Raw genomic sequence first — 57326 nt, 5'->3', positions numbered from 1 at the left:
AACAACCTGGGCGTGATCAGTCTCAACCTGCCACGCATTGCGCTGGAAGCCCAGGGTGATGAGGCACGTTTCTGGTCGCTGCTGGATGAACGCCTGGCACTGGCGAAACGTGCGTTGATGACCCGTATCGCGCGGCTGGAAAAAACCAAGGCCCGCGTCGCGCCGATTCTGTATATGGAAGGTGCCTGTGGAGTACGCCTGAAGGCCGATGACGATATCGGGCCGATTTTCCGTAATGGCCGTGCCTCCATCTCCCTTGGCTATATCGGCCTGCATGAAACCCTCAATGCGTTGAGCGGTAACGAAGTACATCCGTATGATGCCGATTATCTGCGCGCCAAAGGGGTGGCGATCGTCGCCCATCTGCGTCAAGCCGTGGATGCATGGAAAGCGGAAACCGGCTATGGCTTTAGCCTCTACAGCACGCCAAGCGAAAACCTATGTGACCGGTTTTGCCGCCTTGATGCCGCCGAGTTTGGCGTGGTGCCAGGCGTCACCGACAAAGGTTATTACACCAACAGCTTCCATCTCGACGTCGAGAAGAAGGTTAATCCGTACGACAAAATCGACTTTGAAGCACCTTACCCACCGATCGCCAACGGCGGTTTTATCTGTTACGGCGAATATCCCAATATCCAGCATAACCTCAAGGCGCTGGAAGATGTCTGGGACTATAGCTACGACCGCGTGCCCTACTACGGCACCAACACGCCCATTGATGAGTGCTACGAATGCGGCTTCAGCGGCGAATTCAGTTGCACCAGCAAAGGCTTTACCTGCCCTTGCTGCGGCAATCATGATCCGGCGCGGGTGTCGGTGACACGGCGCGTGTGCGGCTATCTCGGTAGCCCGGATGCACGTCCGTTTAACGCCGGTAAACAGGAAGAGGTGCAGCGTCGCGTGAAACATCTGGATACGGGACAACTGGGATGATGCATATCCATCGCTATTATGACGTCGATATTGTTAACGGTCCGGGCACACGCTGCACGTTGTTTGTCGCCGGTTGCGAACACCAATGTCGCGGCTGCTACAACCAAAGTACCTGGCGACTGGACTCCGGCGTGCCTTTCACGCTGGCGATGGAAGAACAGCTGATCGCCGATCTCAAAGATCGGCGCATTCCGCGTCAGGGATTGTCGCTCAGCGGCGGCGATCCGCTGCATCCCCATAACGTGCCGCATATCCGCCGCCTGGTGAAACGGGTGCGGCGTGAATGCCCTGATAAGGATATCTGGCTGTGGACCGGCTACCAGTTAGCGGAACTGAACGCCGCGCAGCGGGAAGTGATCGCCGAAATCGACGTGTTAATCGATGGGCGATTTATCGAAGCGGAGAAAGATGCGCGGCTGCTATGGCGCGGCAGCCGCAATCAGAAAATCTGGTATCTACGCCAGCCACAGGGCGAGCACACCGACCAGCATTCCGCTGCAAGCGACGCCCAGCAAGGCTATCCACAACGCGCGAGCCGGGAATGCCCGGTGCAGCATCAGTAATGAGGGGACGCTGACCGCTGGCAATGTCAGCAGCAATGCCAGCGCGGGCGCAATGCCCATCCCGGCCAGCATCATGGTCTGGACAATCGGGATCTCTGCCGCAGTCGGGATGACAAACAGACATCCCGCCACTGCCATCACCACTACCCAGAACAACGTGTTACCCACGGCCCCATCCGCATGCGGGAACAGCCAGACGCGGGCAGCGCCAAGCAGCAGCACCGCCGCCACATACAACGGGATGGTGTTCCAGAACAGCCGCCACAGCACCCGCCACCAGCGCTGGAGAAAGGGGTCTTCCGGGGGAGCCGATGCCCTGGCCTCAAGTGCACCGACTTTCTGCGGCACGCTACGTTGCACCAGCCAGGCAATGCCCAGCACCATGATGATCCCCGCCACCAGACGGATGGCCGCGAACTGCCAGCCCAGGACAAAACCCATAAAAATCAGGGTGGCTGGATTCAGTACCGGATTCGCCAGCCAGAATGCCATCGCCGCGCCGCTGGAAACCTGCGACTGCCGCAAACCCGACGCAACCGGTGCGGCACAGCACGTACACATCATGCCTGGTAACCCAAGCCCGGTGCCAATCAATGCGGAACCAAAACGGTTCTTGCCCATCAGACGCAACAGCCAGCTACGGGGGATCAACACCTGTACCAGCGATCCGAGCAGTACGCCGAGTACCGCCGCTTTCCACACCGCCAGAAAATAGACCATCGCGTAATCCAGCGCGGCACGCCAGGGTGACGCATCCGCGTTGGCTAAAATCGATTTACCGATCGAATGAGTCTCTGCCGCCGTGAAGGCTTTGCCGTAGTAGGGTTGCCATTTGACGTACCAGAGGCCAACAATCACCACCAGCAGAAATAGCAGCGGTTTCCACCAGACAAAACGCGTTGCCGCAGCAGTTGAAGTGAGTTGAGTCATGACAGGATTCCGTATTCAGACTGAATAACGAATGCCGTACCGGAGGCACGACGGATTAACCCGCGGCGGCACGATTTATCGCGCGGTTTTATCATCCATCGCGCACGAAATTGTGCGATAAATCGCGCCGCTACGGATAGAGGGTAGCAGAATGCTTAATCCGCGCGCTGCCAGACAATTTTTTTGCCAAACCCCAGCGCGTTATCCGTCATCTTCACTTCTTCCAGCACGATTTCCCACAGTGGAGCCGTGACGGCTCGCGAAATGGGGAAACGTTTCTGGTAGGCATGACGCGCCTGTTGCTCGGCTTCATCCCTTAAGCGCTGAATATGGCCGCGATACTGCCCCCCCTTAATCAGCAACACGGTTTTCGGCTGGCCGTTAACCGTGCCCGCCACGCGCGGATTAGCCAACATCAGTTGACCATGACGGGTATCTGGCTCGGTCATCAGCCAGAACACCATGCGGGATTCATCAAAAACATAAAAACAGTTGGCGCACCAGAGATCGTCACCGTCTGTCGCGCACAGCGACAGCGCATGCTGTTTCTTCAGGTAGCGAATCAGATGGGAATGGTCGGACACAATCGAGCTCCCTTGCAGGCCAGAGGCCTGTGCTGACCAATAGCGGCAACGCCGGATGCGCGCTACACTGCCTGCCAGCAATTTTTCCGAGGTTAGTCATATGGAGCAGGGCTGGCAGCTTTATATGCTGCAAACCGCCGCAGGCATGCTTTACACCGGCATCACAACGGATGTTAACCGGCGTTTACAACAGCATCAGCAAGGGCGTGGAGCACGATCACTGCGCGGCAAAGGCCCGCTGACGCTGGTATTTCACTGTGATGCCGGGGATCGCGCCGCCGCATCACGACTGGAGTATCAGGTTAAACAGTTAAGCCGGGCGCAAAAGTTACAACTGGTAGCGCAACAACCGCTCAACCTGACGAACTGGTTTACGCAAAGCGATTGAAAGGCTCGGCAAAATCGATCTGCCCTTCTGCCCCGACGAACGCATCGTCGGCCAGTTTGTACACCTGAAACGCCGCTTCTGAACCGGTCCAGCGGCAATGCAAACCATGACGCGCTGCCGGTTCAAAACCGAAGGCATTGTAGTAAGCCGGGTCACCCAACACCACCACCGCGCTGTAACCAAATTCGTTCAGCGCGTCTAATCCCTCGTACACCAGCTGTTTACCGATACCCTGTTTACGTACCGTCTCGTCCACCGCCAGCGGTGCCAACGCCACCCAGCCGCGATCCTCACCCTGCAAGGTTACCGGGCTGAAAGCGGCGTAACCCAATACCTGGCCTTCATCATCAGTCGCCACCACGCCGAGGGTCAGCAAACCATCTTCACGTAACTGTTGTACCAGTTCCGCTTCGGCGGCGCTGGCAAAACAGCGCTTTAACAGGCTGTCGATGCTGGCTGCATCAACACCAATTTCAGTACGAATTAACATGAGATCCTCGCGCGCGACTCACTGGCCTTCGCGTCCTGTTTCAGTCCTGCCTCAACAAAGGCAGCCAGCTGTTGCAACCCCGTGCGCAACGGCGTGGGCATGGCATCCAGTTCAATGGCATCCATCAGGTTTTTCACCTCCAGTCCCAGCTCCGTGTCGCCTTCAATCACCAGGCGGCGTTGAAAGAACAACATATCGGGGTCTGCTTTGCGTGCTGCCACCAGCAACAGATCGTTAGCTTCACCACGAAACCAGACATCAGCCTCTGTATCGTGTGAAACGGTCAGACGCCCATCCTGCAAGGTCGTCATCCAGCGCAAATTGATGTCGCTGATTTCGATCCCCAGGGAACGTCCTTCCAGAAAGTCTAACTCACCTTCAGCCAAAGCATGGCGAAATTGCCAGTTTAGGAGTTGTTGCAAAACGGCTTTTTTCAGCGCAAAAGGGGTCAATGAAACCGGTAACCCGAGGAATTTTGGGCCTTTTTCAACAATCAGGCCGCGTAAGCGAGTAAACACCATCTGCACTCCCTTTAGAAAATTTTACCTATTCTGCCACATCCGTTTGGCTTCGCATCCACTGAGATCAAGGAATTCGCAGTCTGGTTGTGTGAAAAATCTTCACTCTGCATCACCATTGGCCGTTTCACTGCCTTAAATCAACATTCTGCGGCGAGGGCTTACCTACACTCAACGCCGTCCAGAACCTGGGGGAGGAAAAAGTATGGAACTGCTGTGCCCGGCGGGGAATCTGCCTGCGCTGAAATCGGCGGTGGAGCATGGCGCCGACGCCGTTTATGTCGGCCTGAAAGACGATACCAATGCCCGCCACTTTGCTGGCCTTAATTTTACCGATAAAAAACTGGCCGAAGCCGCGCGCTATCTGCACCAGCATCGGCGCAAACTGCATGTGGCGATTAACACGTTTGCCCATCCCGATGGCATGAATCGCTGGCAGCAAGCGATTGATATCGCTGCCCAGAATGGTGCGGATGCGCTGATCCTCGCGGATATCGCCACGCTGGAATATGCGGCGAAGCACTATCCACAGGTTGAACGCCATCTGTCGGTACAGGCTTCGGCCACCAATCTGGAAGCGATCCGTTTTTATCATCGCCATTTTCAGTTGCACCGCGTGGTGCTGCCGCGCGTACTGTCGCTACATCAGGTGAAACAGCTGGCGCGTGAAACACCCGTCCCGCTGGAGGTATTCGCTTTTGGCAGCCTGTGCATCATGGCCGAAGGTCGTTGTTATCTCTCCTCATGGCTGACGGGTGAATCGCCCAACAGCGCCGGAGCCTGCTCACCCGCCAAATTCGTGCGCTGGCAGCAGACGCCAAATGGCATGGAGTCACGCCTGAATGAAGTATTGATTGACCGTTACGGCCCCGATGAAAGCGCCGGTTATCCCACCCTGTGTAAGGGGCGCTATGAAGTCGATGACCAGCGTTATCACGTCCTGGAAGAACCGACCAGCCTGAACACTCTGTCGCTGTTACCGGACTTGCTGCGGGCCGGTGTGGCATCCGTGAAGATCGAAGGACGCCAGCGCAGCCCGGCCTACGTGGCGCAAGTGGCGAAAGTGTGGCGCCAGGCGATTGATCGATGTATCGCCGCACCGGAACAGTTTGCCGTGCAGACCCCGTGGATGCAGGCGTTGGGAGAACTTTCTGAAGGTAGCCAGACCACGCTCGGCGCTTACCATCGCGACTGGCAGTAAGGAGTCAGCATGAAATACGCAATCGGACCGGTGCTGTGGTACTGGCCCAGCGACAAACTGGAAAATTTTTATCAACGTGCCGCGCAATCCAGCGCGGAAATCGTTTATCTGGGGGAAGCGGTATGCAGCAAACGCCGCGCCACGCCGTTCGCGCAATGGATGGAGATGGGCCGGGTGCTGGCGCAGCACGGCAAGCAGGTGGTGATCAGCACGCTGGCGCTGCTGCAATCGCCTTCGGAACTCAAGGAGCTGCGGCGCTATGTGGAAAACGGCGAGTTTCTGATTGAAGCCAACGATATTGGCACCGTGAATATGGCGGCTGAACGCCAGTTGCCGTTTGTCGCTGGCCCGACCCTCAACGTCTACAACGCGCAAACGCTTCAGCTGCTGTTGCAGGAAGGAATGACGCGCTGGTGCATGCCGGTCGAAATGTCACGCGACTGGCTGATCCAGCTGTTGCAGCAGTGTGATGCGGCAGGCGTACGTGATCGTTTTGAGGTAGAGGTGCTGGGTTACGGCCATCTGCCACTGGCGTTATCCGCACGCTGCTTTACCGCCCGCTCGGAAAATCGTGCCAAAGATGATTGCCAGACCTGCTGCATTGATTATCCCAATGGCCGACGCGTGCTATCCCAGGAAGGCCAGCAGGTGTTCGTGCTCAACGGTATCCAGACCATGAGCGGTTACTGCTACAACCTTGGCAATGATCTGGCCGGTATGCATAACTGGGTCGATATCGTGCGTTTATCGCCACAGGATGAAAGCACACTGGAGGATGTGGATCGTTTCCGCGCCAACGAAGCCGGTGAAGCGCCCTTGATGGTGGCGCGCGGCAGCGACAGCAACGGTTACTGGCGACGCCTGGCCGGGATGGCGCTGGATACGACAGGCCGCTGAAAGGCACGTTCCGGCTATATTCCTGCGGTTATTAGCAGTTTTAATATGGGTACTGATGCGTAATACTGGATGGCGCAGGTTTGATAAACACCTGCGCCATACTTATTTGGAGTGCCCATGTCTGAGAAAAAAACAGTTCGCCTGTCCGTGCTGGATCTGGCTCCTATTCCACAGGGTTCAACGCCCCGCGATGCGTTCCAGAATTCGCTGGCATTGGCCCGTCAGGCTGAAGCCCTTGGCTTTCATCGCTACTGGTTGGCAGAGCACCACAATATGACCGGCATTGCCAGCGCGGCAACCTCCGTATTGATTGGTTATCTGGCTGCCAACACCGAAACCCTGCGTCTCGGCTCCGGCGGCATTATGCTGCCGAACCATTCACCGTTGGTGATCGCCGAACAGTTTGGCACCCTGGAAGCGCTCTATCCGGGACGTATCGATTTAGGGCTGGGCCGTGCGCCGGGTTCCGACCAGCGTACTATGCTGGCGCTGCGTCGCCATCTGTCGAGCGCACAGGCCGACAGCTTCCCCGATGATGTCGTTGAGCTGCTGAACTGGTTTGATGCTGAGGTGGGTGAATGTCCACCGGTTCAACCGGTGCCCGGCCTGTGCTCAAAAATTCCGGTCTGGCTGCTGGGTTCCAGTCTTTACAGCGCCCAGTTGGCCGCACAGCTTGGCTTGCCATTTGCCTTTGCCTCGCATTTTGCCCCGGATCTGCTGCTTCAGGCATTGCACCTGTACCGTGAGAAGTTCCAGCCTTCAGCGCGTCTGGAAAAACCTTACGCAATGGTGTGCGTCAATGTGGTGGCCGCCGATAGCGAACGTAATGCGCGCTTCCTGTTTACCTCAATGCAGCAGCAATTTATCAATCTGCGTCGCGGTAAACCGGGTCCACTCCCTGCGCCAGTGGAGAATATGGACAACTTATGGTCGCCGTCAGAGCAGTACGGCGTGCAGCAAGCACTCAGCATGTCGATCGTCGGAGATAGCGATAAAGTTCGCCACGGCCTCGCGGCGCTGGTGCGCGAAACTCAGGCGGATGAAATCATGGTGAATGGCCAGATTTTCGATCCGCAGGCACGCCTCCGCTCCTTCGCTATCGCGATGGAAGCTGCCCGCTCGCTGTAACGGTTATTGCGGTGGGTACGCTTCCTGGCCCACCGCCATCTGGCGGATATCCCGTCCAGGAGACTGGCCATAGAATCGGCTGTATTCACGGCTGAACTGTGAAGCGCTTTGATATCCCACCCGATAGCCCGCCGTTCCGGCATCCAGTTTTTCCATCAACATCAGACGTCGCGCTTCATTCAAACGCAGCTGCTTTTGATACTGCATTGGCGTCATGGCAGTGACCGATTTGAAGTGATGGTGCAGTGACGAAATGCTCATGCCTACGTTGCTTGCCAGCTGATCCATCTTTAACGGCTGATGAAAGTTTTCCCGCAACCAACGCGCAGCGCGCGCCACTTTGTTACCCGGACGTTCTGCCAACGCCATATTCAGAATGCGCGGCCCTTCCGGCCCGGTCAGCAGACGATAAAAAATTTCCTGCTCAATTAACGGTGCCAGCGCCGCGATGTCCTGTGGCTGATCCAGCAGTTCAATCAGGCGAATGACCGCATCCACTAACGGCGGGGCCACTTTATGCACCGTGATGCCACGCTCATTAGTGGTGGCGGCGGCTACCTGATGCAACGGAAAGTGCTCCAGATAACGCATCAGACGTGCCTCATTGATGGTGATGCCCACCCCCAGATTGGGTTTCTCCTCCGTCGCCATCACCACGCAGGATTGCACAGCCATATCCAGCGTCACCAACAGCAAATCGCCCGCCCCGTAATGCATCACATCCTCTCCCATGCGCAGCGCTTTCTGTCCCTGCGCGACCAGCGCAAAGCTGGCCCAGGTGGCAACATGCGTCAGGCTGGTGGGTCTGGAACTGCGGCCAAAAGAGAGAAAATCGATAGCGCTGTGGTGACGGCCATCAGCCGGTGCGTGGCGGGCTATCATGGCAACCAGTTGCTGCCACTGTTCCTGATGAATCATGCGTTGGGCGCTCCGCGATGAAAGATCGTTAAGTCGCTATTCTAACCTGGCGTGGTTGTTAAGCCTGCTCCCTGGGATGGAGATTTGCAGGATCGTGCAAAAAGCTTGCAGGATTGCGCTACCGGTAGATTGTATGGACAGCGCATTCTTATGCTTCCCCGAAACCTCAGGTGGAGAGACACAATGAAAGCACTTGAAGGCAAAATTGCGCTGGTGACGGGCGCTTCGAAAGGCATTGGTGCCGCCATTGCCATGACTTTCGCGGCGGCCGGCGCCCGGGTGGTAGTGAATTATCGTCAGGATGAAGTCGGCGCAGCTGACGTGGTGACGGATATCCGTGCTCTGGGTAGCGATGCCATCGCCGTGCAGGCTGATGTCTCGCGTGAAGCTGATGTTGCACGGCTCTTTGCTACCGCCATTGATCAATTCGGCGCACCGGACATTGTGGTGAACAACGCAGGCATTTTTCATCATGGTGATTTCACCGCGCTGAGTGTCGTTGAGATGCAGCAACAGCTGAATGTAAACCTGTTCGGCACACTTCTGGTTTGCCAGCGAGCAGCACAGCATTTTCCGTCACGCGGCGGTTGCATCATCAACCTGAGTGCGTTGAATAGCCAGCGCAGCACGCCCGGTTCAGTGCTGTGGGCCGCCACCAAAGGCGCGATCGATACCCTGACACAGGGTCTGGCACGAGAACTTGGGCCGCGTAATATCCGCGTCAATGCCCTGGCCCCAGGCATTATCCTGACCGAAGGTTTACTGGCGGCGAAGAAGATGCACCCGGAACTGAAAGCACAGTTAATTGCAGCAACACCGCTGGGACGCTTTGGCTTACCGGAGGATGTGGCGCAGGTCGCGCTGTTCCTCGCATCGGAGGAGTCTGCCTATGTCAGCGGCGAACGGGTGCTGATTGCTGGCGGCGTGTAGGAAATAGGAAAAAAAATGGGACGCCGAGGCGTCCCATTTTGTTATTCAGCGTTTATCGCTTAGATATCACGACGACGCGGTGCTGCTGCACCCGCTTCTTCGCGACGCGGGCCACGGTTACCTTCACGGCTGAAACGGCCACCTTCACGACGTTCAGAGAAACGACGACCGCCTTCACGACCTTCACCACGCGGTGCGCCACCTTCACGGTTACCACCACGACGCTCACCACCGAAGTCACGACCACCGCCACGACGTTCGCTGCGCTCACCGCGCTCAAACGGCTGTGCGTCGCCCAGCAACTGCATATTCATCGGTTTGTTCAGAATACGCGTGCGGGTGAAGTGTTGCAGAACTTCGCCCGGCATGCCTTTCGGCAGCTCGATAGTAGAGTGAGAAGCAAACAGCTTGATGTTACCGATGTAACGGCTGCTGATGTCGCCTTCGTTAGCGATCGCGCCCACGATATGACGAACTTCAACACCATCATCACGGCCCACTTCAATGCGGTACAGCTGCATTTCGCCCACATCACGACGCTCGCGACGCGGACGGTCGCCATCACGGCTGTCACGCGGACCACGAGAATCGCGAGAGTCACGGGAATCACGACGATCATCACGATCACGGAATTCACGACGCGGCGGACGCGGTGCATCAGCAGGTACGATCAGAGGACGTTCGCCCTGGGCCATTTTCAGCAGTGCCGCAGCCAGAGTTTCGATATCCAGATCTTCTTCCGGCTGCATTTTGCTCAGCAGAGCACGGTACATTTCCAGATCGCTGCTTTCCAGCTGCTGCTGAACTTTCGCCGCGAATTTAGCCAGACGACGCTCACCCAGCAACTCAGCATTCGGCAGTTCAACTTCCGGAATGGTCAGCTTCATGGTGCGTTCGATGTTACGCAGCAGACGACGCTCGCGGTTCTCAACGAACAGCAGCGCACGACCTGCGCGGCCTGCACGACCGGTACGGCCGATACGGTGAACGTAAGATTCTGCGTCCATCGGGATGTCATAGTTAACAACCAGGCTGATACGCTCAACGTCCAGACCACGGGCAGCAACGTCGGTTGCGATCAGGATGTCGAGACGACCATCTTTCAGACGCTCCAGCGTCTGCTCACGCAGTGCCTGGTTCATGTCGCCGTTCAGTGCTGCGCTGTTGTAACCACTGCGCTCCAGCGCTTCAGCCACTTCCAGCGTTGCGTTTTTGGTACGCACGAAGATGATCGCAGCATCGAAGTCTTCTGCTTCGAGGAAACGCACCAGCGCGTCAGTTTTACGGCCATAAGCGGTCCAGTAAGACTGAGAGATGTCCGGGCGGGTAGTCACGCTTGACTGGATGCGCACTTCCTGCGGATCTTTCATGAAACGCTTGGTGATACGACGAATCGCTTCCGGCATGGTGGCAGAGAACAGAGCGGTCTGATGACCTTCCGGGATCTGCGCCATGATGGTTTCAACGTCTTCAATAAAGCCCATACGCAGCATTTCGTCAGCTTCGTCCAGTACCAGACCACGCAGGTTGGACAGATCAAGCGTACCGCGTTTCAGGTGGTCAAGCAGACGACCCGGGGTGCCCACGACAATTTGCGGGCCCTGACGCAGTGCACGCAGCTGTACGTCATAACGCTGGCCGCCGTACAGGGCCAACACGTTTACGCCACGCATGTGTTTGGAGAATTCAGTTGCTGCTTCAGCAACCTGCACCGCCAGCTCACGGGTCGGTGCCAGCACCAGAATCTGCGGTGCTTTCAAATTTGGATCAATGTTATTCAACAGCGGCAGAGAGAATGCTGCAGTTTTGCCACTACCGGTCTGTGCCATACCCAGCACGTCACGGCCAGCCAGCAGGTGCGGAATGCACTCAGCCTGGATCGGTGACGGCTTGACGTATCCCATGTCGTTAAGAGCAGACAGGATGGATTCGTTCAGGCCCAGATCAGCAAAAGTGGTTTGAATATCAGTCATGTAGTACACGTGCCTCTTAGATTGCGGCGGCCAGTCTACATAACTCGTCATGAAAATTTTCAGTCATTTTCATCGAAAAGTGTGAACCGGCTCAAATTAGAAGTTTCGACGAACAGAAAAGCCCTCATCCCGGAAGATGATGACTTAACGGGTAATTCAGGCAATAAAAGTTCGTCAGCTATTGCTGGTCAGATTCTGATAAATCGTCTTGTGCCTGGCCGAGTTGCGCCAGTTCCAACAATGCGTATCGGTGTTCAACAAAGTTGTTAACGTTGTTGGCCACCGCCAGTTTGAACAACGCTTTCGCGTCGTCCTTCTCCCCCAGACTTAGGTAGTACTTACCTAAATAGAAGTTGGTTTCACTGAGATGTTCAGCGAGCGAGGTGTTATCCGTTGCGTCCGCCTTGAGACGTTCCATCAATGTTTTTTCACTGATGTCGCCCAGGTAGAACTCGACAATATTCCATCCCCATTGATCCCGGACCGCTTTGTCGTAACGCTGTTTCAGCGAAACTTTTGCTTTGTCGACATCCATCTCGCGTTCAACGAGGTAGAGCCACAGGCTGCGGAATGGATCATTAGGATCGTCTTGATAAAACGCCAGCAGATCATCTTGCGCTAACTTGTATCGACCGCCGTAATAGAGGGCGATACCACGGTTTAAATGCGCATAGTTGTAAGTTGGATCAAGCTCAAGTACAGAATCAAACGCTTCATAGGCAGCATCAAAATTGCCTGCCTGCGTTAAATATATGCCGAGATAGTTAAACACCTCAGGCATATCCGGTCTGATAGACAGCGCTTGCGAGAAATCGTTCCGCGCTAATGCTCTCAGACCTAAGCTATCATACAACACTCCACGCTCATATAATAGCTGTGCGCGTTCATCATCGGTCAGGGCGCGACTGGCAAGAATTTGTTCCATTCGCGCCAAAATCACTTCCTGCTGCAGTGTGGGCTGCAAAGGTACTGCCAGAACTTCGTTCTTACGCCAATTGGAGTTGCTGCATCCTGCCAGCGTCAAAGCTGTCGCAACAAAACACCAGCGCAAAAAAGGCTTCATTTCCCACTCCCGAATACAAACATTGGGATAACCATCCTGTCATCCGCCTGCTGTGCACAAGGATTCCCGCCCTCGCGATGATACAAACACCTCTCCCCACCAAACGGCAGGGAGAGGCTAATCAGGAAACGCTTACTCGGCGTCAGGTGCATCGGTCGCAGCGGTAGTCTCGACCGCCTGCGGTTTCTGCTCTGTCGCTTCTTTGATGCTCAGACGTACACGGCCCTGACGGTCCACTTCCAGTACTTTAACCGGAACTTCCTGGCCCATCTGCAGATAGTCGGTCACCTTCTCAACGCGCTTGTCAGCGATTTGAGAGATGTGTACCAGACCTTCTTTGCCGCCGCCAATCGCAACAAAGGCACCGAAATCAACGATACGGGTCACTTTACCACTGTAAATGCGGCCCACTTCGATTTCTGCGGTGATCTCTTCGATACGACGAATAGCTTCTTTCGCTTTCAGGCCATCGGTCGCGGCGATCTTCACGGTGCCATCATCTTCGATTTCGATGGTGGTGCCGGTTTCTTCAGTCAGCGCACGAATGACAGAACCGCCTTTACCGATGACATCTTTGATCTTGTCTGCATTGATCTTGATGGTGTAAATACGCGGTGCGAACTCAGAAATCTCCTGACGCGGCGTGCTGATTGCCTGTTCCATCACGCTCAGAATGTGCAGACGCGCACCCTTAGCCTGGTTCAAAGCAACCTGCATGATCTCGCGGGTGATCCCTTCGATTTTGATATCCATCTGCAGCGCGGTCACACCTTCACGGCTACCGGCCACTTTGAAGTCCATGTCGCCGAGGTGATCTTCGTCACCCAGGATGTCAGACAGAACCACAAATTTTTCGTCTTCTTTTACCAGGCCCATCGCGATACCGGCTACGGCAGCTTTGATCGGCACACCAGCATCCATCAACGCCAGAGAAGCGCCACACACGGAAGCCATAGAAGAAGAACCGTTTGATTCGGTGATTTCAGATACCACACGTACGGTGTACGGGAAATCTTCCTGCTTCGGCATCACCGCCAGCACGCCGCGTTTCGCCAGACGACCGTGACCAATTTCACGACGCTTTGGTGAACCGACCATACCGGTCTCACCCACCGAGTACGGAGGGAAGTTGTAGTGGAACAGGAAGCTGTCGGTACGTTCGCCCATCAGCTCGTCCAGGCTCTGCGCATCACGGGCAGTACCCAGGGTAGCAGTAACCAGCGCCTGAGTTTCACCACGGGTGAACAGCGAAGAACCGTGGGTACGCGGCAGCACGCCAGTGCGCACGTCCAGACCACGAATCATGTCTTTTTCACGGCCATCGATACGCGGTTCGCCGTTCAGAATACGGGTACGTACCACGTTCTTTTCCAGGCTGTGCACGATGTCGCCGATTTCAGCGTCATCCAGCGTTTCGTCTTCAGCCAGCAGCGCAGCAATGGTTTCGTCTTTGATAACGCCAACCTGAGCGTAACGTTCCTGCTTATCAGTGATGCGGTAAGCATCGCTGATGCGTGCTTCAGCCAGTGCGGCAACGCGTGAAATCAGTGCATCGTTAGCAGGCTCTGGCTGCCAGTCCCAACGCGGTTTACCGGCTTCAGCCACCAGCGCGTTGATGTTTTCGATGACAACCTGTTGCTGGTCGTGGCCGAATACCACCGCACCCAGCATCTGATCTTCAGTCAGGATATCAGCTTCAGATTCCACCATCAGTACGGCGTTCTGTGTACCGGCAACCACCAGATCCAGACGAGATTGTTTGATTTCGTCAGCCGTCGGGTTCAGTACGTATTGATCGTTGATGTAACCAACGCGCGCAGCACCGATCGGCCCGTTGAACGGAATACCAGACAGCGACAGCGCAGCAGAAGCACCGATCATCGCAACGATATCCGGGTTAACCTGTGGGTTAACAGAAACAACGGTAGCGATAACCTGAACTTCGTTAACAAAACCTTCCGGGAACAGCGGGCGAACCGGGCGGTCAATCAGACGCGCGATCAGGGTTTCACCTTCGCTCGGACGGCCTTCACGACGGAAGAAGCTACCCGGGATACGGCCAGCAGCGTAAGTACGCTCCTGATAGTTGACGGTCAACGGGAAGAAGTCCTGACCTGGTTTAGCTTTTTTCTGGCCAACAACGGTTACGAAAACCGCGGTGTCGTCCATGCTTACCATCACAGCAGCGGTGGCCTGGCGTGCCATCATGCCAGTTTCCAGCGTGACGGTATGCTGACCATATTGGAATTTGCGTACGATCGGGTTCAGCAAAATTAAAGTCCTTAACGTCGGGGCAGACCCATCTCAGGCCCGCCGGGGATTACCGATCTTCAGCTGCATCCTCGCGACTAATGACAACCTTTAACCGCCCTTGCGGTAAAGCCTCTCATTAGCCGCGCGAACCTCTGCAAGCGAAGATCACTCTCAGCAACAATACATGAGTTTGGACCGGATTGCTGCCGATTGCTCGAAAAAAGGGGCCATAAAGGCCCCCTTTTCGCGAAACTCGCACAAATCTGATCATCAGATGCGTTTTTTTGCATACTGTCTGCGCTACACCCTTGATCAGATTCTTCAGACTTAGCGACGCAGACCCAGGTTTTCGATCAGGCTGGTGTAGCGTGCAACGTCTTTACGCTTCAGGTAGTCCAGCAGCTTACGACGCTGGGATACCATGCGCAGCAGACCGCGACGGCTGTGGTGGTCTTTTTTGTGCTCAGAGAAGTGACCCTGCAGGTGGTTAATCTGAGCAGTCAGCAGAGCAACCTGAACTTCAGTTGAACCGCTGTCGTTAGCACCACGACCGTATTTGGCAACGATCTCTGCTTTAGCTTCTACGCTTAGAGACATAATAAACTCCAGTTATTAATGAATGTATGGGTGCCGATCTCTAATTCAGCAGCCCGCTTTTAAAGCCGCGCTATTCTACTCTTCGCCCAGCGGCAACGCAAATACCCCGTCATAATTCAATTTGTAGGTGCGTTGGCTGCGCTCATTCACCCCAGTCACTTACTTGTGTAAGCTCCTGGGGATTCACTCGTTTGCCGCCTTCCTACAACTCGAATTATTTTGGGGTATATCACTGAAACTCAACCACCAGACGGCGCGGGGCAACGCGCTGCTGCGCATCGATCTCCGCCATACCGATAAATTTACGCGCTTCGCCTTCCGTGACTCGCACCAGGCCCGCCGCAGGCACCCCTTCGGCCTGCACCGGCTGGCCCAGCTTAAAGAAAGCGGCAACGGCATCGGGCAGATTCACTTCCGGAAAATCCGCAGCCGGGCTATCCATCGGTAACAAGAGCGGATCGAGCAGTTCAGCAGGCGCGATTTCTGCCGCTGTGGCTTGTTCCAACAACGCTTGCAACTGTTCAAGCGTGACCATTTTCTCTGCCGGATAGCGGGAAACCTGCAAACGACGCAGCATGATCACATGGGCACCACAACCGAGTTTCTCGCCGAGGTCGTCGATGATGGTCCGAATATAGGTGCCTTTGGAGCAGTGGATTTCCAGCTCCAGCTCATCCCCTTCCCAACGAATAAACAGCAGTTCATACACGGTGATGGGACGGGCATCACGCTCAACGGTAATCCCCTGGCGTGCATACTCATACAACGGACGCCCCTGATGCTTCAGCGCCGAAAACATGGTCGGCACCTGCTGGGTATCGCCACGAAAACTTTCCAGTGCCGCATCCAGCTCAGCCTGAGTAAAGCTGACCGGACGGGTTTCGACCACATTGCCGTCGGCATCAGAGGTATCGGTACGCTCACCCAGGCGAGCAATCACCCGGTAACGCTTATCCGAATCCAGCAGATACTGCGAAAACTTGGTGGCCTCACCGAGACAGATGGGCAGCATGCCGGTTGCCAGCGGATCCAACGCACCGGTATGGCCCGCTTTGTTCGCATTAAAGATGCGTTTTACTTTTTGCAGCACGTCGTTAGAGGACGCACCCTGATGCTTATCCAGCAGCAATACACCATGCACATCGCGACCGCGACGACGAGGACGACTCATCAATCCTCCTTGTCGTCGTCCGTTGCATGATCGCCACGGCGTTCAGCATCATTTTTGACAACGTTGGTGACCAGGTTTGACATGCGCATACCTTCGATCAACGAGTTGTCATAGAAGAAGGTCAGCTCAGGCACAATGCGCAGACGCATCGCTTTACCGACTAAAGTACGGATATAACCTGAAGCCTCTTTGAGTGCCTTCAGACCGTTTTTCACCGCTTCTTCGTCTTTATCATTCAAAAAAGTGACAAACACTTTGGCATAAGCCAGATCGCGTGACACTTCAACGCCAGAAACCGTCACCATCATACCAAGGCGCGGATCTTTAATTTCGCGTTGCAGGATGATTGCGATCTCTTTCTGCAATTCCTGTGAAACGCGCTGTGGGCGGCCAAATTCTTTCGCCATTATGCTTTCTCCCAAATAATTCGGGAGGCCAGCGGCCTCCCAAATTGCAACACATCAGATGATGATCAATCGATGGTGCGTTTAACTTCAATCACTTCAAAGACTTCGATCATATCGCCGACACGAACGTCGTTGTAGTTCTTCACGCCGATACCACACTCCATGCCGTTACGCACTTCGTTGACATCGTCTTTGAAGCGACGCAGGGATTCCAGCTCGCCTTCATAGATAACAACGTTGTCGCGCAGAACACGGATCGGGTTGTGACGTTTGATGTTGCCTTCGGTAACCATACAGCCCGCGATCGCACCAAATTTCGGTGACTTGAACACATCACGAACTTCAGCCAGACCAATGATCTGCTGTTTGTATTCCGGAGCCAGCATGCCGCTCATCGCCGCTTTCACTTCGTCAATCAGGTTATAGATGACGGAGTAGTAACGCAGGTCCACGCTTTCCGCTTCAATTACGCGACGAGCCGAAGCATCAGCACGCACGTTGAAGCCGAGGATGATCGCGTTGGAAGCCGCAGCCAGCGTCGCGTCGGTTTCGGTGATACCACCTACGCCCGAACCGATAATCTTCACCTTCACTTCGTCGGTGGAGAGTTTCAGCAGGGAGTCGGAGATCGCTTCCACAGAACCCTGTACGTCGGATTTCAGTACGATGTTCAGCTCGGACACTTCGCCTTCGGTCATGTTGGCGAACATGTTCTCCAGCTTAGATTTCTGCTGACGCGCCAGTTTCACTTCGCGGAATTTACCCTGACGATACAAAGCAACTTCACGCGCTTTCTTCTCGTCACGGACCACGGTGGCTTCATCACCCGCAGCCGGAACACCGGACAGACCGAGGATTTCGACCGGAATTGACGGACCAGCAGCCAACACTTCACGGCCCAGCTCGTCACGCATCGCACGCACACGGCCATATTCGAAGCCGCACAGCACGATGTCGCCTTTATTCAGGGTACCTTCACGCACCAGAACGGTAGCGACCGGACCACGACCTTTGTCGAGGAACGATTCAATCACCACGCCGCTTGCCATACCTTCACGGATAGCGGTCAGTTCCAGAACTTCCGCTTGCAGCAGAATTGCGTTCAGCAGGTCATCAATGCCGGTACCGGCTTTCGCAGAAACGTTGACGAACATGTTCTCGCCGCCCCACTCTTCCGGGATGATACCGTACTGAGTCAGCTCGTTCTTAACGCGATCCGGATCGGCTTCTGGTTTGTCGATCTTGTTCACGGCAACCACAACCGGCACACCGGCCGCTTTCGCGTGCTGGATAGCTTCAATGGTCTGCGGCATCACGCCGTCATCCGCGGCCACGACCAGGATAACGATATCCGTTGCCTGTGCACCACGCGCACGCATCGCGGTAAACGCGGCGTGACCCGGGGTATCCAGGAAGGTGATCATGCCGTTTTCGGTTTCAACGTGGTAAGCACCGATATGCTGGGTAATACCGCCCGCTTCGCCTGAGGCGACTTTGGTGGAGCGGATGTAGTCCAGCAGTGAGGTTTTACCGTGGTCAACGTGACCCATGATAGTCACGACCGGTGCGCGGCTTTCCTGCGCAGCATCGGTATCACGATCGTCCATCACCGCTTCTTCCAGCTCATTCTCACGGCGCAGGATCACTTTGTGACCCATCTCTTCCGCAACCAGCTGGGCAGTTTCCTGGTCGATAACCTGGTTAATGGTCGCCATAGCGCCCATCTTCATCATGGCTTTGATGACCAGGGAACCTTTCACGGCCATTTTGTTAGCCAATTCTGAAACGGTGATGGTTTCACCGATGATAACATCACGGTTCACTGCCTGAGCTGGCTTGTTAAAGCCTTGTTGCAGGGAGCTCGGTTTGCGATGTTTACCGCCTTTACCACCACGAACAGCGGCGCGCGCTTCTTCACGGTCAGTTTTGGCTTCAGAATGCTTGTTGCCTTTCTTGGCAGGGCGAGCAGCTTTAGTGGTGCGGCCACGGCCACGACCGCCTTCAACTTCGCGATCGTTTTCATCTTCAGCCTGGCGGGCATGGGTCGAGGTGGTGACGTGATAGTCGCCTTTATCCTCTTCTTCCGGTTTTTCCCACTCAGCAGCTTTTTCTTCTGCCAGACGGCGGGCTTCTTCAGCCGCACGTCGTGCGTTTTCTTCCAGCTTACGGCGCGCTTCTTCTTCGGCTTTACGCTTCAGTTCTGCGGCTTCGGCTTCACGACGGGCCTTATCAGAATTCGCGGCTTTGGTTAGTTCGTCGGTAGGTTGATTAGTCACTTTGTCATTTTCCGCTGCTTCACGCTTCGCCTTGTCAGCGGCTTCGCGCTTGGCTTTTTCTTCGGCTTCACGTTGCGCTTTTTGTTCAGCTTCGCGACGGGCTTGTTCTTCCGCCTCGCGACGCGCCTTCTCTTCCGCTTCACGCTGCGCCTCGGCTTCAGCTTCAGCCTGAGCCTGCGCTTCGGCTTCTGCATCACCCTTCACATAGGTGCGCTTTTTGCGGACTTCGATTTGCACCGACTTACTTTTACCCCCGGTGCCAGGAATATTCAAGGTGCTGCGAGTTTTACGTTGCAGCGTCAGTTTACCTGAACCGGCCTGACCATGTTCACGATTCAGGTGGGACAATAAGGTTTCTTTCTCTTGCTGGGTCACCGCGTCGTTCTCAGACTTACGGATCCCCGCATCAGCAAATTGCTGTACCAGGCGATCTACCGGAGTCTGAATTTCGGCGGCCAGCGATTTTACGGTTACATCTGTCATGCTGTTCCTTCCTGTAATTATGCGTCATCGCCGAACCAGCAGATATTACGCGCGGCCATGATCAGCGCGCCGGCTTTCTCATCATCCAGCCCTTCGATATCTGTCAGATCGTCGACACCTTGCTCGGCAAGATCTTCCAGCGTGCAAACGCCAATCGCTGCCAGACGGTAAGCCATCGCACGATCCAGACCCTCGAGATTCAGCAGATCCTCAGCAGGCTCCTGATTGCCACGGCTCTCTTCTTTCGCCAGTGCCAGGGTAGTTAACGCATTTTTTGCTCGTTCACGCAGGGCTTCTACCGTGTCTTCATCGAGGCCGTCAATTTCCAGCAGCTCGTTGATCGGTACATATGCCAGCTCTTCAAGAGAAGAGAAGCCCTCTTCCACCAGAATGGTGGCAAACTCTTCGTCGATGTCGAGATGTTTGGTGAACATATCGATGGCCGCGTGGGCTTCAGCCTGATGCTTCGCCTGCAGGTCATCGACGGTCATTACGTTCAGTTCCCAACCGCTCAGCTGGGAAGCCAGACGTACGTTTTGGCCGTTACGGCCGATCGCCTGAGCCAGATTGCCAGCTTCAACAGCGATATCCATGGTGTGATTGTCTTCGTCCACCACAATTGACGCTACATCAGCCGGAGCCATCGCGTTGATGACGAACTGTGCCGGGTTATCGTCCCACAGCACGATATCGATACGCTCGCCACCCAGTTCGCTGGAGACAGCCTGCACGCGAGCGCCACGCATACCTACGCAGGCACCCACCGGATCGATACGTTTGTCATTGGTTTTCACCGCGATTTTGGCGCGAGAACCGGGATCACGCGCTGCCGCTTTGATCTCAATAACTTCTTCGCCAATTTCCGGTACTTCGATGCGGAACAGTTCGATCAGCATTTCCGGCTTCGAACGGGTCACGAACAGCTGCGCACCACGCGCTTCCGGACGCACGGCATACAGCACACCGCGAATACGGTCGCCAGGGCGGAAGTTTTCACGCGGCAGCATATCTTCACGCACGATGACCGCTTCAGCATTGCTGCCGAGATCCAGCGTGATGTTGTCGCGGTTCACTTTCTTCACCACGCCAGTGATGATGTCGCCTTCCTGCTCGCGGAACTGATCCACCACCATCGCGCGTTCAGCTTCGCGCACTTTCTGCACGATAACCTGCTTCGCCGTCTGGGTGGTGATACGGTCAAACGTGACCGATTCAATCTGATCTTCAACAAAATCGCCCAGATTGAATGCTTCATCTTCGAAGCGGGCTGCTTCCAGCGTGATCTCGCGAGTCGGCTGCGTCACTTCATCAACAATCAGCCAGCGACGGAAAGTATCGAAATCGCCACTACGGCGGTCAATGCTGACACGCACGTCGATTTCCTGCTCATACTTCTTTTTGGTCGCAGTGGCCAAAGCGCTCTCCAGCGCTTCGAAGATTTTCTCACGCGGCAGGGCTTTTTCGTTAGAAACGGCTTCTACTACAGCTAAGATCTCTTTGTTCATCCTGGTTAGCCTCAATCCGGACTTTTAAAAGTGGGGGACCAGGTTCGCTTTCTGAATGTTGCTCAGCGCGAACACTTCATCCTTACCCTCAACGGTTACCGTGATCATCTCGCCTTCGACAGACTTAATGATGCCCTGCCATTTACGGCGGTTCTGCACGGCCATACGCAGTACCAGACTTACCTCTTCACCGGCAAAACGCGCGTAGTGTTCAGCAGTAAAAAGAGGACGGTCAAGACCCGGTGAGGAAACTTCAAGGTTGTAAGCCACGGTGATGGGATCTTCCACATCCATCACAGCGCTGACCTGGTGGCTGACATCGGCGCAATCATCAACATTGATACCCTCTTCACTATCAATATAGATGCGCAAGGTTGATGTGCGACCACGAATAAATTCGATACCGACCAATTCGTAGCCAAGCGCTTCTACCGGAGCAGAGATCAACTCTGTCAATTTTTGCTCTAATGTGGACAAGCCCACCCCCAAGACATAAAAAAAGGGCCTAATAGCCCAGTGTTGCGATTTCCTGATAACAAAAAACCCCGAAAAATCGGGGCTTTTTGTGACTGGACCCTGTATGCCGCGATGCGGCTCGGAGCACAATCCAGAAGAATTTTTTTCAAAACTCACTGCGAATGCGTCCGTCGATGCATACAGTATATTTGAAAAAGAACTCTAAGGGAAAGTGGTTGCGGGGGCCGGATTTGAACCGACGACCTTCGGGTTATGAGCCCGACGAGCTACCAGGCTGCTCCACCCCGCGTCCGAAAACGTGGCGAATGTTACGCCGAACATGCAAAAATTGCAAGTCATACTGAGATTTGGTACCGAGGACGGGACTTGAACCCGTAAGCCCAATCGGGCACTACCACCTCAAGGTAGCGTGTCTACCAATTCCACCACCTCGGCACTTCACTGACGGCGACGATAATATGTCGCACTGCAAGCTGACGATCTTACTGCGGGATATCGTTACCCGGGGTTGCCGGTTTGGCTGGCTGAGTCTGTTCAGATTTAGCCGGCGCAGTCAGATTTTCCCACTCGCTTCCTTTGGAAGTTTTATTCGTGTTCAGGTTACCCAGAATCAGGCTGATGATGAAGAACAGCGTCGCCAGCACTGCGGTCATGCGAGTCATAAAGTTACCAGACCCGGTAGAACCGAACAGCGTCGCAGAAGCGCCTGCACCAAATGATGCTCCCATATCAGCGCCTTTACCTTGTTGCAGCATGATCAGACCAACAAGGCCCAGTGCCACAATAAGGAAAACAACTAAAAGAGCTTCGTACATAATCAACCTGTTTCCTTGCGCGTAAACCGCACAGTTAAAGCTTCAACCAGTATCGATGGGGAGTCTCGTCATCACCCATCAGAAGCGGGTGTGAATACTAACCAAAGGCACATTGCTCTGCAAGCGCAATTTTCACGAACCTCATCAATTGCGGAAAAAAGCGCCATCATGGTGATTTTACAGGCGGAAAGAGAAAAATCTTACCGCCTGAAAGGCACTTAAACCGCCTTCACCGCATCGGCAATTTTGTGCGCCAGCGCGGTCACCTGCGCTTCATCTTCACCTTCCACCATCACCCGAATCAGTGGCTCAGTGCCGGATTTACGTAACAGCACGCGACCACGACCCGCCAGCGTTTTTTCCACTTCTGCGCTGGCCGCTTTGACGGTATCACTTTGTAAAGGATCGTTGTTGCCGCTGAAGCGAACATTGACCAACACTTGGGGCAACATCTTCATGCCGCTACACAGGTCATGCAGGCTCATATGGTTTTGCACCATTGCAGTAAGTACTTGCAAACTTGCAACGATGCCGTCGCCAGTGGTGGTTTTGTCCAGCAGGATGACATGGCCGGAGTTTTCCGCCCCCAGACGCCAGCCCTTCTCCTGCATTTTCTCCAGCACGTAGCGGTCGCCAACTTTGGCACGCACAAACGGGATACCAAGCTGCTTCAGCGCCAGTTCGAGGCCCATGTTACTCATCAGCGTCCCTACTACGCCACCGCGCAGTTGGCCCTGACGTAAACCTTCTCGCGCAATGATGTAGAGGATCTGGTCACCATCAACCTTCGCGCCTAAATGGTCAACCATCATGATGCGGTCGCCGTCGCCATCGTAAGCCAGGCCGATATCGGCCTTCTCTTCCAGCACGCGTTGCTGCAACATTTTCAGATCGGTTGCACCGCAATTTTTATTGATGTTCATACCATCCGGTTGTGTCGCGATGGCAATCACCGTAGCCCCCAGTTCACGCAGCACGTTTGGCGCAATGTGATAGGTCGCCCCGTTCGCGCAATCCACCACGATTTTTAAGCCATTCAGGCTCAGTTCACTGGGGAAGGTGCCTTTGCAAAACTCGATGTAGCGCCCGGCAGCATCGACAATGCGGCTGGCACGTCCCAGCTCGGCGGACTCAACACAAGTGATCGGTTTTTCCATCTCCAGTTCGATCGCTTCTTCCACTTCATCAGGCAATTTGGTGCCTTCAGCAGAGAAAAATTTGATGCCGTTATCGTCGAACGGGTTATGTGAAGCCGAAATCACAATGCCAGCTTCGGCGCGGAAAGTGCGTGTCAGATAAGCAATCGCCGGCGTCGGCATCGGACCGGTAAACGCCGCAGACAGACCCGCCGCTGCCAGCCCGGCTTCCAGAGCCGATTCCAGCATGTAGCCCGAAATACGCGTATCTTTGCCAATCAACACTTTCTTAGAACCGTGACGGGCCAGCACTTTTCCTGCCGCCCAACCCAGCTTCAGAACGAAATCCGGGGTAATTGGCGCTTCACCCACTTTGCCGCGAATCCCATCCGTACCGAAATATTTACGATCACTCATGCCTTTTTATCCTTTTGCTCTGCGTGTCGCTTCAACCACACGCATCGCTTCAACAGTTTCTTTCACGTCATGCACGCGAATAATGTGCGCGCCTTGCATGGCGGCAATGACCGCACACGTCAGGCTGCCGGTCAGGCGCTGCGCCGGGCCGACATTCAGCAACTGACCAATCATGGATTTACGCGACATCCCCACCAATAACGGCAAACCGAAATGATGAAAATGGCTCAGTTCAGCCAGTAGCTCATAGTTGTGGCTGAGATTCTTACCGAAACCAAAGCCGGGGTCGAGTAGCAGATTCTCTTTTTTAATACCGGCGTCAACACAACGCGTAATCTGTTCTGTGAAGTAAGCATCCACTTCACTGACGATGTTTTGATACTGCGGTGCTTGCTGCATGGTGCGCGGCTCACCTTGCATATGCATCAGGCACACCGGCAATCCGGTATCAGCCGCAGCCTGCAACGCACCGGGTTCAGATAATGAGCGAATGTCATTAATGATGTGAGCACCCACTCGCGCAGATTCACGGATCACTTCAGCCTTTGAAGTATCGACAGAAATCCATACCTCAAAACGCTGGGCGATGGCTTCCACCACCGGGATAACCCGCTCCAGTTCCTCCTCAACGCTCACCTCATCGGCTCCCGGACGGGTCGATTCGCCACCGACATCAATAATGGTTGCCCCGGCATTGACCATCTCATTGGTGTGCGTCAGCGCATCCACCAATGAATTGTGCTTACCGCCATCAGAGAAGGAGTCCGGCGTGACATTCAAAATGCCCATCACATGGGGAAACGAGAGATCGAGATGGGTATCACGGGCGTACAACTTCATGGCGAGAGCCTCCTTGAGGAATTACGGAACTGCGGGATGTAAAAAACCCCGGACCGGCCGGGGTTTTTGTCGAGGTTTGCGCCTCTTATTTGTCGAGCTGTTCTGACATGGTGTTGCCTGGGTTCGGCGTACGCGGTTCATCAACCGGACGTGGCGCCTTCGGCGTACCGTTGTTGTCAGAAGAATTGCTACCTGGATCTTCCCAGCCAGCAGGTGGACGCACTTCACGGCGTGCCATCAGGTCATCAATCTGCGGTGCATCAATGGTTTCATACTTCATCAGCGCGTCTTTCATCGCGTGAAGAATATCCATGTTTTCACCCAGGATACGGCGTGCGCGTTGGTAGTTGCTGTCGATCAGGTGTTTAACTTCCTGGTCGATAATACGCGCCGTTTCATCAGACATATGCTTGGCTTTCGCCACAGAACGTCCGAGGAACACTTCTCCCTCTTCCTCTGCATACAGCAGTGGACCGAGTTTTTCTGAGAAGCCCCATTGGGTCACCATGTTACGCGCCAGATTAGTGGCAACTTTGATGTCGTTTGATGCACCCGTCGATACGTGTTCCACGCCGTAGATAATCTCTTCAGCCAGACGGCCACCGTACAACGTAGAGATCTGGCTTTCCAGTTTTTGACGACTGGCGCTGATTGCATCGCCTTCCGGCAGGAAGAAGGTCACTCCCAGTGCACGACCGCGCGGAATAATCGTCACTTTATGTACCGGATCGTGTTCCGGCACCAGGCGACCAATAATCGCGTGACCCGCTTCGTGATAGGCAGTCGATTCTTTCTGCGCTTCCGTCATCACCATAGAGCGGCGTTCCGCACCCATCATGATTTTGTCTTTCGCTTTCTCGAATTCAACCATCGATACCACGCGCTTATTGGAGCGGGCAGCAAACAATGCAGCTTCGTTGACCAGGTTCGCCAGGTCAGCACCGGAGAAGCCCGGCGTACCACGCGCGATGATGGCAGCATCAATATCGGTTGCCAGCGGCACGCGACGCATATGCACTTTCAGAATCTGCTCACGGCCACGCACGTCTGGCAGACCGACCACCACCTGACGGTCGAAACGGCCAGGACGCAGCAGCGCCGGGTCCAGCACGTCAGGACGGTTAGTAGCCGCGATAACGATAATACCTTCGTTGCCTTCAAAGCCGTCCATTTCAACCAGCATCTGGTTCAGCGTTTGTTCACGTTCATCGTGACCACCGCCTAAACCTGCGCCACGCTGGCGACCCACTGCATCGATCTCATCGATAAAGATGATGCAAGGTGCGGCTTTTTTCGCCTGTTCGAACATGTCACGCACACGAGATGCACCGACACCCACGAACATTTCAACGAAGTCAGAACCGGAAATGGTAAAGAAAGGCACTTTAGCTTCACCGGCAATCGCTTTCGCCAGCAGCGTTTTACCCGTACCCGGCGGACCAACCATCAGTACGCCTTTCGGGATTTTACCGCCCAGTTTCTGGAAGCGACTCGGTTCGCGCAGATATTCGACCAGCTCACCCACTTCCTCTTTGGCCTCATCACAACCGGCCACATCCGCAAAAGTGGTTTTGATCTGATCTTCGGTCAGCATGCGGGCCTTGCTCTTGCCGAAGGACATCGCGCCCTTCCCGCCGCCACCTTGCATCTGACGCATAAAGAAGATCCACACGCCAATCAGCAGCAGCATCGGGAACCAGGAGATGAAGATCGAAGCCAGCAGGCTCGGCTCTTCCGGCGGTTCGCCAACCACTTTGACGTTTTTGGTCAACAGGTTATCGAGTAACTTGGGATCGTTGACAGGAATATAGGTCGTGTATTTATTACTGTCTTTTTTGGTAACGTTAATCTCACGCCCGTTAATACGTGCCTCGCGGACCTGATCCTGGTTCACTTCCGACAGGAAGGTTGAATAATCAACCCTACGGCCATTCGACTCGCTGGGCCCAAAGCTCTGGAATACTGACATCAGCACAACCGCGATGACTAGCCAGAGAATCAGGTTTTTCGCCATGTCACTCAAGGGATTAACCTCATATTACAACGGTGTTAACAGACAGCGTAGGGTACTATATATCCTTCATACCTGGAATCGCGGCGCTGATGATTTTGCTTGTTTACCCTGAAAGTCAGAATACTCATCGGTGTAAACGCATTGGTCGCCTTGCTTTGATTCCTGTCAATCAGGTTATAGTTTGCGCCCTGTCGCCACAATGTACACTTCGCGCGAACGTGAACGCGAAGCATCCGGCTTACGAATTTTCACTTTCGTAAACAGGGAGCGAATTTCCCGCAGGTATTCATCGAAGCCATCTCCCTGAAACACTTTCACTACAAAACTGCCGCCTGGTGCCAGGATATCCCGACACATTTCCAACGCTAACTCTACCAAATACATGGAACGTGGAATATCAACCGCCGGTGTACCACTCATGTTCGGAGCCATGTCCGACATGACAACCTGCACTTTTTCGTCACCAACACGTTCCAGAAGCGTCTTCAGCACGGCTTCGTCACGAAAATCGCCTTGCAGAAAATCGACCCCAACAATCGGGTCCATGGGCAGCAGGTCACACGCAATAATACGGCCAGAAGAGCCAATCAGTTGTACCACATATTGCGACCAGCCACCGGGTGCAGCTCCCAGATCTACCACTGTCATACCGGGTTTGAAAAGCTTGTCACCCTGCTGTATTTCCTCAAGTTTAAACCAGGCGCGCGAACGCAACCCTTTTTTCTGTGCCTGTTGCACATATTTATCGCTAAAGTGTTCCTGAAGCCAGCGACTGGAACTGGCCGAACGCTTTTTACCCGTCATAATTTTTCCAGTTAAATCGTCATCGTAGCGATAAATCAGCACGCATCGGTTGCGTTGATTTGGCGATATACCCGAGATGGCGGTAGAATGAACCGTTTTCAATCCCTAAGTAAGCAAAAAAATACGATGAATCTGAGTACCAAACAAAAACAGCACCTGAAAGGTCTTGCCCATCCATTGAAACCCGTTGTTATGCTGGGCGGAAATGGCCTGACTGAAGGCGTGCTCGCCGAGATCGAACAGGCGCTGGAACATCACGAATTAATCAAGGTAAAAATTGCCTCGGAAGATCGTGAAACCAAACTGTTGATCGTTGACGCAATCATTCGCGAAACGAAAGCTTGCAACGTACAGGTCATCGGCAAAACGCTGGTGCTGTATCGCCCTGCAAAAGAGAGCAAAATTTCTCTGCCTCGCTCATAAGGCGGGCAAAGAAAGTGCCATGCTCCTGCATGGGATAAAAGGCCGCTATGCGGCCTTTTTCCTTTCTTTACAATATGCAGCAATGCATTTCAAAGCGTAGCAATATCTTAAAGGTATTCCACCTTCAGGATCTCATATTCCACATCGCCACCCGGGGTTTTGATGATGGCGACGTCATCCGCCTCTTTTCCGACCAGACCACGCGCCATTGGCGAGTTCACCGAAATCAGATTTTGTTTAAAATCGGCTTCATCATCCCCCACGATGCGGTAGGTGGATTCTTCGTCGGTATCAAGGTTCAGCACCTGCACGGTCGCACCAAAAATGACGCGGCCGGTCTTCGGCATCTGAGTTACATCAATCACTTGCGCATTGGAGAGCTTAGCTTCGATCTCCTGAATACGACCCTCGCAGAAACCCTGTTCTTCGCGGGCGGCATGATATTCGGCATTCTCTTTCAAATCGCCGTGCTCACGGGCTTCGGCAATTGAGGCGATGATGCGCGGGCGCTTAACGGTTTTCAGTTCGTTCAGCTCTTCGCGCAGCTTCTCAGCGCCTTTCAACGTCATCGGAATCTGATTCATTTTAGCTCCTCGTCATCTTTCCTGGTTAACGGCGTCATCCTGACAGGTGACAGCAGAAAACAGCTTCTGCGGCGCGTTACCTCATTTCACAAGCAAAAGAATCCTGACCCGGAAAGCGTTCCGGGTCAGGATCGGTTTTGCATTTTGATACGTATTTTACCCCAGAGTTCCCTGTGGGTCATCGTTTACTTTGCACCGTCCGGGGACGTAGTATTGTCGCCTTCACCCGTCAGTTACCGCGAGATTATGCGATTTTCACGACTTGTTACCGGACTAACCTGTGCGTTTATGCTGCAGGCACAAGCAGCCCCCGTTGAAGAATACATGCAGTATTTGCCAGACGGCGCAAACCTGGCGCTGATGGTACAAAAAGTGGGCGCATCAACCCCGATAATCGACTTTCATGGCAAACAGATGGCGCTGCCCGCCAGTACCATGAAAGTGGTCACCGCGCTGGCGGCGTTGCTGGAACTCGGACCCGACTTCCGTTTTCAGACCACGCTGGAAACCAAAGGCGCCGTTAGCGATGGTACGTTGAATGGCGATTTGGTGGCGCGCTTTGCCGGTGATCCGACACTCAGCCGTCAGGATCTGCGCAACATGGTTGCCGCACTGAAAAAGCAGGGTATCACCCATATTAAAGGCAACCTGGTGATCGATACCTCGGTCTTCGCCAGCCATGATATGGCACCGGGCTGGCCGTGGAACGACCTGACCCAATGCTTCAGCGCCCCGCCGGGCGCGGCTATTGTGGATAAGAACTGTTTCTCCGTTTCGCTCTACAGCGCCAACACGCCGGGCGAAAATGCCTTTGTGCGCATCGCCTCTTATTATCCGGCTCACATGTTCAGCCAAGTACGCACCCTGGGCCGCAACAGCGGTGAAGGACAATATTGTGAGCTGGATGTGGTGCCAGGTGAACTGAATCGTTACACCCTGACCGGCTGCATGCGTCAACGTGCTGAACCGCTCCCGCTGGCGTTTGCCGTTCAGGATGGTGCCGCCTGGGCCGGAGAGATTCTGCGCGATGAACTGCGCGCCGCAGACATTGATTACAGCGGTCATCTGGTACGCCAGACGCAGGTTACATCGCCGGGCACGGTGCTGGCCTCAACACAATCTGCGCCGCTGCATAATCTGCTGCACACCATGCTGAAGAAATCGGACAACATGATCGCCGACACCGTATTCCGTACCATCGGCCATCATTACTTTAACGTGCCTGGCACCTTCCGCGCCGGTTCTGACGCGGTGCGGCGTATCCTGCGCGAAAAAGCCGGTATTGATCTCGGTAACAGCATTCAGGTAGACGGTTCCGGCCTGTCACGCCATGATTTGATCGCACCGGATACCATGATGCAGGTGCTGCAATACATTGCCAAAAATGATTCGACGCTGAATTATATCTCGATGCTACCGCTGGCGGGTTATGACGGCACGCTACAATATCGTGGTGGTCTGCATGAAGCGGGTGTGGATGGCAAAGTCTCAGCCAAAACCGGTTCACTCCAGGGCGTCTATAATCTGGCAGGATTTATTACTACCGCCAGCGGCGCGCGTGTCGCCTTTGTGCAATACCTTTCAGGTTATGCTGTGCCACCGGAAGATCAGAAGACGCGACGTATCCCACTGGTACGTTTTGAGAGCCGCCTCTACAAGGATATTTACCAGAACAACTGATGAAACTGTTAATCGTTGAGGATGATGCGCTGCTGCAATCGGGCCTGGCCCAGGCATTGAGCGCTCAGGGTTACGCCGTGGACTGTGCCGCCAACGCCGCAGAGAGCAATGCCTTGCTGCGCAGCGGCCAGTACAGCCTGATCGTGTTGGATCTCGGTCTGCCGGATCGTGACGGCGCAACCTTGTTGCGCCAGTGGCGACGTGACGGCATCAACGTGCCGGTGTTAATTCTCACCGCTCGCGATGCGCTGGAAGATCGCGTAGACGGGCTGGATGCCGGCGCCGATGACTATCTGGTAAAACCTTTTGCGTTGGTCGAGTTACAGGCCCGGGCACGCGCATTGATTCGCCGCTATCAGGGGCACAGCGACAACCTGCTTCAGCAGGGCGATTTGACCCTCAACCTCAGTTCTCAACAGGTGTTGCTGGAAAACCTGCCGCTGGAGATCACCCCCAAAGAGTTCGCGCTGCTGACGCGCCTGCTGATGCGGGTCGGGCAGAACGTGCACCGTGAAACCTTGCAGCAGGATCTCTACAGCTGGAATGATGATCCCGGCTCCAACACCCTGGAAGTCCATATCCACAATCTGCGCCGCAAACTCGGCAAAGACCGCATCAAAACCGTCCGTGGTGTGGGTTACCGGCTGGAAGTGCGCGAATGAACAGCATGCGTCAGCGGTTACTGATTATGCTGGCGCTGATTCTGCTCACCTGCCAGATCATGAGCGCCGTGTGGCTGTGGCACGAAAGCCGGGAGCAGATTGGCTTTCTGGTGAGTGAAACCCTCTCCGCCAAAGCGCGCAATGAACACGTTGAAAATGAAATCCGTGAAGCGATAGCCTCGTTACTGCTGCCTTCGCTGGTGATGGTGTGCCTGACGCTGCTGTTCTCCTTCTGGGCAATCAACTGGATTATCCGCCCACTGAAGTCACTGCAAAACAGCCTGGCACATCGCTCTGCCGATAACCTGTCCCCCTTGCCGATCTACTCTGAGATGGAAGAGATCGTGGCGGTGACCACCTCCATTAATCAGCTGTTGTCACGCCTTGACCATACCATTCAGCAGGAGCGCTTATTCACCGCCGATGCCGCCCACGAGTTGCGTACACCGTTAGCGGGGTTACGTCTGCATCTGGAATTACTGCAACAACAGAATGTACCGCAGAGCGAAATGTTGGTGGCGCGTATTGACCAACTGATGCACACCGTCGAACAGTTGTTGATGCTGTCACGCGCCGGTCAGGCATTGGCCAGTGGTCATTATCAACAGCTGCACTGGCAGCAAGACATCATGCAACCGCTCCAGCCCGAGATGGCCGAACTTTATCAGCAACGCCAGCAGCAGCTGCACTGGCCGCAGGGTGCCGACGTAGCGCAGCAGGGCGAAGCGGTATTGCTGCGCCTGATGCTGCGCAATCTGCTGGAAAACGCCTCGCGCTACAGCCCGGAAGGGAGTGAAGTGAAGGTGGTGTTACGTCAGGAACAACAACAAGTGATTGTTGAAGTCTGGGATCAGGGACCAGGCATCGAAGCCAGCGCGGCAGAGGAGTTAACCAAAGCCTTTCGGCGGCGCGATCAACGTTACGGCGGCAGTGGGCTGGGCTTGAATATCGTGCTGCGCATCGTGCAGATGCATCGTGGTCGTCTGGAGTTACTGAACCGTAAAGATGGCAGCGGACTGATTGCCCGCTGCCATTTGCCTCAGTTGCTGAATTAGAACTGGGTGTTGAGGCTCATGTAGTAAGTACGGCCTGAATCGTTGTAGGTATTGGCACCCGCACCGTACAGGTAAGCGCCGGTTGTTGAGTTACCGGTAGTCTGGGCATTACCCTGACGCCAGTGGCGCTTATCAAACAGGTTGTCGATACCTACCGTCACGCTGACGTACTTGTTCACATCATAAGTACCGCTCATGCCGAGGATGGAGTAAGGGCTAACCTGATCGGTAGCGCTGCCGGTAACCGGATCGCCATGATAGTCATACTTCTTCGGCACCTGCTTACCATACCAGGTAAAGGTGGTTTGCAGTGACAGATCTTCCATTGCCTGCCAACTCAGTGTCGAGTTCAGGGTATATTGCGGAATAATCGACAAACGGTCGCCCGTAGTTTTGTTCTTACTCTGCAACATGTAGGTGAAGTTGTTATTCCAGGTCACCGTATCGGAGAAAGGAATGTTAACCGTTCCCTCCAGCCCTTCAACCACCGCTTTTGGCACGTTCTCCCATTTGTAGATGTTAGTGGTGCCGTTGGAAGCGGTACCGGTTGACACCATACCCGCTTCAATTTTGTTGCGATAATCGTTACGGAACCAGGTCAAACCGGCCTGATAACCTTCGTGTTTCCACTCCAGGCCAATCTCTTTGTTGATGCTGTTTTCCGCTTTCAGGTCTTTGTTACCTTGCAGATAACAGGCGCTGGAGGCGTCAGCACAACCCTGACCGTTGCTGTACAACAGATAGTTCGGGTTGGTCTGATACAGGCTTGGTGCCTTATAAGCACGGCCAATCCCCATCTTCAACGTGAAATCATCACCCAGACCTTGCGACAGGTTCAGTGATGGGCTCCAGTTGTTGCCAACAATCGAATGATGGTCGAAGCGCAGGCTTGGGGTCAGCATGGTGCTGTCCGTGACTTCCATATTGTCTTCAGCAAACAACGAGAAGATTTCAGCCTGTGAGTAAGGACTACGCCCGGTATTGGAGATACCCGGCACGCTACCGTAGTTGGCCGCCTGCGTGGTTGAAGACGGATCCTTCATACGCTGCTGGTTCCATTCAGTGCCCAGGGTCGCCGTCTGGTTGATCAACCATTCAAACGGGATGCTGATTTCACTGTGCAGCATGATGTCATCCAACTGAATGGTGTTAAAACCACTGTTGGAGAAGATCCCCTCGGTGCCGCCTGCCAGGCCTTCATTAATGCGGGTATTACGGGTTTTCTCGTAGCGTCCCCAGGTATTGGTGCTGACGCCATTATCCCAGGCACCGGTCCACTTCAGCGAGACGTTCTGACGATACAGGCGGTTAGTTTCGTCACCGTACAGGCTTTTCACCAGCGTGCTGGTGTTGGTGTTCTGGGTATCACCGGCATACAGGTTGCCCTGACGGCTATAACCCGCCTGAAGTTCCAGGGTCTGCATCGGCGCAAACGCCCAGCTTAATAAGGCATTGATATCTTTATTGACTGAACCTTCGCGTCCCGCCGGATAGCTGCCCGCGTAAGTCCCGGTACGATCTGCCGCATGGCCTTCGTTGATATCGTAAGCATCAGCCTGAGTTTTGGCTAAACCGCCATATAAACGGAAGTTGAAATCATCGCCCAGCGGGCCTTGCAGACTGAAGTTGGTGCGTTTGGTTGCGCCTTCATCTTTATGCTGCGGTACGTTGAAATAGGTATTCCAGGAACCGTGCCACTGCTGATCGGTGTATTTTTTGGTGATGATGTTCACCACACCGCCCGCCGCACCGTTACCGTAGCGCACCGCTGCCGGTCCACGGATCACGTCGATATGGTCGATCAACTCGGGTGGCACCCAGTTGGTATCGCCACGGGTGTCACGCTCGCCACGCCAGCCGAGTCGCACCGAGTTACGGCTGGTGATCGGCATACCATCAACCATAATCAGGGTGTTTTCTGGCCCCATGCCACGAATATCGATCTGGCGATTGTTGCCACGCTGGCCGCTGGTGGAGTTACCGGTCAGGTTAACACCCGGCATGGTTCGAATGATTTCAGAGACGTCACGGGCTGGCGGATGCTTTTTGATTTCATCAGCGGTGATGGTGGAAACACCGGGAGCCTGTAGCGTCTGTTGCTCGGCGGTCACCATCATGGTGCCACCATCGTGTGAACTGGCGTCTGTGCTGGTAGTCGTATTACTGGAGGTATCTGCTGCCCAGGCGCTGCTGGAAAGTAGGCCCAATTCAATCAGAATGGCTAATGATAAACGCGAATATTTTGTCATTTTTTCGTTCCTGGATTGCCAGCAAAGGTGGCTGGCGAGCCGGTGAGAAGGTCACAGTCCTTATCAAAACCCCGTTCCAAGCCTGGCAGTGCTATCCGTTGCGCATCCTTTCCTTAATGGGAAAGTTGACAGGCGGAACGAGCGTGCTCATTTATGAGCGGAAACACCCTATTGCAAATGCAAATAATTATCAATAGTATTATTTATAACCTTTGTGAAAGAATCCTTGAGTAAATGGCGACTGGCAGCACCTATGACCTGGCTAAATGATCTGACCGGCAGTGAAGCCTGGTGGCAGGAGCAACAACGTAAAGGTATCCCGCGTGTGGAAGGCGAAGTGAACGGCGAGTGCCAGGTCACTTTCCTCTGGCGCGATCCGCAGGGCAACGAGACGCAGTCACCTATCCAGCGGGTGTGGATTAACATCACCGGTGTGACCGATCACCACCAGCGCCGCGCCCCACAATCCCTGATGCGAGTAGCCAATACCGATGTCTGGTACTGGCAAACCACCCTGCCAGCCAACTGGCGTGGCAGCTACTGCCTGATGCCGGATGAGCAGGCGACGGATTTTTCCGGCGATGTCGATATGTACACGCTGCGCAACTGGTGGCGCGACAAATTCCCGACCGCCCAGGCGGATCCGCTCAATGCCCTGCGAGGCTGGTCTGGTGGACGCGGCATGGGGGTATCCCCATTGCATCTGCCGCTGGCACCCAATCAGCAGCTATGGCGTGCGATAGATGAAGGCCACGCCCCTGCAATCCCTTTGCAAGAATATCGCTGGGACAGCCACTTACTCGGCAACAGTCGCCGGGTGTGGATCTATTGCACCGGCGAGGCCCAACCCGCGTCACGGCCACTGGCAATTTTGCTCGACGGTCAGTTCTGGGCCAACAGCATGCCGATTGCCGGACCGCTGCAACAACTTACCGATGAAGGCGCACTGCCTGCTGCCGTCTATCTGTTTATCGACATCATTGATCGTGAGCACCGCAGCCGTGAGTTGCCGTGTAACCCGCAATTCTGGCAAGCCTTGCAGGAAGAATTACTTCCCCAGGTCGCGCAGTGGGCACCGTACCAACCGCAGGCCGCCAGTACCGTGGTCGCCGGGCAGAGCTTCGGCGGTCTGGCATCGGTGTTTGCGGCGCTGCACTGGCCGCAGCAGTTTGGCAACGCCATCAGTTTATCGGGCTCCTTCTGGTGGCCGGAGCGTGGTAATCCGCATGGCTGGCTATTGCAGCAACTGGATCAAGGTCTGGCACCGCGCCAGCCGCTGCGTTTCTGGCTGGAAGCGGGTAAACGTGAAGGACTGATTTTGCAGGCAAATCAGCAACTACAACAGAAGTTGCAGGCCTCCGGATATCAGGTGCACTACCAGCCAGTAGAAGGGGGACATGACGCGCTGTGCTGGCGTGGTGGCCTGCTCGATGGTTTACAGGCGCTGTGGCGCACCCCGACATAAATTCATCTCGCCCGGACTCAGGAGCCGACATGGAACATCGCAATCCCTTCGACGATCCGCAGCAGGATTGTCTGGTGCTGCGCAATCCGCAGCAACAATACAGTTTATGGCCCGCGTTCAGCGCCCTCCCCGCTGGCTGGCTCGCCGTGTATGGCCCGCAGCCACAGCCTGATTGCCTCAACTGGCTGGAACAGAACTGGGGGAATATCCGCCCAGTGACGCAGGACACCAACCGGAGCGACAATGTCTGAATCCCTGATGAATCGACGCCATACCGAACAACAAACCCTGCCGCTGGTGGCAGCACAGCCCGGCATCTGGATTGCCGATCAGCTGTCGCCCCATCACAACGCCTATGCGGTCGCGCACTTTATTGAATTGCAGGGCGATATTGACAGTGAGTTGCTGAGCAAAGCGATCATCAATGGGATGCAGGAGGCCGATACGCTGAATATGGCGTTTGGCGAGGTAGACGGCGAAGCGCTGCAATGGCCGCAGGTCCAGCATTTCACCGCACCGCAAGTGGTTGACCTGCGCTCCGACGAGAATCCCGCAGACAAAGCCCGCGCGCTGATGCGTGACGATATGAATGGCGATCTGCGCGTGCTGAGCGGTGCTCCCTTATATCATCATTGCCTGTATCGCCTCGGCGAGCAGCATTGGTTCTGGTATCAGCGTTATCACCACCTGGTGGTGGATGGCTTCAGTTTTACCGCCCTGACGCGGCGCATCGCCAACCTGTACAGCGCCTGGGCGCGCCAGCAGGAGCCAGAACCCACGCCGTTTATCCCCTTTAGCGAAGTGGTGGAGGAGTATCAGCGTTATCAGCAATCCTCCTCCTTTGAACGTGATCGCCAGTTCTGGCGTGAAAAAGGGGCGTCCCTGCCCGCCCCTGCCTCACTGGCGGCGCAACCGCTGGCCGGACAAAGCGCCAGCACCCAACTGCTGCGCCATAGCCTGACGATGGATCACGCCACCTTCCAGACGCTGGTCAGCCAACATCCGCAGCACAGCGCCGCCGATCTCGCCTTCGCGCTGGTTGGCTTATGGTTGGCGCGCCTCAGCGGGCAAAACGATTTTTCCGCAGGTTTCATCTTTATGCGGCGTATCGGTTCGGCCGCGCTATGCGCCACCGGGCCGGTGATTAACGTGTTACCGATGGCGATCCATTACGATCCGTCACAACCACTGGCTGCACTGGCAACGCAACTGGCGGGTGAAGTGAAGAAAATGCGCCGCCACCAGCGCTATGACGCTGAACAGGTGCAACGCGATCTGGGACGCCTTGGCGATGGCGATCCGATCTACGGTCCGGTGATCAACCTGAAGATGTTTGATTATCAACTGGATTTCGCCGGTGTGGAGGGCATCACCCATCAACTGGCTTCTGGTCCGGTACGCGATCTGGAAATCGCCATCTATATCAGTGAACAGGGTGAGCTGACGCTGGAGTTGCTGGCGAATGCGGAACGCTACAATCTGGCGACGCTGCAACGCCACGCCAGCCGTTTTACGCTGCTGCTGACCCAGTTGGCTGCGGAACCGCAGCGCCCGTGCGGCGAGTTGGATCTGTTGACCGCAGCAGAACATCACTGGCTGGCGGATATTAACCATACCCCTCACCCGGTGCCTGCCGAGACTCTGGCATCGCTGTTGGCTCAGCAGGTAACCCGCACCCCGGATGCGCCAGCGCTGGCCGATGCACAGCATCAACTCAGCTACTGTCAGATGCAGCAGCAGGTATTTGCGCTGGCACAACAGCTAAGCGCCGCCGGTGTCGCACGGGGCGATATTGTTGCCGTCGCGCTGCCGCGTTCGGTGCAATTGTCGCTGGCACTCCAGGCGATCGTTACGCTCGGTGCGGCTTATCTGCCGCTTGATACCGGCTACCCTGATGATCGCCTGCAACTGATGCTGGAAGATGCCACACCACAAACGTTAATCACCTCAGCGTCACTCGCACCACGTTTTGCCGCCATCTCCGACGTCAGCCAGTTACATTTCGATGCGCTGTTTAATCACACGGATGCGCCAGCCCCGCTCAGCGCGCCGCAACCGCAGGACGGTGCCTACATCATCTATACCTCGGGTTCTACCGGGCGTCCCAAAGGGGTGCTGGTCGGTCATGAGGCGATCGTTAACCGTCTGCTATGGATGCAAAATCACTATCCGTTGCAGGCTGACGATGTGGTGTTGCAGAAAACCCCGAGCAGCTTTGACGTTTCGGTGTGGGAATTCTTCTGGCCGCTGCTGGTCGGTGCCCAACTGGTGATGGCCCCACCGGAAGCCCATCGCGACCCGGAAGCCCTGCAACAGTTGTTCGCGCAACATCAGGTCACCACTACCCACTTTGTGCCTTCGATGCTGGCGGCGTTTGTCGCCGCATTGCAGGACGATGCCGCGATTAACAGTTGTGCCGGCCTGCGCCGCGTGTTCTGTAGCGGCGAAGCTCTGCCAACCGATTTATCCCGCGAGTGGGAGCAGTTGACTCAGGTGCCGCTGCACAATTTATACGGTCCGACGGAAGCGGCGGTGGATGTGAGCTGGTATCCGGCGTTCGGTGAGTCACTGGCGGCGGTTGAAGGTGCCAGCGTGCCGATTGGCTACCCGGTCTGGAACACCGGCCTGCGTATCCTTGATGCGCGACTGCAACCGGTGCCGCCGGGTGTGGCGGGCGATCTCTATCTGACCGGCATTCAACTGGCACACGGTTATCTGGGGCGTCCCGATCTCACCGCCAGCCGCTTTGTCGCCGATCCGGCCGGCAAGGGTGAACGCATGTATCGCACTGGCGACGTGGCGCGTTGGCTCGACAACGGCGCGGTAGAATATCTTGGCCGCAGCGACGACCAGTTAAAAATTCGTGGTCAGCGCATCGAACTCAACGAAATCGATCATGTGTTGTGCGCTCAGCCTGGCATTGAGCAAGCGGTGACGCACGCCGTGGTGCTGGGGGGGACCACGGCACAAGGCGATGCCCGCCAACTGGTGGGTTATGTCATTGCCGATCATGCTGTAGACGGTGAGGCTCTGCGTAACGCGCTGGCCCAGCAACTGCCCGCCCATATGGTGCCAGTGGCGATTGTCCAACTGGAGGCTTTCCCGCTCAGCAGCAACGGCAAACTGGATCGCAAAGCCCTGCCGCTGCCGCAGTCGAGCAGCGCCAGCGCCGGGCGTGAACCGCATCCCGGCCTGGAAAGCCAACTGGCTGCGGCGTTTTGTCAGTTGCTGGCACGCGACAGCATCAGCGCCCAGGATGATTTCTTTGCCCTGGGTGGTCATTCACTGCTGGCGATGCGCCTTGCTGCCCAGTTGCGCCGTGAACTCAGGCAGCCGGTGACCGTCGGACAGATCATGGTTGCCTCCACCGTCGAGAAGCTGGCTGCATTGTTAAGTGATGCGCAATCCCACCAGCAGGCCGGTTTTGAGGCCGTGCTGCCGTTGCGCCAGGGCAGTGGGCCAAATTTGTTCTGTTTCCATCCGGCCTCGGGCTTTGCGTGGCAATTCAGCATTCTGCAACGCTACCTTGATGCGCGCTGGTCGTTGATCGGCATTCAGTCGCCGGACACCGCCAGCCCGTTGAATCAAAGCACGCATCTGGACGAGGTGTGCGACGCCCATCTGCGCACCCTGCGCGAGGTACAGCCGCACGGCCCTTATTATTTCCTCGGCTATTCACTTGGCGGCACGCTGGCTCAGGGGATTGCGGCACGGCTGGCGGCTGCCGGTGAAGAGGTAGCGTTCCTCGGCCTGCTTGATACCTGGCCGCCAGAGACGCAAAACTGGGATGAAAAACGCGGCGAGAACGTGCTGGACCCGGCAGTGCTGGACGAAGTGAACCGCGAGCGCGAGCAGTTTATTGCGGCGCAACGGCATCAGGCGGGTGAAGAGATGCAGGCGATGTTTGACACTATCGAAGCCAACTACGCCAGTTCAGTACGTCTGTTGGCAACGGCACGCAGCGCCAGCTTCAGTGGCCGCGCAACCTTGTTCCTCGCAGAACAGACGCAACAGCCGGGACAGGATGCACGCCGCGCCTGGGCACCTTATGTCGGCGAGCTGGAGGTGTGGCCGATGGATTGCGCCCACGTCGATATCATTTCGCCGAAGATGTTTGAGCAAATCGGACCGTTATTACAACGGCTACTGAGCAAACTCTGATCCAGAATGTAGGGCGCGATTTATCGCGCCGTTTTTTTCCAGCACCGCGCACGGAACCGCGCGATAAATCACACCGCTACGGCCGTCCCAACGGCACAATCATTGGCGTATGCGCCACCGGGTCTTCCACAATCACGCAGCGCAAGCCGTATACCTGCTCAATCAACGCGGGCGTGACAATCTCTGCCGGTTTCCCTTCCGCGATAATCCGTCCATGACGCATAGCAATCAGGTGCGTGGCATAGCGGCAGGCGTGATTCAGATCATGCAGCACCACCACCAACGAACGGCCATGCTGTTGATTGAGATCCTGCATCAATTCCAGCAATTCAATCTGATGGGTGATATCCAGCCAGGTGGTCGGCTCGTCCAGTAACAACAACGGCGTTTGCTGCGCCAGCACCATCGCAATCCACACACGCTGACGCTGACCGCCAGACAAGGTATCCACCTGCTGATCAGCGAGATCAGACACCCCGGTCGCCAGCATCGCCTGCTGCACCGCAGCTTCATCTTCAGCACGCCAGCGCCCGAACAGCGCCTGATGTGGATAACGTCCACGCGCCACCAGCTCAGTGACGCTGATGCCTGCCGGGGCGTTAGAACTTTGCGGCAGCAGGCCCAGGCGGCGTGCCACCTCTTTGGTGGGATAGCGCGCAATGGCTTCTCCGTCCAAAAACACCTGACCTTTTAACGGCGTATTCAGACGACTCAGGGTGCGTAACAGGGTTGATTTGCCACAGGCATTCGGGCCGATAATCACCGTCAGCTCCCCTTCCGGGATCGCCACCGACAAATTTTCTGCCACCACTTTTTTGTCGTAACCCAGCGTCAACCCTTCGCCATAGAGACGACTGGAGATTTCGGTCATTGGCGTCGTGCCTCCCGCACCAGTAAAGCAATCAGATAAAGGCCGCCGATGCTGACGGTAATCACCCCCACCGGCAATTGATAAGGTAAGAACAGATGCTGGGCCGCGAAATCGGCAGCAATCAGCAACAGCGCTCCACACAACCCTGCCAACGGCATGCCGCCGCCGAGACGGCGCGCAATCTGCGGTGCCAGTAGCGCCACAAAGGAGATCGGGCCGACCAGCGCCGTTGAAGCAGCGATCAGCACCACGCCAAGCAGCATCAACCACAGGCGGCTACGCTCCACCGGCACACCAAGGGCGCAGGCGGTGTCATCCCCCATCTCCAGCAAACGCATCCGGCGGGCCAGCAGCGCCACCAACAGCAGCGCCAGCAGTAACACCACGATCACCGGCGGCGTTTTTGTCCAGGTTATACCGTTCAGCGAACCGGCGCTCCACAGACCGGCGCTGAGGGCAGCATCCAGCGAAGCGCTGATAATCAACCAGCTGTTAAGCCCCATCAACAACGCACGCACGCTGATGCCGACAATAATCAAACGGAAAGTTTCCACGCCGTTACGCCAGGCAAACAGGTAAACCAGCGCGGCAGTGGCAATGCCGCCAATCATCGCAGCGGCCGTCATCGCCGAGGCGTTTTGGTTGAACAACACCAGCGCCACCAGCACACCGCTGTAGGCACCGGTGTTAAAGCCAAGAATATCCGGGCTGCCTAATGGATTACGCAACAGTGACTGGAAAATCGCGCCGCTCACGCCCAACGCTGCGCCAATCAGCAACGCCATCAACACGCGTGGCAGACGCCACTCCAGCACGATCAGTTTGATATTGCTGGCACCCTGTCCCAGCATCACCTGCCAGATTTGTTCACCGCTGACCGGCAAAGCACCCCGTGTCATCGCCAGAAACGCGAGCAATCCGCAACCGAGCAGCAACCAGAAGGTATGAAACATGACGCGCCGGGTCATACAACACCTCGCGCGAGTTTGCGCCGCACCAGTACAATCAACATCGGTGCTCCCAGCATGGCGGTAACGATAGAAACGCGCAGCTCACCAGGCACCAGCAGTCGACCAATAATATCCGCCGTTAACAGCAGGATCGGCGTCACCAACGCGGTAGCAGACAGTAGCCAGCGATGGTCATTCCCCACCAGCCAGCGCGCCAGATGCGGCGTCATCAACCCAACAAACGCAATCGGTCCAACCGCTGCGGTGGCTGCACCGCACAGCAGCGCAATCGCCAGCAGCCCCAGTACCTGGGTTCGGGCCACGCGCGTACCCAGCGCGGTCGCCATATCGCCGCCCATACTCAGGCTGTTTAACGCCTGCGACAAACAGAAAGCCACCACGCTTCCGACGGCAACGGCTGGCCACAGGATACGCAGAATGGTGAAGTCGCGAATATCCAGCGAACCGCTGTGCCAGAAACGCAGGTGATCATAGATGTCAGGATTGAGCAGCGAGATGCCTGAGGTCAGCCCTTCCAGTACCGCGCTTAACGCGACACCGGCCAGGGTTAAACGCACCGGATTGACGCGCCCGCCACCTATCGCGCCGGTCATCGACACCAATAACGAAGCCAACAACGCACCGCCAAAAGCAAAACCGAGCCATTCAGACGGGGTATTTGCGCCAAACCACGCAATGCCCAGCACCACGGCGAAGCTGGCTCCGGCATTCACACCGAGAATGCCGGGGTCAGCCAGCGGATTGCGCGTCAGGCTTTGCATTAACGCGCCAGCCAGTCCCAGAGCCACGCCCGCCAGCAATCCGGCCAGGGTGCGCGGCAGACGTGCCTCGCGAACGATAACGCAATCCGCACTACCACAGGTGGTGGTAACGGCATGATAAACATCGGAAAGAGAGATGGATTTTGCCCCAAGCATTAAACTCAGGGCAATAAGGAGCACCAGCAGCATCCCTGATCCTGCAAGTGCGCGAGTCTGGTGCATAGCGTTATGAACCTTTAATCATCAACGTAATCGCGTGCGTAGGGTAAATGTGATAATGATATTTGTTATCGTTATTACTCGTATTTGTCTATGTTATCATGACTCGCCTCGCGGAAGATGAGGAAAATTGGTGCAAAAAGGCGAAGAAATGAACAAACCCTCCCACTTTATCGATCTCTCCCTGCTTAAATCCCATCCGGCGTTTCGCGCGGTATTTATCGCCCGCTTTATCTCGATTGTCGCACTCGGCATGTTGGCGGTGGCGGTGCCGGTACAAATTCAGCAGATGACAAAATCCCCCCTGCTGGTTGGACTCGGCGTTACGGTAGCCGCCTGCGGCATGTTTATTGGTTTGCTAACCGGCGGGGTACTGGCCGATCGTTATGAACGTAAGAAACTGATTTTATTCGCCCGCTCGACCTGTGGGCTGGGCTTTGTCGGACTGGCGATCAACGCGGCGTTGCCTGAACCCTCACTGACTGCGGTGTATCTGCTGGGGCTGTGGGATGGCTTTTTCGGTGCGATTGGCGTCACCGCGCTGCTGGCCGCGACTCCGGCGCTGGTCGGACGCGAGAATCTGATGCAGGCAGGCGCGATTACCATGCTTTCAGTACGCTTCGGCTCCATCCTGTCACCGGCGATAGCCGGCATGGTGATTGCCAGTGGCGGCGTGGTATGGAACTTCGTCCTCGCGGCGCTGGGGACCTTACTGACCGTGCTGACCTTACTAAAACTGCCGATGCTACCGCCGCCGCCACAGCCGCGCGAGCACCCCCTGAAATCGCTGGCAACCGGTGTGCAATTTCTGTTTACCACGCCTTTGGTGGGAATGGCGGCGTTGATGGGCGCACTGGTGACGCTGGCGAGCGCGATTCGCGTGCTCTATCCGGCGCTGGCTCCGCATTGGGAGGTGAGTGCCGACCGACTGGGATTGATGTTCGCTGCCGTGCCTTTGGGTGCCGCAATCGGCGCTGTCACCAGTGGTCGGTTAGCACAGGCCGCGCGTCCCGGTTTATTGATTATCAGTAGCGCTATCGCCTCATTTCTGGCGCTCGGGCTGTTTGGCCTGATGCCAAACTTCACCCTCGCGTTGCTCTGCCTGGTGGCGTTCGGTTACTTCAGTTCCATTACCAGCCTGGTGCAGTACACCCTGATTCAGGCATTAACCCCTGATGCGCTGCTGGGTCGTATTAACAGCTTATGGACGGCACAAAACGTCACCGGGGATGCGCTGGGCGCGGCGCTGATTGGCGGGATCGGTGCCTGGCTGTTACCTCAGCAGGCGGCCGCGGTGTTTGGCTTTGCTGCCACCCTGCTGGGCGTGCTGATGTGGCTGGTGATGGGATCGTTACGTCGCTATCAACCGCCAGCCGTAACGCTGGCGGAAGAAGCATCATGACTTCACAAACAGTTTTTCCAGGCGAGCAAGCAGGTTGCTGGCACTGAAGTAATCAAGGCGGAAGCTGTCAACGCCCATTGCATAAACCTGTTGCTGCGTCACGGCGGCGTTTTGTGCGAGGAACGGATTAGCCAGCACCGACTGACGGGTTTTGTCATCGCCAGCAAATAACAGGAAGCTGTGTCCCGTCAGGCCGCTGGCAACGTTTTCACCCGCGAGCTGAATGATGTCCTTGCGCTGTCCCATGCTGTGGCTTTGTTGAATATTGGCCGGGGGCATCGCCAGGGTGAAGCCCAGTTGCTGCAACAATTTGCCCTGCGCCGATTCAGCGGTCCACAAATTCACCGCGCGTCCATCGCCATTCCACACCAGGGCGGAAACCGGCTGCGGCGGTAATGTGATGGCTTTTTTCAGCGCGGCCTGACGATCGGCAAAGGCTTTAATATGCTGCGCCGCCTCGGTTTCATGACCGGTGGCCTCACCGAGCAGCGTCATCAGGTCCTGCCAGCTTTTATCGTCGTAGTTAATCACCAGCGTCGGTGCAATGGCAGAAAGCTGACTCACCAGCTTGATGGCGGAGTCGTTACCCGTGGCGCTGACGATAATCAGATCCGGATCTTCGGCTGCCACCGCTTCAGCGTTGGCTTCACCGATATACAGGCGTTTGACGCCGCGTTGTTTCGCCACCTCGCCCCACTGACGGAAGAAGCCCTGATCGTCGGAGAGGCGACTGTTGGGGGCGGTAGCACCCGATGCAATCACCGGCGCATCAATCGCCAGCAGTGAACCGGTCAAGGTGACGCTGGTTGAGACAATACGCTGGGGGGCTTTGGTCAATGTCACCACGCCCTGTTCGGTCTGAATTTTGCGTGGCCAGCCCTGTTCGGCACGCGCAAGTCCACTAAAAGCCTGTAAAATGAACAACAGGACAACCATGCCCCATAAACCGCATTTATTCATAAGTTTTCATCCATCATTTAGCTTATTTCCGCCCCCGGCATAAATGCCGGAAAACGCTTAAAGATAAGGGAACACCCGCGAACTGATTGACTCTTTGGACCATTCGACGTAGGTTACAGGGCCATAATAAAAATGATAATCATTCTTAATAATCTTATCATTTATAGGTGAAAATTATGGTGGAATCTTCCACGTTTGAAAATGCCTGGCTGAAGGATTTTTCCGCACTTTGTCGCGGATTCCTGTTCACATCTCCCTGGCGCAGCCTGGTGACTCAGGGGTGCTACACCACCCTGACCGAACCGGTTCAGGATGCTGCTGCGTTAGACGGTGATTTTCAGCAACAGCTGCGCCAGCATTTTGCGGCGGCGAAAAAGCAGGGTATCGAGCAACCGATTCTGGTCGGTGCGATCCCGTTTGATGTCAGCCAACCTGCCGCTTTGTTTATTCCTGAATCCCATCAGACCTTTAAGCGTGCCGATTTACTGGCCGCGTTACCGACCGAACTGAGTGCGCTGCCCGCCGTGCGCCGCCGTGCGGCAGTGCCGGATCACGACGCCTTTACCCAAATGGTGGCAGATGCGGTGGCGGCCACACAACGTGGCGATCTCGACAAAGTGGTCCTGTCGCGCCTGATGGATATCGTGACTGAACAACCGGTGGATAGCGCTGCGCTGATGCAGCGGGTCATGGCGCAAAACCCTAACAGCTACCATTTCCATCTGCCGCTGCCGCAGGGTGGTGTGTTGCTGGGAGCCAGTCCGGAACTGATGTTGCGTAAACAGGGGCGTGATTTCAGCTCTTGTCCTCTCGCCGGTTCCGCACGTCGCGATAGCGACAGCCAAACCGACCGCGCAGCCGGCGAAACGTTGATGAACTCCAGTAAAGATCGGCACGAACATCAGCTGGTCACCGATGCGATGCGCTCCACGCTGCAACCGCGCAGCCGTCTGCTGTCGGTGCCGACAGTGCCCTCGCTCATCACCACCTCAACGTTATGGCATCTCGCCACGCAGATTGATGGTGAAGTGCAGGACCCGCGCGAGAATGCCCTGTCCCTCGCCTGCCTGCTGCATCCGACTCCGGCGCTCAGCGGTTTCCCGCATCAGCAAGCGCAGCAGCTGATCCAACAGTTGGAGCCGTTCGATCGTCAGCTGTTTGGCGGCATCGTCGGCTGGTGCGATGACGCAGGCAATGGCGAATGGGTCGTCACCATCCGCTGCGGCACGGTACATGACAGCCGCGTGCGCCTGTTCGCGGGTGCCGGAATTGTGGCCGACTCTCAACCCGAATCAGAATGGCGTGAAACCGGCGTGAAGCTGGACACCATGTTGCGCGCCTTTGGACTGCAATAAAGGAAAGACCATGAGTATTCCCTACAACCGCTGGCCTGATGAACTCGCCACCCGTTACCGCGAAAAAGGCTACTGGCTCGACGTACCAATGACCGACATCCTGGCGCGTCAGCAACAGAATGACGCCATCGCGGTGATCGACGGCGAACGCCAAATCAGCTATCGCGAAATGGATCAGCTGACCGACAACCTGGCGGCTGCCCTGCAACGTCGCGGCCTGAAAACCGGCGATACCGCGTTGGTGCAGCTCGGCAACGTGGCGGATTTCTATCTGACCCTGTTTGCCTTATTTAAAATCGGCGTGGCACCCGTCAATGCGTTGTTCAGCCATCAGCGCACAGAAATGACCGCCTACGCGGCGCAGATTGAACCGGTGCTGCTGATTGCCGATCGTACCCATCCGCTGTTCGCTGATGATAGCTTTATCGATGTGCTGTGCCGCAGCCATCCCTCGTTGCAGCAGGTGATTCTGCGCAATGACACCCAGCCGGAAAACACCCTGGAAACGCTGCTGGCGGAAAGCGCCGGTGATTTCACCCCGACGCCGAGTGCGGGTGATGAAGTGGCCTTCTTCCAGCTCTCCGGCGGCAGTACCGGTACGCCGAAGCTGATCCCGCGTACCCACAACGATTACTACTACAGCATTCGTGGCAGCGTGGATATTTGCGCCGTGACCGACCGCACCCGCTATCTGGTGGCGCTGCCTGCGGCACATAACTTTCCGATGAGTTCACCCGGCGCACTCGGCGTGTTTTATGCCGGTGGTCAGGTGGTACTGGCCGCCGATCCCAGCGCAACACTGTGCTTTCCGTTGATCGAAAAACATCAGATCACCGATACCGGCCTGGTGCCGCCTGCGGTGAGCCTGTGGTTGCAGGCGATTCAGGAATGGGGCAGCAACAAACAACTGGCCTCACTGGAACGGATGCAGGTGGGCGGTGCGAAGTTGGGTGAGACATTGGCTTCCCGCATCCAACAAGAAATTGGCTGCCGGTTACAACAGGTTTTCGGTATGGCGGAAGGGCTGGTGAACTACACACGCTTCGACGACGACGAGAAAACCATCCTCACCACCCAGGGACGTCCAATTTCTGATGATGATGAAGTCTGGGTCGCCGATGCCGATGGCAATGCATTGCCGGTGGGTGAAGTGGGCCGTCTGATGACACGCGGTCCTTATACCTTCCGTGGTTACTATCGCAGCCCGGAGCATAACACCGCCAGCTTTGATGCCGACGGGTTTTACTGTTCCGGCGATCTGATTGAGATTAACCCGCAGGGTTACATCACCGTACAGGGACGCGAAAAAGATCAGATCAACCGTGGCGGAGAGAAGATCGCCGCTGAGGAGATCGAAAACCTGCTGCAACGTCACCCGGATGTGATTCACGCTGCGCTGGTATCGATGAATGATGAGCTGATGGGTGAAAAAAGCTGCGCCTTTATTGTCGCCAGCCAGCCGATTAAGCCGGTGGCGCTGCGTCGCCATCTGCGCGAACTGGGCGTAGCCGAGTTCAAATTACCCGATCGTATTACCTGCGTAGACGCCCTGCCGCTGACCCCGGTTGGTAAGGTAGATAAAAAACGTCTGCGCCAACAACTTGCCGACCAACAAGCGCAAGCCTGACCTGTTCCGGAGATTGTATGGCTATTCCAAAATTGACCTCTTATCCGCTGCCGACCGCCACCGAGTTGCCTGCCAACAAGGTGAAATGGGCGCTGGAGCCGCAACGCGCGGCGCTGCTGATTCACGATATGCAGGCCTATTTCCTTAATTTTTGGGGCGAAAACAGCCCGCTGGTGAATCAGGTTGTCGAAAACATCGCGCGGCTGCGTGCCTACTGCAAAGCGCAAGACATCCCGGTGTTCTACACCGCACAGCCTAACCAGCAGAGCGATGAAGATCGTGCGCTACTGAATGATATGTGGGGACCCGGCCTCAACAAGCATCCCGATCAACAGAAGATCGTTGATGCTCTGGCACCGGATCAGCACGATCATGTACTGACCAAATGGCGTTACAGCGCCTTTCATCGTTCGCCGCTGGAGTCGATCCTGCAAGAGATGGGCCGCGATCAGCTGATCATTACCGGCGTTTACGCCCATATCGGCTGCCTGACCACCGCCACTGATGCCTTTATGCGCAACATCCAGCCATTTATGGTGGCCGATGCGCTGGCTGACTTTACCCGTGAAGAACATCTGATGGCGCTGACCTACACCGCTGGCCGAAGCGGCAAAGTGGTGATGACCGCTGATCTGATGCCGCTGCCGCTGAGCAAAGACGATCTGCGCGCGCTGATCCTGCCGCTGCTGGAAGATGACGATGTGCCGGAAGATGATGAGAATCTGATCGACTACGGTCTTGATTCCGTACGCGTGATGGCGCTGGCAGCGCGCTGGCGTCAGGTACACAGCGATATCGATTTCGTTAGCCTGGCGAAGAATCCCAGCATTGACGGCTGGTGGGCACTGCTGTCGCGGGAGTCGACGAAATGAGCCTGCCGTTTGATTTCCGCGGAAAAATTGTCTGGGTAACCGGGGCAGGTAAAGGCATCGGCTACCATACGGCGCTGGCTTTTCATCAGGCGGGCGCGCAGGTGGTGGGCTTCGATCTGCGTTTTGATCAGGCCGACTATCCGTTTGCCTGTCAGGTGATGAACGTTGCTGATGCTGCTGAAGTGAAAACCGTCTGCCAGCGTCTGCTGGCGGATCAACCGCGTCTCGATGTGCTGGTAAACGGTGCTGGCATTCTGCGTATCGGCAGCACCGAAGAACTGGCGTTTGAGGACTGGCAGGCTTGCCTCGCCGTCAACGCCGGTGGTGCGTTCAATATGTTCCAGCAGACGCTGCCGGTGTTCCGCCAGCAACGGGCTGGCGCTATCGTCACCATCGCTTCGAATGCCGCCCATGCACCACGCCTTGGCATGTCTGCCTATGGCGCATCCAAAGCGGCGCTACGTAGCCTGTGCCTCACCGTAGGTCTGGAGATGGCTCCGCTCGGCGTGCGTTGCAATATCGTCTCACCGGGATCGACCGATACCGATATGCAGCGCAGCCTGTGGCATACCCCGGAAGCGGAGCAGGAGATGATCAACGGTTTCCAGGATCAATATAAACTCGGGATCCCGCTGCGTAAGATCGCCAAACCGCAGGAGATCGCTGCCAACATTCTGTTCCTTGCTTCCGATCTCGCCAGCCATGTGGTACTCCAGGATATCGTGGTGGACGGTGGCGCGACGCTGGGAGCCTGATGCATGGCAATCTGGAAACGATCGATAGAACTGGATGAACTGAACCGGATGGGTGAGAACTCACTGGTGGCGCATCTGGGCATTGTGTTTACCGTGATCGGCGACGATTACCTTGAGGCCATCATGCCGGTAGATGCACGCACGCAGCAGCCATTTGGTTTGTTGCACGGCGGCGCATCGGTGGTGTTGGCGGAATCTATGGGATCGATTGCCGGCTATCTCAGCGTGGAAGAGGGAAAAAGCGTGGTGGGGATTGAGGTGAGTGCCAGTCATCACCGCGCGGTCAGCAGCGGCGAAGTACGCGGTATCTGCCGCCCACTGCATCTCGGTGCACGTAATCAAAGCTGGCAGATTGAGATCCGCAATGGACGCGATCAGTTGTGCTGTAGTAGCCGTTTGACGGTGGCAGTGCTCGGGTAATTTGACCCGGTATGCCATCCTTTCTGCCGTAGCTACCGTCTTGAACGTCAAGCGGTAGCTGCGTAATTTTCATCCCACTTCATCCGCGTTTTCAGCACCCCGAAGCACTGATGAACCAGCTTGCGCATCACCGCTCCAAGCGCGGCCTTGCTGGCTTTGCCCTTCGCGATTAGCCTCTGGTACAGCGCCTTCGCCGGGGCATTCCACCTGATCGCTACGATCGCCGCCATATACAGTTTCGCCCTTACGTCTGCCGGGCCTGTTTTTGACATCCGCGCACGCCCCCTGACTGAGCTACCGGACGTTTTTTCCACCGGTACCACACCCAGCCACGCAGCGACCTGTGAAGCACTCCGGAACGGACACGAGCGCAGCACCGACAGCATTGTCGTGCCCACCACGCTGCCTATTCCTTTTATCGATTCCAGCAGCTCACGGTCTTCCTTCAGACCCGGATGATTATCTGTGTGGTCTGAGATGAGCGCTTCAATACGCTTCAGCTCGTCCCTGTGGGCTTTCAGGGTTCTCTCCAGCGAGTCAATGATTTCAGGCGCTGTGCGGGTTGAATGAGCCTTTTCCAGTCGGTTCTCCGCCCGCTGGACATCAGCCTGAAGTGAGTCCCGCAGACGCACCAGCTCCCGAAGTTTACGGACCTCCGGGGAGGGTGGCACCCAGGCATCAGGCTGTTTCAGCTCGCCATAACGGGCCAGGATGTAAGCATCAACGGAGTCGTTTTTAGTCAGGATAGCCATTCCACGGGCGAACTCCCTGACCCGCTGAGGATTGCTGATGCAGACTGTAACGGGGGTATTTTCATGAAGACCGAAGGCGACGTTTTCGTGATAAATGCCGGTCGCTTCGAGCACCACCATCACCTGTTCAGGATGGCATTTTTGCCTGAGTAACCAGTCATTTATCTCCCGGTCGGCGTCGGGATGATTTTTGAGGGTTTTGGTTTTCTTTTTCCCGTTGCCGGGCAACAGGCAGAGGTCGAGTTTGTTTTTACTGACATCAATACCGAGATAAATCATAAGACAGCTCCCTTTCACATGAACCATCACGCCATCTTGCCTTGTACATACGAAGTCAGAGCTTCTGGTTACCGTTCAGAGTAGATGCTGGCGTGAAAGGAGAAACGGAGGGCTTTAAGCTACGGCACAAGATCGGGTCTTAAGCGGCGCGACAAGCTGCCTCCGTTTCGTGTAACGGGTAGCTAACCAGTTACAACTTCAAGATACAAGCGGCGCGATTTATCGCGCGGGTGTTTCCGGCATCGTGTTGGGTATTGCGCGATAAATCGCGCCGCTACGCATCGGCAACAAAAAAGCGGCCATCTGGCCGCTTTTTGCTGGATCAATTAACGCTGGTAAATGATTTCGACGCCCTCGTCGTCATCTTCATCCCAGTCGTCATCCCAGTCTTCGTCTTCTTCCACTTCCTGCGCGTTTTCCATCGCTTCACGGTGGTAATCATCCCACATGAAGGCAACTTTCTCCGGCTCTTTCGCTTCTTCTTCGACTTCTTTCGGGTTCGCGATGATGAAACTCATCACGTCCCAACACAGGTCGTTGACGCCATCACGGCTGGCAGCGGAAATCAGATAGTATTTATTTTCCCAGCCCAGCGCTTCTGCAATCGCTTTAGCACGGCTTTCCGCTTCTTCACGGCTCAGCAGGTCAGTTTTGTTGAACACCAGCCAGCGCGGCTTCTGATACAGTTTATCGCTGTACTTTTCCAGCTCGCCGAGGATGATGCGCGCGTTTTCTACCGGATCAGACTCGTCAATCGGCGCGATGTCGATCAGGTGCAACAATACGCGGCAGCGTTCAAGGTGTTTCAGGAAGCGAATACCCAGGCCCGCACCTTCCGCAGCACCTTCAATCAGGCCCGGAATGTCGGCGACCACAAAGCTTTTTTCGCTGTCCATACGCACCACGCCGAGGCTTGGCACCAGGGTGGTAAACGGATAATCAGCAACTTTTGGCTTCGCGGCAGAAACAGCACGAATAAAGGTCGATTTACCTGCATTCGGCAAACCAAGCATACCGACGTCAGCCAGCAGCATCAGCTCCAGTTGCAGGTCACGCTTTTCACCCGGCGTACCCATCGTTTTCTGGCGCGGAGTACGGTTCACAGAGGATTTAAAACGGGTATTGCCCAGACCATGCCAGCCGCCTTTGGCGACCATCAACTTCTGCTCGTGGCGGGTCATATCGCCCAGCGTTTCACCGGTGCCCTGGTCAATGACTCGCGTCCCTACAGGGACTTTGACGATGATGTCTTTACCACGTTTGCCGGTACAGTCACGGCTCTGGCCATTCTGGCCACGCTCAGCACGGAAAGATTTTTCGAAACGATAATCGATCAGGGTATTCAGGTTTTCATCCGCCAGCAGGTAAACGTCGCCGCCATCGCCGCCGTCACCACCGTCCGGACCACCTTTCGGAATGTATTTTTCGCGGCGGAAGCTGACGCAACCATTACCGCCATCACCCGCGACCACCAGGATCGTCGCTTCATCAACAAACTTCATTTTCTTTCTCCGTCACACTAACGTTCTCAGCGGGTTCCCAACTGCGAACGGGTCCGCCAGGGTCTTCTGCGCTGACCGGCGGCGGATAATACAGGATGGGCAATGCCTTGTGTACATAAATTGTACAGCAATCTGCGTCAGGATGCAGGCTTACGCGCGCTCCGCAGCAGAATGTAAAAAGCCCCGCAAAGCTGCGGGGCCTTTCATTCGTTCGTTCAGACGTTAACCGTCTGCGTCACGACAACCTTACTCAGCAACGATGCTGATGTATTTACGGTTGTTCGGACCTTTAACTTCGAATTTAACTTTGCCGTCTGCGGTAGCAAACAGGGTGTGGTCACGACCACAACCTACGTTGTTACCAGCGTGGAATTTGGTACCACGCTGACGAACGATGATGCTACCTGCCAGAACAGATTCGCCACCGAAACGTTTAACACCCAGACGTTTTGCATTGGAGTCACGACCGTTACGAGTCGAGCCACCAGCCTTTTTATGTGCCATTTGTCAGATCTCCTCTTAGGCGCTGATGCCAGTGATTTTCACATCAGTGAACCACTGACGGTGGCCCTGCTGCTTACGGTAGTGCTTACGACGACGAAACTTAACGATTTTAATTTTCTCGCCACGACCATGAGCAACAACTTCTGCTTTGATCACGCCGCCTGAAACCAGTGGCGCGCCGATTTTCACGTCTTCGCCATTTGCAATCATCAGAACCTGGTCGAACTCGATGGTTTCACCGGTTGCGATGTCCAGCTTTTCCAGGCGAACGGTCTGACCTTCGCTTACTCGGTGTTGTTTACCACCACTTTGGAAAACCGCGTACATATAAAACTCCGCTTCTGCGCATGCCTTTTTGTTTATCAGGCGGCGCTATAAATATTCACAATAGGGCGCGAATTCTACGCAAATCTCCAGCAGAAGACAAGTGCACTTTGCACTCTCTTGCAGAAAAAAAGCGCAGGATGAATGCAAACGTTTATCGAGGCGATTTTTCAAGTACAATCAGTAACAGATTACCTGAACTCACGCTGGGTAAAAGCGCTTACCATGCCGAGAAACGAGTCATAGCTGAACAGACGAATGAACTTAGAACAGATTAATGAATTAACCGCGCAGGACATGGCGGCCGTCAACCAGACCATCCTCGACCAGCTGAATTCAGATGTCTCGCTGATTAACCAGTTGGGTTATTACATCATCAGCGGCGGCGGAAAACGTATTCGCCCGATGATTGCGGTGCTGTCAGCACGCGCACTGAATTACCAGGGTTCGCAACATATCACCAATGCGGCGCTGATCGAATTTATCCACACCGCCACGCTGCTGCATGACGATGTGGTGGATGAATCCGATATGCGTCGTGGCAAAGCGACGGCCAATGCCGCCTTTGGCAACGCTGCCAGCGTGCTGGTCGGTGATTTTATCTACACCCGTGCTTTCCAGATGATGACCAGCATGGGATCCCTGAAGATCCTTGCACTGATGTCTGAAGCGGTAAACGTGATCGCCGAGGGCGAAGTGTTACAGCTGATGAACGTCAACGATCCGGATATCACTGAAGAGAATTACATGCGGGTGATTTACAGCAAAACCGCCCGTCTGTTTGAAGCTGCTTCGCAAGCGTCCGCCATTCTCGCTGAGGCCCCCCCGGCACAAGAAAAAGCGCTCCAGGATTATGGTCGCTATATTGGCACCGCTTTCCAGTTAATTGACGATTTACTGGACTACAGCGCCGACGGTGAGACGCTGGGCAAAAATACCGGTGATGACCTGAGTGAAGGGAAACCGACGCTGCCCTTGCTGCATGCCATGCACCACGGCACGCCTGAGCAGGCGCAAATGATTCGTCGCGCCATTGAAGAGGGTAATGGCCGCCATCTGCTGGAACCCGTGCTGGAAGCGATGCAACAATGCGGCTCGCTGGCGTGGACGCGCCAACGCGCGGAAGAAGAAGCTGATAAAGCGATCGCTGCGCTGAAAATCCTGCCGGAAACGCCGTGGCGTAGCGCACTTGAGGCCCTGGCCCATATGTCCGTCCAACGCGATTTTTAATCTCTATGGGGCCGTTTCTGGCCCCTTCTCGCTCTCACTTCTGCTCCATCCTTTTACATCGTTTGCAAAACTTTTGCGAAATATCACGCAGTTATTGATCATTACTTGAAACTTACTGGAAATTTCTGGAATCTTTTTGCTATAAATATCTGTAACTTTCCAGCTACCTTTGCGAAGGAAAGGCATATTCTCCCGTTGGATTAGATGGCAACATGGACAAGGAGTAGAAGTTTATGCGCATAAGGAGAAAAGACTGGCATTCGGCTGACATTATCGCCCGCCTGAGAAAAAAGGGGATGACAATGGCGGAATTGTCACGACAGTCAGGTCTGAGCTCATCAACGCTGGCCAATGCAATCGTTCGCCCCTGGCCGAAAGGTGAATGGTTGATTGCCGGAGCACTCAATATTCATCCCTCAGAGATCTGGCCGAGCCGGTATTATGATCCTAAGACACGTTGCTTACGCGATCGCAAAGTACGCCTGCCCGCTGAAAAAGATCCCGAATTGCCTGTAGATCCTGAAGCCTCTTGCCCGGATCTCTGACAAAAAAAAACCAGCCGCATCATGCGACTGGTTTCTTTATTTCAAGCCGATAAGATCGTTATTCGCCGCTGACGCGTTCGATATTCGCACCCATCGCTTTCAGCTTATCTTCGATATGCTCATAACCACGATCGATATGGTAAATGCGATCAACCAACGTGGTGCCTTCCGCAATGCAACCTGCCAATACCAGACTGGCCGACGCACGTAAGTCAGTCGCCATCACCTGAGCACCAGAAAGGGTTTCAACGCCATGACAGATCGCCGTGTTGCTTTCGATTTCCGCGTGCGCACCCATGCGGATCAGCTCAGGGATGTGCATAAAGCGGTTTTCGAAGATCGTCTCGGTGATCACGCCAGTACCTTCTGCCACCAGGTTAAGCAGTGTGAACTGCGCCTGCATGTCAGTCGGGAAGCCCGGATGCGGAGCAGTGCGCACATTGACCGCTTTCGGACGCTTACCATGCATATCAAGGCTGATCCAGTCTTCACCGGTTTCGATATCCGCACCGGCATCACGCAGTTTAGCCAGTACGGCATCCAGCGTATCAGGCTGGGTATTGTGGCACAGCACTTTGCCACGCGAGATCGCTGCCGCCACCAGGAAAGTACCGGTTTCGATACGGTCTGGCAGTACGCGATACACGCCGCCACCCAGGCGTTCTACGCCTTCGATGGTGATTTTATCAGTACCTGCGCCACTGATTTTCGCCCCCAGGGTGTTGAGGAAGTTTGCCGTATCGACAATTTCCGGTTCACGCGCGGCGTTTTCAATGATAGTGGTACCGGTCGCCAGGGTCGCTGCGCTCATAATGGTCACGGTGGCACCCACGCTCACTTTGTCCATCACGATATGCGCACCTTTCAGACGACCATCAACCGAGGCTTTGACATAGCCCTCTTCCAGTTTGATCTCCGCACCCAGCTGCTCAAGGCCGGTAATGTGCAGATCAACCGGACGCGCACCAATCGCGCAGCCGCCCGGCAGTGACACTTGCCCCTGACCAAAGCGCGCAACCAGCGGCCCCAGCGCCCAAATGGAGGCTCGCATGGTTTTAACCAGATCGTAAGGCGCACAGAAGACATTAACTTCGCGCGCATCAACGTGTACCGAACCATTGCGTTCAACTTTCGCACCCAGCTGACTCAGCAGCTTCATGGTGGTGTCGATGTCACGCAGTTTCGGCACATTCTGAATCTCTACTGGCTCTTCAGCCAACAGCGCTGCAAACAGAATAGGTAGCGCAGCGTTTTTCGCCCCGGAGATGGTGACTTCACCACTCAAACGGGTCGGGCCTTGCACACGAAATTTGTCCATTAACATGGTTCTCAATATCCATCCCAACAAGCCCGCCTGAGCAGGCTTGTGCGCTTAGAAACCGTTAAGTTTCCGATCGCGCGCCCACTCGGCAGGGGTATAAGTTTTAATAGAAACCGCATGAATGCGATTATCCGCAATATATTCCATCAGAGGCGCGTAAACCGCCTGCTGCTTTTTAACCCGGCTCAGCTCGCCAAACATCTCACCGACGGCAATCACCTGAAAGTGGCTGCCATCGTTGCTGAGGACATGTACTTCGTCTAACGGCAGCGCCTGCATCAGCACAGCCTGAACTTCACTATTTTCCATCGCTCTTTGCTTCAAGTTAATAAGAATAAGCCAGACATCTTAGAGGAAAGTTCCTGACTCTTAAATACGCAAAAGCCCCTGAAAGCATCAGGGGCTTTATAGATGTGGATAATGATTAGGCGGTTTGTTCCGCAGAAACAATTATCTGCTGGAGGTTATAAAGCGTAATCAGAGACTGGAGTTTCTCGGTAATACCGCTAAAGCATGGCGTGCTGCCTTGCGCACGAACGATTTCACGTAAATGCACCAACAACGCCAGACCTGCCGAATCAACACGATCCAGCGCAGCCACATCAATGGTATCGATGCCTGCCATAGCCGTTTCACGCTGATGCCACAAGGCAAGAAGCGTATCAC

The 57326-nt window shown here is 55.4% G+C and carries 54 protein-coding genes, 2 tRNA genes and 1 pseudogene (2 of these 57 cut by a window edge); 22 read left to right on the top strand and 35 right to left on the bottom strand.

The genetic code is table 11. From position 1 onward, the window contains the following. Together nrdD and nrdG are read left to right on the top strand one after the other, a co-directional pair. On the top strand, window positions 1-933 hold the 3' end of the coding sequence (gene nrdD / locus AC6I8R_RS02845) for an anaerobic ribonucleoside-triphosphate reductase (RefSeq protein WP_021185756.1). 1206 nt of this gene lie to the left of the window's left edge; the window shows 933 of its 2139 coding nt (coding positions 1207-2139); its start codon lies beyond the left edge, outside the window; its stop codon occupies window positions 931-933. After that, window positions 930-1394, top strand: a pseudogene (gene nrdG, locus AC6I8R_RS02840) (anaerobic ribonucleoside-triphosphate reductase-activating protein); the annotation flags it as partial. The gene nrdD and the pseudogene nrdG, both read left to right, overlap by 4 nt. Here nrdG and AC6I8R_RS02835 read toward each other — a convergent pair. After that, a complete protein-coding gene (locus AC6I8R_RS02835) occupies window positions 1389-2426 on the bottom strand; it encodes a permease (RefSeq protein ID WP_021185755.1) in 1038 nt (345 codons plus the stop codon). The pseudogene nrdG and the gene AC6I8R_RS02835 overlap by 6 nt on opposite strands. Before the next feature lie 155 nt (window positions 2427-2581). After that, on the bottom strand, window positions 2582-3010 hold the full coding sequence (locus tag AC6I8R_RS02830) for a YhbP family protein (RefSeq protein WP_497831876.1): 429 nt from the start codon (window positions 3008-3010) through the stop codon (window positions 2582-2584). A gap of 100 nt (window positions 3011-3110) precedes the next feature. Here AC6I8R_RS02830 and AC6I8R_RS02825 point away from each other — a divergent pair, with 100 nt between their 5' ends. Then, window positions 3111-3398, top strand: coding sequence for a GIY-YIG nuclease family protein (locus tag AC6I8R_RS02825; protein ID WP_013507715.1), 288 nt, complete (start codon window positions 3111-3113; stop codon window positions 3396-3398). Here AC6I8R_RS02825 and AC6I8R_RS02820 read toward each other — a convergent pair. Both AC6I8R_RS02820 and ubiT read right to left on the bottom strand, forming a co-directional pair. Next, window positions 3382-3888 carry a GNAT family N-acetyltransferase gene (locus tag AC6I8R_RS02820; RefSeq protein WP_013507714.1) on the bottom strand — a complete coding sequence of 169 codons (507 nt, stop codon included), beginning with the start codon at window positions 3886-3888 and terminating at the stop codon, window positions 3382-3384. The genes AC6I8R_RS02825 and AC6I8R_RS02820 overlap by 17 nt on opposite strands. Continuing rightward, window positions 3882-4409, bottom strand: coding sequence for a ubiquinone anaerobic biosynthesis accessory factor UbiT (gene ubiT / locus AC6I8R_RS02815; RefSeq protein ID WP_021185753.1), 528 nt, complete (start codon window positions 4407-4409; stop codon window positions 3882-3884). The genes AC6I8R_RS02820 and ubiT overlap by 7 nt, the downstream gene beginning before the upstream one ends. 202 nt (window positions 4410-4611) lie before the next feature. Between ubiT and ubiU the strand changes: the two genes are divergently transcribed. From ubiU to AC6I8R_RS02800, 3 genes are all read left to right on the top strand, one after another. Beyond that, window positions 4612-5607, top strand: coding sequence for a ubiquinone anaerobic biosynthesis protein UbiU (gene ubiU / locus AC6I8R_RS02810; RefSeq protein WP_021185752.1), 996 nt, complete (start codon window positions 4612-4614; stop codon window positions 5605-5607). A gap of 9 nt (window positions 5608-5616) precedes the next feature. Then, entirely contained in the window at window positions 5617-6504 is an 888-nt protein-coding gene (locus AC6I8R_RS02805; RefSeq protein ID WP_415173151.1) for a U32 family peptidase, read from the top strand. Between the two features lie 117 nt (window positions 6505-6621). Next, entirely contained in the window at window positions 6622-7632 is a 1011-nt protein-coding gene (locus tag AC6I8R_RS02800; protein ID WP_208724706.1) for a luciferase-like monooxygenase, read from the top strand. Between the two features lie 3 nt (window positions 7633-7635). Here AC6I8R_RS02800 and AC6I8R_RS02795 read toward each other — a convergent pair whose 3' ends face one another. Next, on the bottom strand, window positions 7636-8550 hold the full coding sequence (locus tag AC6I8R_RS02795; protein WP_021185749.1) for an AraC family transcriptional regulator: 915 nt from the start codon (window positions 8548-8550) through the stop codon (window positions 7636-7638). 183 nt (window positions 8551-8733) lie between these two features. Between AC6I8R_RS02795 and AC6I8R_RS02790 the strand changes: the two genes are divergently transcribed. Further along, window positions 8734-9480 carry an SDR family NAD(P)-dependent oxidoreductase gene (locus tag AC6I8R_RS02790; protein WP_208724705.1) on the top strand — a complete coding sequence of 249 codons (747 nt, stop codon included), beginning with the start codon at window positions 8734-8736 and terminating at the stop codon, window positions 9478-9480. A gap of 59 nt (window positions 9481-9539) precedes the next feature. Here the strand turns inward: AC6I8R_RS02790 and AC6I8R_RS02785 are convergent, their stop codons facing one another. From AC6I8R_RS02785 to rlmE, 17 genes are all read right to left on the bottom strand, one after another. After that, entirely contained in the window at window positions 9540-11453 is a 1914-nt protein-coding gene (locus AC6I8R_RS02785) for a DEAD/DEAH family ATP-dependent RNA helicase (protein WP_208724704.1), read from the bottom strand. 16 nt (window positions 11454-11469) lie between these two features. Further along, on the bottom strand, window positions 11470-11526 hold the full coding sequence (gene yrbN / locus AC6I8R_RS02780) for a protein YrbN (RefSeq protein ID WP_100229640.1): 57 nt from the start codon (window positions 11524-11526) through the stop codon (window positions 11470-11472). A 105-nt stretch (window positions 11527-11631) separates the two neighbouring features. Further along, entirely contained in the window at window positions 11632-12516 is an 885-nt protein-coding gene (gene nlpI, locus AC6I8R_RS02775; protein WP_021185746.1) for a lipoprotein NlpI, read from the bottom strand. A gap of 132 nt (window positions 12517-12648) precedes the next feature. Continuing rightward, window positions 12649-14787 (bottom strand): polyribonucleotide nucleotidyltransferase, encoded by a 2139-nt coding sequence (gene pnp, locus AC6I8R_RS02770; protein ID WP_021185745.1) that lies wholly within the window; start codon window positions 14785-14787, stop codon window positions 12649-12651. A gap of 309 nt (window positions 14788-15096) precedes the next feature. After that, a complete protein-coding gene (gene rpsO, locus AC6I8R_RS02765; RefSeq protein WP_013507704.1) occupies window positions 15097-15366 on the bottom strand; it encodes a 30S ribosomal protein S15 in 270 nt (89 codons plus the stop codon). Between the two features lie 229 nt (window positions 15367-15595). Further along, window positions 15596-16537, bottom strand: coding sequence for a tRNA pseudouridine(55) synthase TruB (truB, locus tag AC6I8R_RS02760; RefSeq protein ID WP_415173150.1), 942 nt, complete (start codon window positions 16535-16537; stop codon window positions 15596-15598). Further along, window positions 16537-16944 carry a 30S ribosome-binding factor RbfA gene (rbfA, locus tag AC6I8R_RS02755; RefSeq protein WP_013507702.1) on the bottom strand — a complete coding sequence of 136 codons (408 nt, stop codon included), beginning with the start codon at window positions 16942-16944 and terminating at the stop codon, window positions 16537-16539. Before rbfA ends, truB begins: the two co-directional genes overlap by 1 nt. A 65-nt stretch (window positions 16945-17009) precedes the next feature. Next, the gene (infB, locus tag AC6I8R_RS02750) at window positions 17010-19703 is read right to left on the bottom strand and encodes a translation initiation factor IF-2 (RefSeq protein WP_021185743.1); all 2694 of its coding nucleotides are present in this window, start codon (window positions 19701-19703) and stop codon (window positions 17010-17012) included. A gap of 17 nt (window positions 19704-19720) precedes the next feature. After that, complete coding sequence (nusA, locus tag AC6I8R_RS02745; protein ID WP_021185742.1) at window positions 19721-21208, bottom strand: transcription termination factor NusA; 1488 nt, start codon at window positions 21206-21208, stop codon at window positions 19721-19723. Between the two features lie 24 nt (window positions 21209-21232). After that, window positions 21233-21685 (bottom strand): ribosome maturation factor RimP, encoded by a 453-nt coding sequence (gene rimP, locus AC6I8R_RS02740; RefSeq protein WP_021185741.1) that lies wholly within the window; start codon window positions 21683-21685, stop codon window positions 21233-21235. A gap of 212 nt (window positions 21686-21897) precedes the next feature. Next, window positions 21898-21974 (bottom strand) — tRNA-Met (locus AC6I8R_RS02735). A gap of 59 nt (window positions 21975-22033) precedes the next feature. Continuing rightward, window positions 22034-22120, bottom strand: a tRNA-Leu gene (locus tag AC6I8R_RS02730). A gap of 47 nt (window positions 22121-22167) precedes the next feature. Beyond that, on the bottom strand, window positions 22168-22500 hold the full coding sequence (gene secG / locus AC6I8R_RS02725) for a preprotein translocase subunit SecG (RefSeq protein WP_013507698.1): 333 nt from the start codon (window positions 22498-22500) through the stop codon (window positions 22168-22170). 218 nt (window positions 22501-22718) lie between these two features. Beyond that, a complete protein-coding gene (gene glmM / locus AC6I8R_RS02720; RefSeq protein ID WP_497831875.1) occupies window positions 22719-24053 on the bottom strand; it encodes a phosphoglucosamine mutase in 1335 nt (444 codons plus the stop codon). 6 nt (window positions 24054-24059) lie between these two features. Next, window positions 24060-24893 (bottom strand): dihydropteroate synthase, encoded by an 834-nt coding sequence (folP, locus tag AC6I8R_RS02715; protein ID WP_208724702.1) that lies wholly within the window; start codon window positions 24891-24893, stop codon window positions 24060-24062. Window positions 24894-24978: 85 nt separating this feature from the next. Further along, window positions 24979-26907 carry an ATP-dependent zinc metalloprotease FtsH gene (ftsH, locus tag AC6I8R_RS02710; RefSeq protein WP_036627470.1) on the bottom strand — a complete coding sequence of 643 codons (1929 nt, stop codon included), beginning with the start codon at window positions 26905-26907 and terminating at the stop codon, window positions 24979-24981. A gap of 174 nt (window positions 26908-27081) precedes the next feature. After that, window positions 27082-27711, bottom strand: coding sequence for a 23S rRNA (uridine(2552)-2'-O)-methyltransferase RlmE (rlmE, locus tag AC6I8R_RS02705; RefSeq protein ID WP_013507694.1), 630 nt, complete (start codon window positions 27709-27711; stop codon window positions 27082-27084). A gap of 126 nt (window positions 27712-27837) precedes the next feature. Between rlmE and yhbY the strand changes: the two genes are divergently transcribed. Next, window positions 27838-28134, top strand: coding sequence for a ribosome assembly RNA-binding protein YhbY (gene yhbY, locus AC6I8R_RS02700; protein WP_021185735.1), 297 nt, complete (start codon window positions 27838-27840; stop codon window positions 28132-28134). 107 nt (window positions 28135-28241) lie between these two features. On the opposite strand, the gene greA is transcribed toward yhbY, so the two are convergent. Continuing rightward, window positions 28242-28718, bottom strand: a complete 477-nt coding sequence (gene greA, locus AC6I8R_RS02695) for a transcription elongation factor GreA (protein ID WP_013507692.1) — start codon at window positions 28716-28718, stop codon at window positions 28242-28244. Window positions 28719-28964: 246 nt separating this feature from the next. Between greA and dacB the strand changes: the two genes are divergently transcribed. Genes dacB through pmrB form a run of 3 tightly spaced genes read left to right on the top strand, consistent with a single transcriptional unit; the run spans window position 28965 to window position 32115 of the window. Beyond that, window positions 28965-30398 carry a serine-type D-Ala-D-Ala carboxypeptidase gene (gene dacB / locus AC6I8R_RS02690; protein WP_036627468.1) on the top strand — a complete coding sequence of 478 codons (1434 nt, stop codon included), beginning with the start codon at window positions 28965-28967 and terminating at the stop codon, window positions 30396-30398. Further along, window positions 30398-31060 (top strand): two-component system response regulator PmrA, encoded by a 663-nt coding sequence (gene pmrA / locus AC6I8R_RS02685; RefSeq protein ID WP_021185733.1) that lies wholly within the window; start codon window positions 30398-30400, stop codon window positions 31058-31060. Before dacB ends, pmrA begins: the two co-directional genes overlap by 1 nt. Further along, a complete protein-coding gene (gene pmrB, locus AC6I8R_RS02680) occupies window positions 31057-32115 on the top strand; it encodes a two-component system sensor histidine kinase PmrB (RefSeq protein ID WP_021185732.1) in 1059 nt (352 codons plus the stop codon). The genes pmrA and pmrB overlap by 4 nt, the downstream gene beginning before the upstream one ends. On the opposite strand, the gene AC6I8R_RS02675 is transcribed toward pmrB, so the two are convergent. Next, the gene (locus AC6I8R_RS02675) at window positions 32112-34364 is read right to left on the bottom strand and encodes a TonB-dependent siderophore receptor (protein WP_415173149.1); all 2253 of its coding nucleotides are present in this window, start codon (window positions 34362-34364) and stop codon (window positions 32112-32114) included. The genes pmrB and AC6I8R_RS02675 overlap by 4 nt on opposite strands. Window positions 34365-34617: 253 nt before the next feature. On the opposite strand from AC6I8R_RS02675, the gene fes reads away from it, so the two are divergent. From fes to AC6I8R_RS02660, 3 genes are read left to right on the top strand one after another with little or no spacing between them, the layout of a single operon-like run. Continuing rightward, window positions 34618-35829: an enterochelin esterase gene (fes, locus tag AC6I8R_RS02670; protein WP_497831874.1), complete on the top strand. Its 1212-nt coding sequence runs from the start codon at window positions 34618-34620 to the stop codon at window positions 35827-35829. 29 nt (window positions 35830-35858) lie between these two features. Continuing rightward, on the top strand, window positions 35859-36080 hold the full coding sequence (locus tag AC6I8R_RS02665; RefSeq protein WP_021185729.1) for an MbtH family protein: 222 nt from the start codon (window positions 35859-35861) through the stop codon (window positions 36078-36080). Further along, window positions 36073-39990 carry an enterobactin synthase subunit F gene (locus AC6I8R_RS02660; protein ID WP_497831873.1) on the top strand — a complete coding sequence of 1306 codons (3918 nt, stop codon included), beginning with the start codon at window positions 36073-36075 and terminating at the stop codon, window positions 39988-39990. The genes AC6I8R_RS02665 and AC6I8R_RS02660 overlap by 8 nt, the downstream gene beginning before the upstream one ends. Window positions 39991-40066: 76 nt before the next feature. Here the strand turns inward: AC6I8R_RS02660 and AC6I8R_RS02655 are convergent, their stop codons facing one another. From AC6I8R_RS02655 to fepD, 3 genes are read right to left on the bottom strand one after another with little or no spacing between them, the layout of a single operon-like run. Beyond that, a complete protein-coding gene (locus AC6I8R_RS02655) occupies window positions 40067-40861 on the bottom strand; it encodes an ATP-binding cassette domain-containing protein (protein ID WP_021185727.1) in 795 nt (264 codons plus the stop codon). Continuing rightward, a complete protein-coding gene (fepG, locus tag AC6I8R_RS02650) occupies window positions 40858-41829 on the bottom strand; it encodes an iron-enterobactin ABC transporter permease (RefSeq protein ID WP_208724699.1) in 972 nt (323 codons plus the stop codon). The genes AC6I8R_RS02655 and fepG overlap by 4 nt, the downstream gene beginning before the upstream one ends. Continuing rightward, window positions 41826-42782, bottom strand: coding sequence for a Fe(3+)-siderophore ABC transporter permease (fepD, locus tag AC6I8R_RS02645; protein ID WP_497831872.1), 957 nt, complete (start codon window positions 42780-42782; stop codon window positions 41826-41828). The genes fepG and fepD overlap by 4 nt, the downstream gene beginning before the upstream one ends. 181 nt (window positions 42783-42963) lie before the next feature. On the opposite strand from fepD, the gene entS reads away from it, so the two are divergent. Then, entirely contained in the window at window positions 42964-44214 is a 1251-nt protein-coding gene (entS, locus tag AC6I8R_RS02640; RefSeq protein WP_497831871.1) for an enterobactin transporter EntS, read from the top strand. On the opposite strand, the gene fepB is transcribed toward entS, so the two are convergent. Further along, on the bottom strand, window positions 44209-45174 hold the full coding sequence (gene fepB, locus AC6I8R_RS02635) for a Fe2+-enterobactin ABC transporter substrate-binding protein (protein ID WP_497831870.1): 966 nt from the start codon (window positions 45172-45174) through the stop codon (window positions 44209-44211). The genes entS and fepB overlap by 6 nt on opposite strands. 176 nt (window positions 45175-45350) lie before the next feature. Here fepB and AC6I8R_RS02630 point away from each other — a divergent pair, with 176 nt between their 5' ends. From AC6I8R_RS02630 to AC6I8R_RS02610, 5 genes are read left to right on the top strand one after another with little or no spacing between them, the layout of a single operon-like run. Next, window positions 45351-46529 carry an isochorismate synthase gene (locus tag AC6I8R_RS02630; RefSeq protein WP_415173143.1) on the top strand — a complete coding sequence of 393 codons (1179 nt, stop codon included), beginning with the start codon at window positions 45351-45353 and terminating at the stop codon, window positions 46527-46529. Between the two features lie 10 nt (window positions 46530-46539). Next, window positions 46540-48156 carry a (2,3-dihydroxybenzoyl)adenylate synthase gene (locus AC6I8R_RS02625; protein ID WP_415173142.1) on the top strand — a complete coding sequence of 539 codons (1617 nt, stop codon included), beginning with the start codon at window positions 46540-46542 and terminating at the stop codon, window positions 48154-48156. A gap of 17 nt (window positions 48157-48173) precedes the next feature. Then, window positions 48174-49028 (top strand): isochorismatase family protein, encoded by an 855-nt coding sequence (locus AC6I8R_RS02620; RefSeq protein ID WP_415173141.1) that lies wholly within the window; start codon window positions 48174-48176, stop codon window positions 49026-49028. Then, on the top strand, window positions 49025-49783 hold the full coding sequence (dhbA, locus tag AC6I8R_RS02615) for a 2,3-dihydro-2,3-dihydroxybenzoate dehydrogenase (protein ID WP_021185719.1): 759 nt from the start codon (window positions 49025-49027) through the stop codon (window positions 49781-49783). Before AC6I8R_RS02620 ends, dhbA begins: the two co-directional genes overlap by 4 nt. A 3-nt stretch (window positions 49784-49786) precedes the next feature. Continuing rightward, complete coding sequence (locus AC6I8R_RS02610; RefSeq protein ID WP_021185718.1) at window positions 49787-50203, top strand: hotdog fold thioesterase; 417 nt, start codon at window positions 49787-49789, stop codon at window positions 50201-50203. 47 nt (window positions 50204-50250) lie between these two features. Here AC6I8R_RS02610 and AC6I8R_RS02605 read toward each other — a convergent pair whose 3' ends face one another. The 4 genes from AC6I8R_RS02605 to rplU all read right to left on the bottom strand — a co-directional run bounded on the left by AC6I8R_RS02605 (window position 50251) and on the right by rplU (window position 53567). Continuing rightward, window positions 50251-51234, bottom strand: a complete 984-nt coding sequence (locus tag AC6I8R_RS02605; RefSeq protein ID WP_497831829.1) for an IS110 family RNA-guided transposase — start codon at window positions 51232-51234, stop codon at window positions 50251-50253. A 326-nt stretch (window positions 51235-51560) separates the two neighbouring features. Next, window positions 51561-52736 (bottom strand): Obg family GTPase CgtA, encoded by a 1176-nt coding sequence (gene cgtA, locus AC6I8R_RS02600; protein ID WP_021184255.1) that lies wholly within the window; start codon window positions 52734-52736, stop codon window positions 51561-51563. A gap of 246 nt (window positions 52737-52982) precedes the next feature. Next, window positions 52983-53240, bottom strand: coding sequence for a 50S ribosomal protein L27 (rpmA, locus tag AC6I8R_RS02595; RefSeq protein ID WP_006121751.1), 258 nt, complete (start codon window positions 53238-53240; stop codon window positions 52983-52985). Between the two features lie 15 nt (window positions 53241-53255). Further along, window positions 53256-53567: a 50S ribosomal protein L21 gene (gene rplU / locus AC6I8R_RS02590; protein WP_013507673.1), complete on the bottom strand. Its 312-nt coding sequence runs from the start codon at window positions 53565-53567 to the stop codon at window positions 53256-53258. A gap of 255 nt (window positions 53568-53822) precedes the next feature. Here rplU and ispB point away from each other — a divergent pair, with 255 nt between their 5' ends. Next, window positions 53823-54794 (top strand): octaprenyl diphosphate synthase, encoded by a 972-nt coding sequence (ispB, locus tag AC6I8R_RS02585; RefSeq protein ID WP_497831869.1) that lies wholly within the window; start codon window positions 53823-53825, stop codon window positions 54792-54794. A 233-nt stretch (window positions 54795-55027) separates the two neighbouring features. After that, window positions 55028-55339 carry a helix-turn-helix domain-containing protein gene (locus AC6I8R_RS02580; RefSeq protein ID WP_208724693.1) on the top strand — a complete coding sequence of 104 codons (312 nt, stop codon included), beginning with the start codon at window positions 55028-55030 and terminating at the stop codon, window positions 55337-55339. Between the two features lie 58 nt (window positions 55340-55397). Here the strand turns inward: AC6I8R_RS02580 and murA are convergent, their stop codons facing one another. The 3 genes from murA to mlaB form a co-directional block, all read right to left on the bottom strand. Next, window positions 55398-56657, bottom strand: coding sequence for a UDP-N-acetylglucosamine 1-carboxyvinyltransferase (gene murA / locus AC6I8R_RS02575; protein WP_036626380.1), 1260 nt, complete (start codon window positions 56655-56657; stop codon window positions 55398-55400). A 54-nt stretch (window positions 56658-56711) separates the two neighbouring features. Next, on the bottom strand, window positions 56712-56969 hold the full coding sequence (gene ibaG, locus AC6I8R_RS02570) for a BolA family iron metabolism protein IbaG (RefSeq protein WP_021184251.1): 258 nt from the start codon (window positions 56967-56969) through the stop codon (window positions 56712-56714). Window positions 56970-57084: 115 nt separating this feature from the next. Continuing rightward, window positions 57085-57326, bottom strand: the 3' portion of a protein-coding gene (gene mlaB / locus AC6I8R_RS02565) for a lipid asymmetry maintenance protein MlaB (protein WP_021184250.1). 64 nt of this gene lie beyond the right edge of the window; the window shows 242 of its 306 coding nt (coding positions 65-306); its start codon lies off the right edge, out of view — the gene reads right to left on this strand; its stop codon occupies window positions 57085-57087.

The sequence above is a fragment of the Pantoea sp. X-Soil-OKNW-713 genome, from assembly GCF_059730685.1.
Note: the sequence above shows the minus strand (reverse complement) of the source record. Positions and strands in the feature narration are given on the sequence as shown.

Coding starts and splice junctions, on each gene's coding strand:
- AC6I8R_RS02835 (WP_021185755.1), bottom strand. CDS start 2,426: ATGACTCAACTCACTTCAACTGCTGCGGCAACGCGTTTTGTCTGGTGG.
- AC6I8R_RS02825 (WP_013507715.1), top strand. CDS start 3,111: ATGGAGCAGGGCTGGCAGCTTTATATGCTGCAAACCGCCGCAGGCATG.
- AC6I8R_RS02820 (WP_013507714.1), bottom strand. CDS start 3,888: ATGTTAATTCGTACTGAAATTGGTGTTGATGCAGCCAGCATCGACAGC.
- ubiT (WP_021185753.1), bottom strand. CDS start 4,409: ATGGTGTTTACTCGCTTACGCGGCCTGATTGTTGAAAAAGGCCCAAAA.
- ubiU (WP_021185752.1), top strand. CDS start 4,612: ATGGAACTGCTGTGCCCGGCGGGGAATCTGCCTGCGCTGAAATCGGCG.
- AC6I8R_RS02805 (WP_415173151.1), top strand. CDS start 5,617: ATGAAATACGCAATCGGACCGGTGCTGTGGTACTGGCCCAGCGACAAA.
- AC6I8R_RS02800 (WP_208724706.1), top strand. CDS start 6,622: ATGTCTGAGAAAAAAACAGTTCGCCTGTCCGTGCTGGATCTGGCTCCT.
- AC6I8R_RS02795 (WP_021185749.1), bottom strand. CDS start 8,550: ATGATTCATCAGGAACAGTGGCAGCAACTGGTTGCCATGATAGCCCGC.
- AC6I8R_RS02790 (WP_208724705.1), top strand. CDS start 8,734: ATGAAAGCACTTGAAGGCAAAATTGCGCTGGTGACGGGCGCTTCGAAA.
- AC6I8R_RS02785 (WP_208724704.1), bottom strand. CDS start 11,453: ATGACTGATATTCAAACCACTTTTGCTGATCTGGGCCTGAACGAATCC.
- nlpI (WP_021185746.1), bottom strand. CDS start 12,516: ATGAAGCCTTTTTTGCGCTGGTGTTTTGTTGCGACAGCTTTGACGCTG.
- rpsO (WP_013507704.1), bottom strand. CDS start 15,366: ATGTCTCTAAGCGTAGAAGCTAAAGCAGAGATCGTTGCCAAATACGGT.
- truB (WP_415173150.1), bottom strand. CDS start 16,537: ATGAGTCGTCCTCGTCGTCGCGGTCGCGATGTGCATGGTGTATTGCTG.
- rbfA (WP_013507702.1), bottom strand. CDS start 16,944: ATGGCGAAAGAATTTGGCCGCCCACAGCGCGTTTCACAGGAATTGCAG.
- infB (WP_021185743.1), bottom strand. CDS start 19,703: ATGACAGATGTAACCGTAAAATCGCTGGCCGCCGAAATTCAGACTCCG.
- nusA (WP_021185742.1), bottom strand. CDS start 21,208: ATGAACAAAGAGATCTTAGCTGTAGTAGAAGCCGTTTCTAACGAAAAA.
- secG (WP_013507698.1), bottom strand. CDS start 22,500: ATGTACGAAGCTCTTTTAGTTGTTTTCCTTATTGTGGCACTGGGCCTT.
- glmM (WP_497831875.1), bottom strand. CDS start 24,053: ATGAGTGATCGTAAATATTTCGGTACGGATGGGATTCGCGGCAAAGTG.
- folP (WP_208724702.1), bottom strand. CDS start 24,893: ATGAAGTTGTACGCCCGTGATACCCATCTCGATCTCTCGTTTCCCCAT.
- ftsH (WP_036627470.1), bottom strand. CDS start 26,907: ATGGCGAAAAACCTGATTCTCTGGCTAGTCATCGCGGTTGTGCTGATG.
- rlmE (WP_013507694.1), bottom strand. CDS start 27,711: ATGACGGGTAAAAAGCGTTCGGCCAGTTCCAGTCGCTGGCTTCAGGAA.
- yhbY (WP_021185735.1), top strand. CDS start 27,838: ATGAATCTGAGTACCAAACAAAAACAGCACCTGAAAGGTCTTGCCCAT.
- greA (WP_013507692.1), bottom strand. CDS start 28,718: ATGAATCAGATTCCGATGACGTTGAAAGGCGCTGAGAAGCTGCGCGAA.
- dacB (WP_036627468.1), top strand. CDS start 28,965: ATGCGATTTTCACGACTTGTTACCGGACTAACCTGTGCGTTTATGCTG.
- pmrA (WP_021185733.1), top strand. CDS start 30,398: ATGAAACTGTTAATCGTTGAGGATGATGCGCTGCTGCAATCGGGCCTG.
- pmrB (WP_021185732.1), top strand. CDS start 31,057: ATGAACAGCATGCGTCAGCGGTTACTGATTATGCTGGCGCTGATTCTG.
- AC6I8R_RS02675 (WP_415173149.1), bottom strand. CDS start 34,364: ATGACAAAATATTCGCGTTTATCATTAGCCATTCTGATTGAATTGGGC.
- fes (WP_497831874.1), top strand. CDS start 34,618: ATGACCTGGCTAAATGATCTGACCGGCAGTGAAGCCTGGTGGCAGGAG.
- AC6I8R_RS02665 (WP_021185729.1), top strand. CDS start 35,859: ATGGAACATCGCAATCCCTTCGACGATCCGCAGCAGGATTGTCTGGTG.
- AC6I8R_RS02660 (WP_497831873.1), top strand. CDS start 36,073: ATGTCTGAATCCCTGATGAATCGACGCCATACCGAACAACAAACCCTG.
- AC6I8R_RS02655 (WP_021185727.1), bottom strand. CDS start 40,861: ATGACCGAAATCTCCAGTCGTCTCTATGGCGAAGGGTTGACGCTGGGT.
- fepG (WP_208724699.1), bottom strand. CDS start 41,829: ATGACCCGGCGCGTCATGTTTCATACCTTCTGGTTGCTGCTCGGTTGC.
- fepD (WP_497831872.1), bottom strand. CDS start 42,782: ATGCTGCTGGTGCTCCTTATTGCCCTGAGTTTAATGCTTGGGGCAAAA.
- entS (WP_497831871.1), top strand. CDS start 42,964: ATGAACAAACCCTCCCACTTTATCGATCTCTCCCTGCTTAAATCCCAT.
- fepB (WP_497831870.1), bottom strand. CDS start 45,174: ATGAATAAATGCGGTTTATGGGGCATGGTTGTCCTGTTGTTCATTTTA.
- AC6I8R_RS02630 (WP_415173143.1), top strand. CDS start 45,351: ATGGTGGAATCTTCCACGTTTGAAAATGCCTGGCTGAAGGATTTTTCC.
- AC6I8R_RS02625 (WP_415173142.1), top strand. CDS start 46,540: ATGAGTATTCCCTACAACCGCTGGCCTGATGAACTCGCCACCCGTTAC.
- AC6I8R_RS02620 (WP_415173141.1), top strand. CDS start 48,174: ATGGCTATTCCAAAATTGACCTCTTATCCGCTGCCGACCGCCACCGAG.
- dhbA (WP_021185719.1), top strand. CDS start 49,025: ATGAGCCTGCCGTTTGATTTCCGCGGAAAAATTGTCTGGGTAACCGGG.
- AC6I8R_RS02610 (WP_021185718.1), top strand. CDS start 49,787: ATGGCAATCTGGAAACGATCGATAGAACTGGATGAACTGAACCGGATG.
- AC6I8R_RS02605 (WP_497831829.1), bottom strand. CDS start 51,234: ATGATTTATCTCGGTATTGATGTCAGTAAAAACAAACTCGACCTCTGC.
- cgtA (WP_021184255.1), bottom strand. CDS start 52,736: ATGAAGTTTGTTGATGAAGCGACGATCCTGGTGGTCGCGGGTGATGGC.
- rpmA (WP_006121751.1), bottom strand. CDS start 53,240: ATGGCACATAAAAAGGCTGGTGGCTCGACTCGTAACGGTCGTGACTCC.
- rplU (WP_013507673.1), bottom strand. CDS start 53,567: ATGTACGCGGTTTTCCAAAGTGGTGGTAAACAACACCGAGTAAGCGAA.
- ispB (WP_497831869.1), top strand. CDS start 53,823: ATGAACTTAGAACAGATTAATGAATTAACCGCGCAGGACATGGCGGCC.
- AC6I8R_RS02580 (WP_208724693.1), top strand. CDS start 55,028: ATGCGCATAAGGAGAAAAGACTGGCATTCGGCTGACATTATCGCCCGC.
- murA (WP_036626380.1), bottom strand. CDS start 56,657: ATGGACAAATTTCGTGTGCAAGGCCCGACCCGTTTGAGTGGTGAAGTC.
- ibaG (WP_021184251.1), bottom strand. CDS start 56,969: ATGGAAAATAGTGAAGTTCAGGCTGTGCTGATGCAGGCGCTGCCGTTA.